The sequence below is a fragment of the Brevibacillus parabrevis genome, assembly GCF_022701015.1.
Lineage (GTDB): Bacteria > Bacillota > Bacilli > Brevibacillales > Brevibacillaceae > Brevibacillus > Brevibacillus parabrevis.
Genome location: NZ_CP064090.1, coordinates 5429586 through 5486896, shown reverse-complemented (window position 1 = coordinate 5486896; position 57311 = coordinate 5429586). Strand labels below are relative to the sequence as shown.

53 protein-coding genes and 5 riboswitches (2 of these 58 cut by a window edge) are annotated in these 57311 nt (G+C 53.2%); of the genes, 38 read left to right on the top strand and 15 right to left on the bottom strand.

Annotation, left to right across the window (positions count from 1 at the left end; all coding sequences use genetic code 11):
• On the bottom strand, positions 1 to 667 hold the 5' portion of the coding sequence (locus IRJ17_RS25220; RefSeq protein ID WP_242772253.1) for a DUF5701 family protein. Its footprint begins 80 nt before the window's first position; 667 of the gene's 747 nt are visible here — the first part of the coding sequence; it begins with the start codon at positions 665 to 667; the stop codon falls past the left edge of the window.
• Positions 668 to 806: 139 nt separating this feature from the next.
• On the opposite strand from IRJ17_RS25220, the gene IRJ17_RS25215 reads away from it, so the two are divergent.
• Positions 807 to 1511, top strand: a complete 705-nt coding sequence (locus IRJ17_RS25215; protein WP_122962992.1) for a MerR family DNA-binding transcriptional regulator — start codon at positions 807 to 809, stop codon at positions 1509 to 1511.
• 39 nt (positions 1512 to 1550) lie between these two features.
• Here IRJ17_RS25215 and IRJ17_RS25210 read toward each other — a convergent pair whose 3' ends face one another.
• The 3 genes from IRJ17_RS25210 to IRJ17_RS25200 form a co-directional block, all read right to left on the bottom strand.
• Positions 1551 to 2390, bottom strand: a complete 840-nt coding sequence (locus tag IRJ17_RS25210; protein WP_122962993.1) for a putative bifunctional diguanylate cyclase/phosphodiesterase — start codon at positions 2388 to 2390, stop codon at positions 1551 to 1553.
• 149 nt (positions 2391 to 2539) lie between these two features.
• Positions 2540 to 3256 carry a response regulator transcription factor gene (locus tag IRJ17_RS25205; RefSeq protein WP_122962994.1) on the bottom strand — a complete coding sequence of 239 codons (717 nt, stop codon included), beginning with the start codon at positions 3254 to 3256 and terminating at the stop codon, positions 2540 to 2542.
• A 146-nt stretch (positions 3257 to 3402) separates the two neighbouring features.
• The gene (locus IRJ17_RS25200; protein ID WP_242772250.1) at positions 3403 to 6345 is read right to left on the bottom strand and encodes a response regulator; all 2943 of its coding nucleotides are present in this window, start codon (positions 6343 to 6345) and stop codon (positions 3403 to 3405) included.
• A gap of 124 nt (positions 6346 to 6469) precedes the next feature.
• Here IRJ17_RS25200 and IRJ17_RS25195 point away from each other — a divergent pair, with 124 nt between their 5' ends.
• Both IRJ17_RS25195 and IRJ17_RS25190 read left to right on the top strand, forming a co-directional pair.
• Entirely contained in the window at positions 6470 to 6808 is a 339-nt protein-coding gene (locus IRJ17_RS25195; protein WP_122962996.1) for a hypothetical protein, read from the top strand.
• 20 nt (positions 6809 to 6828) lie between these two features.
• Entirely contained in the window at positions 6829 to 8430 is a 1602-nt protein-coding gene (locus IRJ17_RS25190) for a sigma-54 interaction domain-containing protein (protein WP_122962997.1), read from the top strand.
• 101 nt (positions 8431 to 8531) lie between these two features.
• Here IRJ17_RS25190 and IRJ17_RS25185 read toward each other — a convergent pair whose 3' ends face one another.
• Positions 8532 to 9905, bottom strand: coding sequence for an amino acid permease (locus IRJ17_RS25185; protein WP_122962998.1), 1374 nt, complete (start codon positions 9903 to 9905; stop codon positions 8532 to 8534).
• Between the two features lie 338 nt (positions 9906 to 10243).
• Positions 10244 to 10302, bottom strand: a riboswitch (glycine riboswitch).
• A gap of 3 nt (positions 10303 to 10305) precedes the next feature.
• Positions 10306 to 10405: riboswitch (glycine riboswitch) on the bottom strand.
• A gap of 405 nt (positions 10406 to 10810) precedes the next feature.
• Here IRJ17_RS25185 and IRJ17_RS25180 point away from each other — a divergent pair.
• The 7 genes from IRJ17_RS25180 to IRJ17_RS25150 all read left to right on the top strand — a co-directional run bounded on the left by IRJ17_RS25180 (position 10811) and on the right by IRJ17_RS25150 (position 18584).
• Positions 10811 to 11956, top strand: a complete 1146-nt coding sequence (locus IRJ17_RS25180; RefSeq protein ID WP_122962999.1) for an iron-containing alcohol dehydrogenase — start codon at positions 10811 to 10813, stop codon at positions 11954 to 11956.
• 14 nt (positions 11957 to 11970) lie between these two features.
• On the top strand, positions 11971 to 13353 hold the full coding sequence (locus tag IRJ17_RS25175; protein WP_122963000.1) for a hypothetical protein: 1383 nt from the start codon (positions 11971 to 11973) through the stop codon (positions 13351 to 13353).
• Between the two features lie 65 nt (positions 13354 to 13418).
• Positions 13419 to 14792, top strand: a complete 1374-nt coding sequence (locus IRJ17_RS25170) for an NAD-dependent succinate-semialdehyde dehydrogenase (protein WP_167470242.1) — start codon at positions 13419 to 13421, stop codon at positions 14790 to 14792.
• 294 nt (positions 14793 to 15086) lie between these two features.
• Positions 15087 to 15830, top strand: a complete 744-nt coding sequence (locus IRJ17_RS25165) for a metal ABC transporter ATP-binding protein (protein WP_122963002.1) — start codon at positions 15087 to 15089, stop codon at positions 15828 to 15830.
• Positions 15830 to 16690 carry a metal ABC transporter permease gene (locus tag IRJ17_RS25160; protein ID WP_173596130.1) on the top strand — a complete coding sequence of 287 codons (861 nt, stop codon included), beginning with the start codon at positions 15830 to 15832 and terminating at the stop codon, positions 16688 to 16690. The genes IRJ17_RS25165 and IRJ17_RS25160 overlap by 1 nt, the downstream gene beginning before the upstream one ends.
• An 18-nt stretch (positions 16691 to 16708) precedes the next feature.
• Positions 16709 to 17653 (top strand): metal ABC transporter substrate-binding protein, encoded by a 945-nt coding sequence (locus tag IRJ17_RS25155; RefSeq protein ID WP_173596131.1) that lies wholly within the window; start codon positions 16709 to 16711, stop codon positions 17651 to 17653.
• Positions 17654 to 17864: 211 nt separating this feature from the next.
• Positions 17865 to 18584: a YebC/PmpR family DNA-binding transcriptional regulator gene (locus tag IRJ17_RS25150; protein ID WP_122963004.1), complete on the top strand. Its 720-nt coding sequence runs from the start codon at positions 17865 to 17867 to the stop codon at positions 18582 to 18584.
• Between the two features lie 315 nt (positions 18585 to 18899).
• Here the strand turns inward: IRJ17_RS25150 and IRJ17_RS25145 are convergent, their stop codons facing one another.
• Positions 18900 to 19850 carry an ABC transporter substrate-binding protein gene (locus IRJ17_RS25145; RefSeq protein ID WP_173596132.1) on the bottom strand — a complete coding sequence of 317 codons (951 nt, stop codon included), beginning with the start codon at positions 19848 to 19850 and terminating at the stop codon, positions 18900 to 18902.
• 93 nt (positions 19851 to 19943) lie between these two features.
• Entirely contained in the window at positions 19944 to 20096 is a 153-nt protein-coding gene (locus IRJ17_RS25140; protein ID WP_167470235.1) for a hypothetical protein, read from the bottom strand.
• Positions 20097 to 20165: 69 nt separating this feature from the next.
• Between IRJ17_RS25140 and IRJ17_RS25135 the strand changes: the two genes are divergently transcribed.
• From IRJ17_RS25135 to IRJ17_RS25045, 19 genes are all read left to right on the top strand, one after another.
• Positions 20166 to 21032 carry a LysR family transcriptional regulator gene (locus IRJ17_RS25135; protein WP_122963006.1) on the top strand — a complete coding sequence of 289 codons (867 nt, stop codon included), beginning with the start codon at positions 20166 to 20168 and terminating at the stop codon, positions 21030 to 21032.
• A 164-nt stretch (positions 21033 to 21196) separates the two neighbouring features.
• Positions 21197 to 22603: a YfcC family protein gene (locus IRJ17_RS25130; RefSeq protein ID WP_174769194.1), complete on the top strand. Its 1407-nt coding sequence runs from the start codon at positions 21197 to 21199 to the stop codon at positions 22601 to 22603.
• A gap of 31 nt (positions 22604 to 22634) precedes the next feature.
• The gene (locus tag IRJ17_RS25125; protein WP_173596134.1) at positions 22635 to 23744 is read left to right on the top strand and encodes a mandelate racemase/muconate lactonizing enzyme family protein; all 1110 of its coding nucleotides are present in this window, start codon (positions 22635 to 22637) and stop codon (positions 23742 to 23744) included.
• A gap of 106 nt (positions 23745 to 23850) precedes the next feature.
• Positions 23851 to 24267: a VOC family protein gene (locus IRJ17_RS25120; RefSeq protein WP_122963009.1), complete on the top strand. Its 417-nt coding sequence runs from the start codon at positions 23851 to 23853 to the stop codon at positions 24265 to 24267.
• A 189-nt stretch (positions 24268 to 24456) separates the two neighbouring features.
• Positions 24457 to 24561, top strand: a riboswitch (glycine riboswitch).
• 229 nt (positions 24562 to 24790) lie between these two features.
• Positions 24791 to 25129, top strand: a complete 339-nt coding sequence (locus tag IRJ17_RS25115; RefSeq protein WP_167470236.1) for an iron-sulfur cluster biosynthesis family protein — start codon at positions 24791 to 24793, stop codon at positions 25127 to 25129.
• Positions 25130 to 25258: 129 nt separating this feature from the next.
• A complete protein-coding gene (gene lpdA / locus IRJ17_RS25110; protein WP_122963011.1) occupies positions 25259 to 26671 on the top strand; it encodes a dihydrolipoyl dehydrogenase in 1413 nt (470 codons plus the stop codon).
• A gap of 14 nt (positions 26672 to 26685) precedes the next feature.
• A riboswitch (glycine riboswitch) is annotated at positions 26686 to 26789 on the top strand.
• Between the two features lie 2 nt (positions 26790 to 26791).
• Positions 26792 to 26872: riboswitch (glycine riboswitch) on the top strand.
• A gap of 103 nt (positions 26873 to 26975) precedes the next feature.
• Positions 26976 to 28229, top strand: a complete 1254-nt coding sequence (gene glyA / locus IRJ17_RS25105) for a serine hydroxymethyltransferase (protein WP_122963012.1) — start codon at positions 26976 to 26978, stop codon at positions 28227 to 28229.
• 15 nt (positions 28230 to 28244) lie between these two features.
• Positions 28245 to 28763 carry a serine dehydratase beta chain gene (locus IRJ17_RS25100; protein WP_122963013.1) on the top strand — a complete coding sequence of 173 codons (519 nt, stop codon included), beginning with the start codon at positions 28245 to 28247 and terminating at the stop codon, positions 28761 to 28763.
• Between the two features lies 1 nt (position 28764).
• A complete protein-coding gene (gene sdaAA / locus IRJ17_RS25095; protein ID WP_122963014.1) occupies positions 28765 to 29637 on the top strand; it encodes an L-serine ammonia-lyase, iron-sulfur-dependent, subunit alpha in 873 nt (290 codons plus the stop codon).
• 20 nt (positions 29638 to 29657) lie between these two features.
• The gene (gene gcvT / locus IRJ17_RS25090; RefSeq protein WP_173598398.1) at positions 29658 to 30773 is read left to right on the top strand and encodes a glycine cleavage system aminomethyltransferase GcvT; all 1116 of its coding nucleotides are present in this window, start codon (positions 29658 to 29660) and stop codon (positions 30771 to 30773) included.
• 53 nt (positions 30774 to 30826) lie between these two features.
• Positions 30827 to 31216 carry a glycine cleavage system protein GcvH gene (gcvH, locus tag IRJ17_RS25085; RefSeq protein WP_242772247.1) on the top strand — a complete coding sequence of 130 codons (390 nt, stop codon included), beginning with the start codon at positions 30827 to 30829 and terminating at the stop codon, positions 31214 to 31216.
• A gap of 23 nt (positions 31217 to 31239) precedes the next feature.
• A complete protein-coding gene (gene gcvPA / locus IRJ17_RS25080) occupies positions 31240 to 32574 on the top strand; it encodes an aminomethyl-transferring glycine dehydrogenase subunit GcvPA (protein ID WP_423751971.1) in 1335 nt (444 codons plus the stop codon).
• Positions 32575 to 32599: 25 nt separating this feature from the next.
• Positions 32600 to 34084 (top strand): aminomethyl-transferring glycine dehydrogenase subunit GcvPB, encoded by a 1485-nt coding sequence (gene gcvPB / locus IRJ17_RS25075; RefSeq protein ID WP_242775331.1) that lies wholly within the window; start codon positions 32600 to 32602, stop codon positions 34082 to 34084.
• Positions 34065 to 34943, top strand: coding sequence for a lipoyl synthase (gene lipA, locus IRJ17_RS25070; RefSeq protein ID WP_242772241.1), 879 nt, complete (start codon positions 34065 to 34067; stop codon positions 34941 to 34943). Before gcvPB ends, lipA begins: the two co-directional genes overlap by 20 nt.
• Before the next feature lie 149 nt (positions 34944 to 35092).
• Positions 35093 to 35968 (top strand): formyltetrahydrofolate deformylase, encoded by an 876-nt coding sequence (gene purU / locus IRJ17_RS25065; protein WP_122963020.1) that lies wholly within the window; start codon positions 35093 to 35095, stop codon positions 35966 to 35968.
• A gap of 106 nt (positions 35969 to 36074) precedes the next feature.
• Entirely contained in the window at positions 36075 to 36380 is a 306-nt protein-coding gene (locus tag IRJ17_RS25060; RefSeq protein WP_242772238.1) for a hypothetical protein, read from the top strand.
• A 59-nt stretch (positions 36381 to 36439) separates the two neighbouring features.
• Positions 36440 to 38146: a GmrSD restriction endonuclease domain-containing protein gene (locus IRJ17_RS25055; protein ID WP_242772235.1), complete on the top strand. Its 1707-nt coding sequence runs from the start codon at positions 36440 to 36442 to the stop codon at positions 38144 to 38146.
• Positions 38147 to 38577: 431 nt separating this feature from the next.
• Positions 38578 to 39015, top strand: coding sequence for a hypothetical protein (locus tag IRJ17_RS25050; protein WP_063228592.1), 438 nt, complete (start codon positions 38578 to 38580; stop codon positions 39013 to 39015).
• Positions 39016 to 39030: 15 nt separating this feature from the next.
• Positions 39031 to 40356 carry a hypothetical protein gene (locus IRJ17_RS25045; RefSeq protein ID WP_122963022.1) on the top strand — a complete coding sequence of 442 codons (1326 nt, stop codon included), beginning with the start codon at positions 39031 to 39033 and terminating at the stop codon, positions 40354 to 40356.
• 68 nt (positions 40357 to 40424) lie between these two features.
• On the opposite strand, the gene def is transcribed toward IRJ17_RS25045, so the two are convergent.
• Positions 40425 to 40943 carry a peptide deformylase gene (gene def, locus IRJ17_RS25040; protein WP_122963023.1) on the bottom strand — a complete coding sequence of 173 codons (519 nt, stop codon included), beginning with the start codon at positions 40941 to 40943 and terminating at the stop codon, positions 40425 to 40427.
• A gap of 26 nt (positions 40944 to 40969) precedes the next feature.
• Entirely contained in the window at positions 40970 to 41212 is a 243-nt protein-coding gene (locus IRJ17_RS25035) for a helix-turn-helix domain-containing protein (protein WP_122963024.1), read from the bottom strand.
• Between the two features lie 271 nt (positions 41213 to 41483).
• On the opposite strand from IRJ17_RS25035, the gene IRJ17_RS25030 reads away from it, so the two are divergent.
• From IRJ17_RS25030 to IRJ17_RS25020, 3 genes are all read left to right on the top strand, one after another.
• Positions 41484 to 42572: a M24 family metallopeptidase gene (locus IRJ17_RS25030; RefSeq protein WP_122963025.1), complete on the top strand. Its 1089-nt coding sequence runs from the start codon at positions 41484 to 41486 to the stop codon at positions 42570 to 42572.
• 295 nt (positions 42573 to 42867) lie between these two features.
• A complete protein-coding gene (locus tag IRJ17_RS25025) occupies positions 42868 to 44604 on the top strand; it encodes an ABC transporter ATP-binding protein (RefSeq protein WP_122963026.1) in 1737 nt (578 codons plus the stop codon).
• A gap of 1 nt (position 44605) precedes the next feature.
• A complete protein-coding gene (locus tag IRJ17_RS25020) occupies positions 44606 to 46453 on the top strand; it encodes an ABC transporter ATP-binding protein (protein ID WP_122963027.1) in 1848 nt (615 codons plus the stop codon).
• 401 nt (positions 46454 to 46854) lie between these two features.
• Here the strand turns inward: IRJ17_RS25020 and IRJ17_RS25015 are convergent, their stop codons facing one another.
• Positions 46855 to 47595, bottom strand: coding sequence for an MBL fold metallo-hydrolase (locus tag IRJ17_RS25015; RefSeq protein WP_242772232.1), 741 nt, complete (start codon positions 47593 to 47595; stop codon positions 46855 to 46857).
• A gap of 83 nt (positions 47596 to 47678) precedes the next feature.
• Positions 47679 to 47945, bottom strand: a complete 267-nt coding sequence (locus IRJ17_RS25010) for a CD3324 family protein (protein WP_122963030.1) — start codon at positions 47943 to 47945, stop codon at positions 47679 to 47681.
• Positions 47946 to 48233: 288 nt separating this feature from the next.
• On the opposite strand from IRJ17_RS25010, the gene IRJ17_RS25005 reads away from it, so the two are divergent.
• Positions 48234 to 49085 (top strand): ABC transporter substrate-binding protein, encoded by an 852-nt coding sequence (locus tag IRJ17_RS25005; RefSeq protein WP_242772229.1) that lies wholly within the window; start codon positions 48234 to 48236, stop codon positions 49083 to 49085.
• Between the two features lie 60 nt (positions 49086 to 49145).
• Here IRJ17_RS25005 and IRJ17_RS25000 read toward each other — a convergent pair whose 3' ends face one another.
• The gene (locus IRJ17_RS25000; protein ID WP_122963031.1) at positions 49146 to 50027 is read right to left on the bottom strand and encodes a LysR family transcriptional regulator; all 882 of its coding nucleotides are present in this window, start codon (positions 50025 to 50027) and stop codon (positions 49146 to 49148) included.
• 147 nt (positions 50028 to 50174) lie between these two features.
• On the opposite strand from IRJ17_RS25000, the gene IRJ17_RS24995 reads away from it, so the two are divergent.
• The 3 genes from IRJ17_RS24995 (at position 50175) to IRJ17_RS24985 (ending at position 53139) form a co-directional block, all read left to right on the top strand.
• The gene (locus IRJ17_RS24995; protein ID WP_242772226.1) at positions 50175 to 51407 is read left to right on the top strand and encodes an MFS transporter; all 1233 of its coding nucleotides are present in this window, start codon (positions 50175 to 50177) and stop codon (positions 51405 to 51407) included.
• A 620-nt stretch (positions 51408 to 52027) separates the two neighbouring features.
• Complete coding sequence (locus IRJ17_RS24990) at positions 52028 to 52243, top strand: hypothetical protein (protein WP_242772224.1); 216 nt, start codon at positions 52028 to 52030, stop codon at positions 52241 to 52243.
• Positions 52244 to 52308: 65 nt separating this feature from the next.
• Positions 52309 to 53139 (top strand): prohibitin family protein, encoded by an 831-nt coding sequence (locus IRJ17_RS24985; protein WP_122963035.1) that lies wholly within the window; start codon positions 52309 to 52311, stop codon positions 53137 to 53139.
• Between the two features lie 70 nt (positions 53140 to 53209).
• Here IRJ17_RS24985 and IRJ17_RS24980 read toward each other — a convergent pair whose 3' ends face one another.
• Positions 53210 to 53599: a VOC family protein gene (locus tag IRJ17_RS24980; protein WP_063228603.1), complete on the bottom strand. Its 390-nt coding sequence runs from the start codon at positions 53597 to 53599 to the stop codon at positions 53210 to 53212.
• Positions 53600 to 53619: 20 nt separating this feature from the next.
• On the bottom strand, positions 53620 to 54483 hold the full coding sequence (locus IRJ17_RS24975) for an S-layer homology domain-containing protein (RefSeq protein WP_242772222.1): 864 nt from the start codon (positions 54481 to 54483) through the stop codon (positions 53620 to 53622).
• 187 nt (positions 54484 to 54670) lie between these two features.
• Here IRJ17_RS24975 and IRJ17_RS24970 point away from each other — a divergent pair, with 187 nt between their 5' ends.
• Positions 54671 to 55120, top strand: a complete 450-nt coding sequence (locus IRJ17_RS24970) for a DinB family protein (protein WP_122963037.1) — start codon at positions 54671 to 54673, stop codon at positions 55118 to 55120.
• On the opposite strand, the gene IRJ17_RS24965 is transcribed toward IRJ17_RS24970, so the two are convergent.
• Positions 55117 to 55938 (bottom strand): MBL fold metallo-hydrolase, encoded by an 822-nt coding sequence (locus tag IRJ17_RS24965; protein ID WP_242772221.1) that lies wholly within the window; start codon positions 55936 to 55938, stop codon positions 55117 to 55119. The genes IRJ17_RS24970 and IRJ17_RS24965 overlap by 4 nt on opposite strands.
• 174 nt (positions 55939 to 56112) lie before the next feature.
• Here IRJ17_RS24965 and hrpB point away from each other — a divergent pair, with 174 nt between their 5' ends.
• Positions 56113 to 57311: the beginning of an ATP-dependent helicase HrpB gene (gene hrpB, locus IRJ17_RS24960; RefSeq protein WP_242772220.1), read on the top strand. Its footprint extends 1324 nt past the window's final position; 1199 of the gene's 2523 nt are visible here — the first part of the coding sequence; the start codon lies at positions 56113 to 56115; the stop codon falls past the right edge of the window.

Sequence of the window (57311 nt, the reverse complement as noted above, 5' to 3'; positions counted from 1 at the left end):
GACATGAGGCTGAGCCTAGCCACGTATGCGGGTTACCTGCCCAGCACCATCCGAGCTTCGGCTTGCCTTGACTGATCCACAGGGCCGTTACGCGCCGATCGCCACAACGGGAGCCGAGCAGGGAAAAACCGTTGTTCTTTTTCAACAGCTCAGGAAAGTGGGTAACGAGGGCAATGCCTTCCTCCAGAGTAAGCGGAGAGCGCCCTTGGGCCAAAAGGCGGGGCAGGGCGTCGTTCGGCGTGACGTTGAGCGTTTGTCGTCCGGTATCAATGTCAGCCAAAAGATAGGCGACTCCGGCAGGCAACGCGATTCCATCGATCGGCTTGAAGCGGCACATATCCTGCTCATCCATGACGCTAAAGCCCGCCTTTTTCTGGCGCTCCACGAGCTGGATGGCACGGCTGCTGTCGACCCACTCGCTTTTTACGACGAGGGCAAAAGGAGCATAACCTTCAGGCAGTTCCGTCTCATTCGTCCACGGAGGAAGCGAGGCTGCTTTGTCCTTCAACGGTTCCAGTTGCTTGCGGAAAGCGCTCTCTGTCATCCGGGCAATGCCAGGATACCCTTTTGCAACGAGATTGGTAACTTGGCGTTCAAATTCCATTTCCAACAGGTCAAAGACGATGGGAAACCCCTCCTTCGATATGCGCATCACTAACGAGGACATTTTTCCTTTTCATCTTACAACATGGATGCTAATTCGAAGGTTTGGTCAGAAGTTTTGTTGAATAAATAGGGGAGAGTTGCTCAAACGTTATAAACGGGCTTTAAACCAGGAACAAATGAAGAGAGGGGTCCACGGAAAAATGCGGCCGATTGACATTGCGCGAAAATTGAAGCTGAGCACAAGCGCCTTGCGCAACTACGAAGCGCAAGGACTTGTTCCGCCAGTGGAACGGTCTGCGGGCGGCTATCGTTTGTATACCGCCGAGCACGTTGCCTATTTTACTTGTATACAGGCTATGTCGCCCGGGTTCGGGATGGAGGTGACTGCGGAAGTTGTGCGGAACGTTCAAGCAAGGCAGCTCGATGCGGCGCTATGGCGCGTGAATGAGGTGCAAGCCCTTTTGCAACGGGACAAGCAACTGGCAGAAAGCAACATGCGAATGTTCTGCGAGCTGGATGGCAAGCAAACGCAAGCAGAATCTGGCGAAGCGTGGCTGACGATCAAGGAAGCTTCCCGAAAAACAGGGCTTCCCAGCTCGACGATTCGCCATTGGGAGAAAACAGGGCTGATTACAACCACGCGCGATCCGCAAAATGGCTATCGGTTGTTCAATCGCTCGCATATCCGAAAAATTATGCTTTTGCAAGCGTTGCGCGCGCAGGTGTATTCGCCAACGGTTGTAGAGCTGAAAAATGCCATTGCTCACATGAGGGAAGACGATGTTTTAGAGGCGAGAAAAATCGCCACGGACTCCTTGCAGTATTTGCATCGGGTCAACTGCTGGCAAATGCGCGGAATCCATGCTCTCTATGATCTGTGCCGATTGGTAAAGCTGGTTGAATGAGAGGAGGGTGCCTTCGGTTCGGTAACCGAAGCTTTTTCATCATGTATGCAGAAACTTGTTTTCCTGCTTCCATTCTACTTTGCGGAAAAACAGGGGCAACTCGCTTTCGTGCAACGGTTTGCTGATCAGAAAGCCTTGCACAAAATCACATTTCCACTTTTGCAGGCTATGGAGCTGTTCAAACGTCTCGATGCCTTCAGCGACGACAGTGAGCCCCAGTTTGCGCGCCAGTGAAATGATCCATTCGACGAGTACCGTTCCTTCATAATGATTGGCAATATGAGCGACAAATGACCGATCGACTTTAATAGTTGAGAGGGGGAGAGTCGTGATGTATTCAAGCGAGGAGTATTCCGTCCCGAAATCATCCAATACGATTTTGATGCCGTGGTTAGCGAATTTTTTCAAAGTATCGATCCGTCTGTCCTTGAGCGAGATTCTGTCCCGTTCTGTCAATTCCAGCTCCAATGATTGAGGGGAGAGAGCTGTTTTCTGCAAAATGCCGCATACCCGATCGAAGAAGAGAGAGTCTTGCAATTGCAGGCCCGAGATGTTGACTGACATGACGGAAGTGGGCATGTACTTTTCTTGAATTTGCTTGTTTTTTTGGCAAGCGGTCTGGATGACCCAGTCACCGATGGAATAAATCAGTCCGATCTCTTCGGCGAGCGGGATAAATTCCGTAGGGGAGATCGGTCCGAAGAGCGGATGGTGCCATCTGAGCAAAGCTTCAAAACCGCGTACGTTGCCAGAGACGGTTTCGAACTGCGGTTGGTAATGCAAAGTCAGCTGTTCAAGCCGTACTGCTTCTTGCAAATCATTGGCCAGTCTCAGCTTGTGCTCCAGATCCTCGCTCGTCAGTAACGATGTAAACTCCATGTTTTATTTACCCTCCATTTTGCGTCCATTTCTTCTGGGATTGATTATGCACGGGATGTATTAGATAAGTTTCTGTCTATGTATTAGGATAGTGTGAAATAATCTCAAAAAAATAGCACCATCTCGCAGGAGACGATGCCATTTGTCTGCTAGTTTTTAGAAACGAACTTGTATCCTACACCCCAAACGGTGCGGATGTATTTCGGTTCCTTCGGATTGTCTTCGATTTTTTTGCGCAGGTTGGCGATGTGAACATCGATGGCCCGATCTGTCACAAAAGAATCGAAACCGCGCAGTTCGTAGAGCAATTCCTCCCGACTGAATACTTTTCCCTCATTTGTAATGAACAGACGCATAATCTCAAATTCGGAAAAAGTCGTTTCGACGTGAAACTGATTGACAAAGATCGCCCTGCGCTCCAAATCGAGCAGGAAAGTATTCTCGGAACTCGCGACTGCTGTGTCAGCCTGTTCCCCGCTTTCTGGGGCAGCAGGCTGTTGGTATTGGTGGGTTCGTCTGATCATGGCTCCGATTTTTGCGGAAATCTCTCGCAAGGAAAAAGGCTTGCAAATATAATCGTCCGCTCCAGCTTGCAAAGCCTCTACGCGATCGGATACGTCTGTCTTCATCGAGACAATCAGGATGGGAGCAACGGAAAAGGTGCGCAGCTCGCTGCATATCCTGGTACCGCTCATATCCGGCAGAATCATGTCCACGAGGATGACATCCGGAGCAAATGATTGCGCCATGTCCAAGCCTTTCTGTCCATGATCCGCTATTTTTACAGAATAGCCTTCTTCGGTTAAATACATGGCCAGCATTTCGCCCATAATCTGATCGTCTTCGATAATCAATAGGTTGTACATCAGATTCCTCACTCTTTCTGGGAGAAAGTTATTCGTAAAAATGGGAAAGAGCTAGCAATTTTTCGTTTTTTCCTAATACTTTTCTCATATTTTAGCAAAAAAGCGAGGAGAATGGACCTAATTTCATGAAAAATGCTAAAAAAATGTTAGGAGATTGCCAGAGTTTCTTGCCATTCGTTTGCTAACGCTAACACTTCGTTCAACTGCCATTCCAGTTCGCTCATAAATTCTTGATAATCGTTCGGATTTACAGAAGCAGAAAGCTGCGCCTCCATTTTTCTTGATAAAAGAAGCAATCTTTGTGCAGACAAATTTCCCGCAACACCACTGAGAGTGTGAATCATTCTTCTTGCTTCCTGGAAGTTTCCTGCGAGAAACGCCGTTTGGAGGTTTGATGTAAAATCCGAATATTCTTTAGTGAATGAACGGAGAATTTGCGTGTATATCGGGATTTTTCCATCCAGTCGCTCCAGTGCGAGCGAAACATCCAGACAAGGTACGGGAATTGCTCGCTTCAATGTTTCCTTCATCTCGCCCAAATGAATCGGCTTGGTAATGACGCCGTTCATCCCCGAACGGTAGCAATTGTCGTGTTCGGCTTTAATGACGCTCGCCGTCATCGCAATAATGGGCAGGCTGGCGTACTGTTTGTGCTGGCGGATGCGGATCGTCGCTTCACAACCGTCCATCTCCGGCATGTGGACATCCATGAGAATCAGGTCCCATTTTCTCGTCTCCAAAAGCTCCAGCACTTCTTGCCCGTTTTTGGCAACGGTCACAGCGTAACCTTCGCGCCGGAGGAACTCGACCGCTACCAGTTGATTGATCTCGTTGTCCTCTGCCAGCAAAATTTTGCCGCGATATCCGGGGAAGAGGACGTTTTCGTAAGGAGCGGACTGCGGCTTCTGCAAAGTCTCGGTCACATGTGTTTCCTTGTGCTCCTGTGCCCCCAGTATCGCGCGCGCTACATCCATCCGGTTAATCGGCTTGATCAAAACAGCGTCAGGCTGGGCGGATTCCTCCAGGGAGGCCAGCTCGTCGCGGCCGTACTCTGTCGTCATGGCAATTGTCGCTGCGTCGCATAGCTCGGCGAGCGCGTGCAGCCGCTGCAACGATTCTACGCCGTACATGTCTTCCGCTTCCATGTCGACGAACACAAAGCGAAACGGGTTGTGCGCTTCAGCGTGTTCCAACAGCTCGAAAGCCTCTCGCCAGGTGGCGACGCAGATAGGCGAAAAGTTTAGGCCAAACAACATGTCAGCCATGCTGCTTCGCATTTTGTCGTGATTTTCCACAATCAGGACACGCTGGCCTTCGTAGCCTGGTGGCAGCATGGAGCCAGGGCTTTCGCTTTCCCGCCAGGGCGCGTGTTCAAACGGGAGGGTGAAGGAGAAGCAGCTTCCTTTGCCGATTGCGCTAGTCACTTCGAGAGTGGCGCCCATCATCTCGACAAGGCTGCGCGAGATGACCAGACCAAGTCCGGTGCCGCCGTATTTTCTGCTCGTCGTGCCATCTGCCTGTGTGAACGGTTCAAACAGCTTGCCGAGCTGATCTTCCGACATGCCGATGCCTGTATCCTCTACGGCAAAATGCAAGTACAGCAGTCGTCCTTCTTCTTTTTCCAGCGTGATTCGCACAGAGACGTATCCTTGCTCGGTAAACTTGATGGCGTTGTGGCACAGATTGAGCAACACTTGCTCCAGCCGATGTTGATCCCCGATCAGTTTGGGCAACATTTTCGGCGGCAGATCGAGAATGATTTCGATTTGCTTCGCCCCGAGGTAAATGCTCAGCATATGCGAGAGCCGCCGGACAAAATCGTCGAGGTCAAAGCTTGCCTTTTCCAGCTCCAGCTTGCCAGCCTCGATCTTGGAAAAGTCGAGAATCTCGTTAATGAGGCGCAGCAATACTTGGGAGGAAGACAGCACCTTGTCCAAGTAATCTTTTTGCATCACCGTCATCACCGTTTTCTGCATCAGTTGGGACAGTCCGATGATCCCGTTGAGCGGGGTGCGGATTTCGTGACTCATCCGCGCCAAAAAGTCGGTTTTCGCCTTGCTCGCTTCCTCCGCTTCTTCCTTGGCTGCCCGCAGTTCGGCCTGAATCCGCCGCTGTTCCTTTAACATGAAGTGCAGCAAAAGCGAGAGCAGACTGACCAGAACGAAAATGGAAACTTTGGTAATCAGGCTGGACAAGTCTTGTACAGAGTTCAATTGTCCGAGCGCTTCGCTGGCAGGCAGTACGGCTGCGACAGACCAGCCCGTGGAAGAGACAGGGGAGTAGCCGATGTAATAGTTGTTGCCGTCGATGGAGACGAGTTGCAACCCTTTTTGTCCAGCGACCATGCTTTGTCCGATTTTGGCCAGATCGCCTGGTTGTTCCGTCAGCTTGTGCCGGCTGACAAGCTCCGGATTCGGATGGTACATGATCGTTCCGTCTTTGGAAACCAGGATGGCGTAGCCCGATTCCCCGATCGGGTACGTGCCGAGCATTTGCGGAATGTCGTCGAGCAAAATATCGATGGCGACGAAGCCCAGCAGCCTTTCGTTTTCCTCAATCTTCATGGTGCCGCTGGTCACCATTTTTTTCGTGAGATAATCGGCGTACGGCTCGGAAAAAACGACGTCATTGGAACGGACGGCGTCTGGATACCAGGGGCGTTTGGTGAGCGACCAGTCTTTTCCTGAGAGCGTGTCGGTGTTGCCGATCGTGAAGTTGCCCGCATTGCTGGAAACCCATACAAGACCCAGGTTGTGGTCCAGCCGCTGGATGCCGTCCAATGCGGTCGCTACGTCCAAGTAATGCGGGCTGGTGAAGGCATGCTCTCGCGTCTGCACGGTTTGCAGGTAGCGCAAGATTGCCTGGTTGGTGCTCATTTGCCTGATCAGCAACGCTTTTTGCGCAAAGAAAGCGTCCATCCGTTCGGCCAGAGCCTGGCTTTGCAGGGTCAGCTTGTTCTCAATCTCGACTTTCATGATCCGGTTGGTTTGGGAGCGCATGATGTAGCCGGACAGGGAGAAGGCGACCACGATGATCAGGAGGATGAGAATGGTCAGTTTTCGGGCATGGCTGACGTGAAAAGTTTTCATGAACGACCTCGCAATCTGTGATGTACGTTGTTTTCATTTTACAACACAAATCTCAAAATCTTCCGGAAAAAGCGCGGCTTGCTCCCGATTCATCTAGTAAAATAGAGAGGAAGGGGTGACAGTCATGTACACCGTATGGAAAGTGAAATACTTGAAAATATCTTCCTACCTCAAACTATGTGTGGGAGCCGGTTTTTCACTGGGTCTCTTGATCGGACTTGTTCAACTGCTTTTTCTGTTTTTGATGCGTGCCACAGAGGGACATTCAGGAGCAAGCGGCATGTGGGACAGCTTGCTTGCTGGCCTGGCGAATGCGGCAGGCACTGTCATCGTCTATACTTTTGGCGCCGCGGTTATCAGTCTTATTTCTTATTTTCCTTTTATGGCTTTTCTCAAACGCAAGCAAGGAATAAAGATCGAAGGAATATTGGAACCATTTGAAGAGAGCGAGATCAGGTCATGACATCCGGGAGAGAATCGCACATGCATCCATTGCGTCCAACGATGACGGTCGAGGAAGCCGTCGCCCATTTTACGCCAGACCGGAACGAAGTGCAGGAAGTATACAGTGAAGAAGACGAATTTATCGGCTATTTGACGGTAGAAGCGATCGCCCATGCGATTCATCGCGGGGAATTGACGCGGCCGATTGTCGAGTACGTGGTGCCGGAAGTGAGCTTGCCGGACCGAAAGCGGCAGGCAAGCTCGCAGGCGCAGCTTCACGCTTTTTTCGAGAGTCCGATCTGCCAAATCGTGTTCAATGCGCTGTATGACGGCGTGTACATTACAGACGGAGCGGGCATTACTTTGTTCATCAACCAGGCGTACCAGCGCATTACCGGGATTCGCGAAGAAGAGGTCATCGGCAAGCATATGGGCGATTTGATCAAGCAAGGCATGATCTCCGTGTCCGCTTCGCTGGAGACGATCCGCACGCGAAGGCCCGTGACGCTGATCCAGACGATACGCAACAGCCGCAAAATCATCGTTTCCGCGACGCCTGTGCTGTCGTCCGCAGGCGAGATTTTATACATCATCAGCAGTGTCCGGGACATCACCGAGCTGATTCGCTTGAAGCACGAGCTGGATAGTCAAAAGCTGCTGCAAAGCGATGTGCCTCCTGCCGATCAGATGGGGCTGGAAGATGTTGTGCTCGGGCCAGCAACGCGCTCGCTTTTCCGCCTGGCTGACAAGGTCGCCAAGACAGATGCAAAAATTTTGTTGCAGGGCGAGACGGGTGTAGGGAAAAGCATGATTGCGAAATACATCCACGCCAGGAGCAGTCGAGCCAACGAAATTTTTATGGAGTTGAACTGCGCGGCAATCCCGGGCCATCTGGTGGAGGCTGAGCTGTTTGGCTACGAGCCGGGTGCGTTTACGGGAGCGCTCAAGCAAGGCAAGGTCGGCATTTTGGAAAGCGCCCATCGCGGTACGCTTTTTCTCGACGAGATTGGCGATTTGCCGCTGGAGCTGCAAGTCAAGCTGTTGAAGGTCGTGGAGGAAAGCAAATTCATGCGCGTCGGCTCCACGCAAGTGCGACATGTAGATGTGCGGATCATCACGGCGACTCATCGGGATTTGGCAACGCTGGTGCGGGAAGGGTTGTTCCGCGAGGATTTGTACTATCGGCTGAACATCGTCACTTTCGAGGTTCCACCGCTGCGGCAGCGCCGGGAAGAGATTGTCCCGCTGCTTGAGTCCTATCTGGAAAAATTCAACGAAAAGTACAACGAGCAAAAAACGATGACGCTGGAGTGCTACGAGTGGCTGACCAACTACAGTTGGCCGGGGAACATCCGGGAGCTGGCGAACCTGGTCGAGCGGCTGGTTGTCACGACTTTTCACAACACGATTGACGTGGGAGATTTGCCCGGCTTTTTGCAACAGGTGTTTCCGCAAGCGGAGCCGACGTCGTTGCGCGATGCGGTGGCACGACTGGAGCGCAGCATGATCAGCCAAGCGATCCAGACGCACCGGACGACCAGACTGGCAGCGGAAGCGCTTGGGATCAGCCAAAGTGCGCTCGTCCAGAAGATGAAAAAGTGGCAGCTGCACATCGGCAGCGAACCGGAGTTGAACGAATAGGAAAACATCCCGCGAGCGCCTGACGCCATCGCGGGATGTTTGTTTTACTCATGTAGCCACATTCGTTCATGAATGTGGTTTTTGGTTGTGTCGCTTACCGCTTACGAGTTTTCGGCAATTTTGACCTGATCGACTTTCGCTTTGCGCAGCTTGTAAATCACCACGAGCATGATGAACCAGACAGGTGTGATGAACAAGGCAACGCGCGTGTCTTCAGCAAGTGCGAGCACGACGAGAATGAACGCGAGAAAAGCGAGAATCAAGTAATTGGCAAACGGATAGAGCGGCATTTTGAATTTGTTTTGCGCTGCCAGCTCTGGTCTTGTCTTGCGGTATTTCAGGTGGCAAATGACCGTAATGCCCCAGATGAACAGGAAGCAAACCGTCGAGACACTCGTGATCAGCGTGAAGACGCCTTCTGGCATGATGTAGTTCAATACAACGGCGATGAGAATGACGACGGTAGAGAAGAACAGGGCATTGGCAGGAACTTGGCGAGTCGTGAGCTTGGTCATGGCCGCAGGCGCGTTTTGTTCTCTGCCCAAAGAGTAGACCATTCGGCTTGTACTGAAGACGGCGCTGTTACATGCCGAAGCGGCGGAGGTCAGTACGACAAAGTTGACGATTCCCGCAGCGGCAGCAATTCCGATTGCGGCAAACACTTGCACGAACGGGCTTTCTGTCGGAACGATCGCACTCCATGGGTAGATGCTCATAATCACGATCAGCGCACCGACATAGAACAGCAAGACGCGGATCGGAATGTTGTTGATCGCTTTTGGAATGACGCGCTCAGGATTTTCTGTCTCTCCGGCAGTCAGCCCGACCAGCTCAATGCCGACGAACGCGAAGACGACCATCTGGAACGAAAGTAAGAAGCCGTTGATTCCGTTCGGGAACATCCCGCCATGGCTCCACAAGTTCGTGAAGCTGGAAGCGCCGGAGTTGGTGGAGAAGCCTTTGACGATCATGACGATACCGACGACGATCAAGGCGAGAATCGCGATGACTTTTACCAGCGCGAACCAAAACTCCATTTCTCCGAACAGCTTCACGGTTGCCAAGTTCATGAAAAGTAAAATTACGAGGGCAATCAACCCCGGCATCCATTGCGGCACTCCCGGAAACCAATACTGTGTGTACAAGCCGACAGCCGTCAAATCGGCCATGGCAATCGAAATCCAGCAAAACCAATACGTCCAGCCTGTGACGAACGCAGCCATGTTTCCGAGGTAGTCTTTTACGAAGTCGACGAAGGAATGATAGTTCAGGTTGCTCAGGAGAAGTTCACCGAGCGAGCGCATGATCAAAAAGCAAATAATCCCAGTAATCAGGTACGCAAACAAAATGGATGGCCCGGCGAGGTGAATGGATTTTCCCGCACCCAGAAATAGTCCGGTACCAATGGCTCCACCGATTGCGATGAGTTGAACGTGTCTGTTTTTCAGACCTCTCGCCAATTTTTGTTGTTCCATGTGATCCCCCTCTTTCTCTCTGTCTGATTCTGCACAGTTACTTGGAAAGACAACTACTTGCTCGACGACTTTTTCTTCACAAAAGTTTATGGTTCTTTATAATTCTCATAGTAACATAGCTGTACAGAATAAATACATCATTAAGTTACTTCCAACGGAAAAAACGCTTACATTTTTCAGTGAGTCCTTATTTTTTGCTGTTTGCTTCCGGTTGCTCCCTCCTTGTTTGCCCGAGTGGGGATGTGGCTGTTCCCCTGAAAGCGCAGCGATTTCTAGCAGCAATCCTATTTTTCGCCAATAAAAAAAGGAACGGGAAAAATAGGCTGGTTCCTATTTTCCTCTGTCCTTTTACCTGAGAGTGTTTAACTCCTTTGGTGGCCAATGGCTCTCTCCAGAGATGCGTCCCATTGCGGTCCTTTTACCTGAGAGATTTGTCCTGGGGGTCAGGATTTGCTCCTTCGGTGCTAAACGGTAAGTTTAGTCTCTCCCGCAATATTCATCCGCGATAGATATTCGCATGCGTTCTTTTGATAGTAAATTATTCCAAATAGCTTGTCAAACGAAAATTGCCAATTGACAGACTATTTTAAGCATAAAACATTTTTGACCGATTGAAGTCCAACAAACAAGGGAGATGGCAAGAATCAACAACAATTTGATTCGAAAACAAATCAATATGATGTATTTTGATTTGAAACATGATCGGTGATCGGATGAAAACGGTTGCTTTTTGTTCCGGGCAAAGCGAGAGCGAAAAATGTGACGAACATGTGAGAAAAGGTGGTTTCGCGAGCGGAAATCTACCATTTCGCCGGGAGCAAACGAGGTTGGGTGCAGCGAATTTTAAGGCTTTGGCACGAGAGTTGCTTTTAAGTGGCAGCACAGAGAAGGGAGAGAGTGACAACATGAACATTTCTACATTTGCTGCTGCGAACAAGCTGGTCACAGGCCGCGATTCGCTGGCATTGCTTGCAGAGGAAGTCGCCCGTCTGGGGGTGCAGCGTCCGCTGATCGTCACCGACCATATTTTGATTCAGGCCGGGGTGGTAGCGCAAGTCGAGGAGCTTTTGCCGATGAAGGCAGGCATCTTCCCGGACGTCAATCCGGAGCCGGAAATCGAAATCGTCGACCTGTGTGTCAGCATGATTCGCGCAGGAAGCTACGACGGGCTGATTGCGGTCGGCGGAGGAAGCGCGATCGACATTGCGAAAGCGGCTGCGGTCATGGCGACAAATGAGGGCAGCATCGAACAGTATTTTGGCACGAATCTGGTCAAGCAGCCGGGCTTGCCGCTGATCGCGATTCCGACCACGGCGGGAACAGGCTCGGAAGTGACCAATATCTCGATTTTGTCCGATACGAAGGAGCAAGTAAAAAAAGGAATTGTAAGCCCTTACTTGCTGCCGGATGTGGCTATCGTCTCGCCGATGATGACGCTGACGTGCCCGCCGAGTGTTACCGCTGCGAGCGGCGTGGATGCGCTGGTGCATGCAGTGGAAGCTTATATTTCCAAGTTTGCCTCCCCAGTCACGGACGCGCTGGCGATTGGTGCGATGAAGCTGATCGCCGTTCACCTGCCAAAAGCGTACGCGGCCCCGGACAACATCGAATCGCGCGAAGCCATGATTACAGCCGCGTTGATGGCGGGTCTTGCCTTCGGAAATGCAGGGGTAGGAGCTGTACATGCCCTGGCTTACCCGCTCGGCGGACGCTTCCACATGGCGCACGGCGTTAGCAACTCGCTGCTTTTGCCTTACGTGATGCGCACGAACAAGATCGCCTGCCTGGAAAAGCTGGGAGACATCGCCCAGGCGCTCGGAGAAAATACAACTGGCCTGAGCCTGGATGAAGCGGCGGAAAAAGCGATCGAAGCGATGACGCGTCTGTGCCGTTACGTGGAAATTCCCCAGTCGTTGCGCGAGTTCAACATCCCTGAGACAGCGCTTGCCGAGATGGCGGAAGAAGCGATGAAGCAGACCCGGCTTTTGAAAAACAATCCCCGCACCTTGCGGAAAAAAGACATAGAAGATATATATCGCGCAGCTTACTAAGAGGGGGATATCACATGAAGTGGAAGCAACGCAAAGATGGTGCAGAGACTCCGTATATTCCGGCTGGCCCGTTCAAAATTCGCCTGCCGTTCGTGCATTATCGTTTTGAATGGCCTGATTACTTGCAAGGATTGCTGATGTGCGCCGTCGATCTCGGCGCCATCACGTTGCTTGCCGATCACCTTGGCATGCCGTTTGAGGTCGGCTTGGCTGTCGTCATTTTAAATGGCTTCTTGTATTTGCTGCACCACTTGCTGGGCGATCCGGTCATTCCGGGCTGGATTACCCCTGCGATTCCGTTGATCGTGCTGTTTGTCGGGCAATTTCCCGAAGGGCCGGATCGGGTGTACGCCCTGATTGCCTTCCAGTTGACGCTCGGGCTGCTATCGATTATTTTGGGCGTCACCGGGCTTGCCAAACGGGTAGTCAACTTCGTGCCGAACGCGATCAAATCAGGCATTATCCTCGGCGCGGGGATTGGCGCGATCACCTCGATTTTTGAAAAAGGCGGGAAGTTCGACCTGTTCCCGTACACGATTGCGATTTGTATCGGTTTCTGCTTTTATCTCGTATTTTCCAAGCATTTTGAAGGATTGAAGCAAAAAGGCAAGCTGTGGGCGCTGCTCGGCAATTTGGGGATTTTGCCTGCGATTTTGTTGGCGGTATTCGTAGCGCCGATCTTCGGGGAAGCGAAGTGGCCGGACATTCAGTGGGGATTCAGCCAACCGGACTTCGCCACGCTCTGGTCGCAGTATACGGTTTTCGGCTTGGGGCTGCCGGCGCTGTCCTTTTTCATCACGGCGCTTCCTGCGGTGTTCGCGACTTACCTTGTCGTCTTTGGCGATGTGCTGAAAACGAAAGCGCTGTTATCCGAATCTGACCAGGTGCGTCTCGATGAAAAAGTCGACTACAATCCTGACCGGGCGCACATGATTTTTGGCGGACGCAACATGCTGATGAGCCTGATCGGACCAGATATTACGATGTGCGGCCCGATGTGGGCAGCGATGCAGGTCGTGGTCGTGGAGCGGTTCAAAAAAGGCAAGCAGGCGATGAACTCCTTTTTCGGGGGCGCAGGCTCTTTCCGCTGGGGAACGAATACAGGTCTGCTGCTGTTGCCGATCGTCAGCCTCGTTCAGCCGATTCTCGGTGTTGCAGTGGCATTGACCTTGCTCGTGCAAGGCTACGTCAGCGTGCGAATTGGCGTGATGCAGGCGCGCAGCCAGCGCGATTTGGGGATCGCCGGAGTCGTCGGAGCCATTCTGGTGATCAAAGGCGCAGCGATGGCTTTTGGCGCGGGAATTTTGCTGTGCGTTTTATTATATGGAAAAGATTGGTTGCGCGGAGAAAAAGAGAAATTGTTTACAGCCAATGAACAGGAGGAAAAAGCGGCGTGAAACAACAACAAGAGTGGAACAAAGGGATTTACGTGAACGGAACATGGCTGACACTTGACAAGCGCATGATCGTGCAAAATCCGGCGACGCTCGCGACGATTGGCAGTGTGCCGGACGCAGGTGCGGAAGAAGCGAAGCAGGCAGTCGATGCCGCGCAAGCCGCTTTTGCAAGCTGGTCGAAAACGACGGCTTACGAGCGGGCCACTCTTCTGGAGCGCTGGCATCAGGCCATTGAAGCCAGACTCGATGAAATCGCCTACGTGATGACGATGGAGCAGGGCAAGCCGCTTGCAGAAGCGCGGGGCGAGGTGCAGTATGCCAACAGCTACATCAAATGGTACGCGGAAGAAGCGAAGCGGATTTACGGGGAGACGATCCCGTCGTCTGCCGTCTCCAAACGGATCATCGTCCAGAAGCAGCCTGTCGGTGTCGTGGCTGCGGTTACTCCGTGGAACTTTCCGGCGGCAATGATCGCGCGCAAGCTCGCTCCGGCGCTTGCCGCAGGCTGCACGGCCGTAGCCAAGCCAGCGGAACAGACGCCGTTGACGGCGCTGTTGCTGGCGGAATGCGCCGAGGAGGCTGGCATCCCGGCAGGTGTGATCAACATCGTCACTACTTCGCGGGCGGGAGAAGTGGTCGACGTCTGGATGGAAGATTCTCGCGTGAAAAAGCTGACGTTTACCGGATCGACGCCTGTGGGCAAGCTCTTGATGAAAAAAGCGGCGGACACCGTGAAAAAGCTGTCTCTGGAGCTGGGCGGTCTGGCGCCGTTCATCGTGGCAGAAGACGCGAATCTCGAAGCGGCTGTCAAAGGCTTGATCCAGTCCAAATTCCGAAACGCCGGGCAAACGTGCATTTGCGCCAACCGGATTTATGTGCACGAGGCTGTGAAAGAGCCATTTTTGCAAAGGCTGACAGAAGCGGTCGCAGCGCTGCGCGTAGGTGTCGGGACAGAGGACCATGTCGAGATCGGCCCGCTGATCGATGACAGAGCGGTCAAAAAAGTCCGGCAGCAGGTAGACGACGCTATCTCCAAAGGGGCTGTGCTGCATGGCAATCCGGAGCTGGAAGGTGCGGTCGGCTATTTCCTGAAGCCTGTTGTGCTCTCGGAGGTCACAGACGAAATGCTCTGCATGCAAGAGGAGACGTTCGGGCCGATTGCTCCTGTTAGCACGTACTCCGACGACGCGGACGTCATCAGACGCGCGAATGCGACACCGTACGGACTGGCGGCTTACGTTTTCACCCAGTCGTTGACGCGGGCATTCATGTTCTCGGAAAATCTGGAATACGGCATTGTCGGGGTAAACGACGGGGGGCCATCTGTCGCGCAAGCACCGTTTGGCGGCATGAAGGAAAGCGGTCTCGGCCGGGAAGGCAGTCACCAAGGAATCGAAGAATATTTGGAGGTCAAATACATTTCGCTGCAACTGGTGTAACCAACAGATGACAAAGTGAATAAACAAAGAGCACAGCGCGTGATATGCGGGCTGTGCTTTTTCTTTATTTCCTAGAAAATGAAATTAAGGGTTGACAGTGAGAACGATTTCCAGTAAATTTTGCATCAGGGAAACATTTTTATACACAAGCATATTATTTTGCCATGGCGAATATTATTGGTTAATAACTACAATTTTGTGTATAAGCATATATAAGTGAGTCGGGACAACCAGAGGGGATGATGTAGCGCAACAGCGAGAATAAAACGACTGATTATTTTTGGAGGGAATCTCATGAATAGTGCTGTGTCAGTCAGAGAGCTTCACGTTTCCTATTTTGGAGTTGAGGTCGTGCAGGGTGTATCGTTTGCGGTTGAGCAGGGCAGCATGGTGGGCATCATCGGCCCGAACGGCGCAGGCAAATCGACCATGATCAAAGCCATGTTGGGGTTGATCGGAAAAGACAAGGGAGACGTCCTGTTTTACGGCAAAGAAGTAAGCGAGGTGCGCAAGAAAATCGCTTATGTGCCGCAGCGAAGCCAAATCGACTGGACGTTTCCGATCACGGTGATGGATACGGTTCTCATCGGAACATATCCAAGCGTCGGATTATTCAAATTTCCGAAAAAAAAGGAAAAGTTGTGGGCGATGGAGTGCCTGCGAAAAGTGGGACTGGAGGACTTCGCCAAGCGGCAGATCGGCGAGTTGTCAGGCGGGCAGCAGCAGCGCGTATTTTTGGCCCGGGCACTGGCGCAAAAACCGGAATTGCTCCTTCTGGACGAGCCATTTGTCGGAATCGACGTCGCCAGCGAGGAGACGATCATCCATATTTTGAAGGAGCTTCAGCTTCAGGACAAAACGATCGTAGTCGTCCACCACGACTTGAGCAAAGCGAATGCGTATTTCGATCAGCTGCTGCTTTTGAACAAGGAACTGATCAAGTTTGGAGCAGTCGATGAGGTGCTGAACCGGGAAGTCATGTCCAAAGCTTACGCGCATCAGCTGCAATTTCTGGAGAAGGCCGAGGTAACTGCGTAATGGAATTTTTACATGCGATCGGACAATATGATTTTTTGCAAAAGGCATTGTTTACATCAGTCGTGGTGGGAATCATTTGCGGGGTCATTGGCAGCTTCATCATTTTGCGCGGGATGTCGTTGATGGGCGATGCCATCTCCCACGCGGTTTTGCCGGGGGTGGCGCTCTCGTATGCCTTCGGGATCAACTTTTTCCTGGGCGCAGTCGCCACCGGGGTGCTTACAGCGATCGGGATCGGATATGTCAGCCAAAACAGCCGGATTAAAAACGATACGGCGATCGGGATTTTGTTCACTTCCGCTTTTGCCTTGGGAATCATCATGATTACGATGCTGAAAAGCAGCACGGACCTGTATCACATTTTGTTCGGGAACGTTCTGGCAGTGCGACCGTCCGACATGTGGGTGACGGTCGGGATCGGCGTGATTGTGATTGTGACCGTCTACGCGTTTTTCAAGGAACTGCTGCTGACGTCCTTCGATCCGACGATTGCGGCGGCGTACGGTCTGCGCAACAATCTGATTCACTATTTGCTGATGACGTTGCTGACGATGGTTACCGTAGCGTCGCTGCAAACCGTGGGAATCGTGCTGGTGGTCGCCATGCTGATTACTCCCGCAGCGACAGCCTATTTGCTGACAGACAGACTGTCGGTGATGATTTTCCTGGCAGCGAGCTTCGGGGTCATTTCAGCGATTATCGGCCTGTACTTCAGCTTTACCTACAACCTGGCTTCGGGGGCAACCATCGTAATGGTGGCGACAGGTTTGTTCCTTCTGGCCTTCCTGTTCTCGAAAAAGCACGGAGTTGTATGGAAATCCATTCGAGTGCGGCAAAAAAGAGCCGAGCTTTCGAAGTAAATAAAAGGAGAACTCGTCATGAAAAAATGGAATCTGTTTCTCGTCTTTCTCATCTCATCCGTCCTGCTCGCCGCGTGCGGTGCGCCGCAAAGTTCCAACCAAGAGGTAAAAACTGGAAATGAAAAGCTGCACGTAGTGACAACGTATTCGATTCTGTATGACATTGTGAAAAATGTGGGCGGAGATCGCGTGGAAATTCACAGCTTGGCTCCGGTCGGCTCGAACCCGCACGAATACGATCCGTTGCCAGCCGACGTGCAAAAAACGACGGATGCCGATGCCGTGTTCTACAACGGCTTGAATCTGGAAGCAGGAAACTCGTGGTTTGAAAAGCTGATGCACACAGCAGGCAAGTCTGGACAAGATGCACCCGTGTTCCGCATGAGTGAAGGCGTAGCCGCCAAGCATTTGACGACAAAAGGCAAAGAGAGCGAAGAAGATCCGCATGCGTGGCTGGATGTGCGCAACGGCATCAAGTACGCGGAAAATGCCAGAGACGCACTGATCAAAGTCGACCCGGCGCACAAGGACACGTACGAGCAAAATGCAAAAGCGTACATCGAAAAGCTGCGCGCTTTGCACGAAGAGGCAGTCAAGCAATACAATCAAATTCCGCGTGAACAGCGCGTTCTCGTAACGAGCGAAGGAGCGTTTAAATATTTCAGCGAAGCATACGATTTCGACGCCGCCTACATTTGGGAAATCAACTCGGAAAACCAGGGAACGCCTGAGCAAGTCAGCCAGGTAGTCGATACGATCCGCGCGAAAAAAATTCCGGCTCTGTTCGTGGAAACGAGCATTGACCCGCGCAGCATGGAGATGGTATCCCGGGAAACCGGCGTGCCGATCGTCGGAAAAGTGTTTACCGACTCGCTCGGCAAGCCAGGCGAAGATGGAGATACGTACATCAAAATGATGGAGTGGAATATTAAGACAATCTACGAAGGCTTGACGAAAAAATAGAAAGCAAGTCGTACACGGCGCAGCTCTCCATCCAGGGGGGCTGTGCTTTTTTAGCCGATGGAGGAGTTGTCCGCAACAAGGGGCGGATGAACTTTTCGAAATGATTTTCTCGTAAAAAAACACGAGATTGAGGTATAATAGTTGAGTGTGAAAATGGACTACGGAGTCTTGCAAGCAATCAATCTGTGACGTTGAAAGAGAGTGGGAATTTATGGGTCGTAAGTGGAACAATATCAAAGAGAAAAAAGCGTCGAAGGATGCGAGCACCAGTCGCGTATATGCCAAGTTCGGGAAGGAAATTTATGTAGCGGCGAAGCAAGGCGAGCCGGACCCAGAGTCGAACCGCGCTCTGAAGGTCGTCCTGGAGCGTGCCAAAACATACAGCGTACCGAAAGCGATTATTGACCGCGCAATCGAGAAAGCCAAGGGCGGATCGGAAGAAAGCTACAGCGAGCTGCGTTATGAAGGCTTCGGCCCGAACGGCTCGATGGTGATCGTGGACGCCTTGACCAACAACGTAAACCGCACAGCGTCTGAAGTGCGCGCCGCTTTCAACAAAAACGGCGGAAACATGGGCGTGACTGGATCTGTCGCTTACATGTTCGACCCGACTGCGGTGTTCGGCCTCGAAGGCAAAACCGCCGAGGAAGTGCTTGAGTTGTTGATGGAAGCCGAAGTCGATGTGCGCGACATTTTGGACGAAGACGGAGCTGTCATCGTCTACGCCGAGCCTGAGCAGTTCCACGCTGTACAGGAAGCGCTGAAAAAAGCGGGCATTACCGAGTTTACCGTAGCGGAGCTGACCATGCTCGCTCAAAACGAAGTAACGCTGGACGAAGAGGCGCAAGCCCAGTTTGAAAAAATGATCGATGCGCTGGAAGACCTGGACGATGTGCAACAGGTGTACCATAACGTTGATCTGGGAGAATAAATATGTCCGTGAAAAAACCTTTGCTGGCAGTTGCTGCGAAGGTTTTTTTTTTATGGGCAAAATAAAACCGCCTCCTAAAAGGAGACGGCATATATCGAGCTCGCTAGTTTTGAGGTGTTACCGATCATCACGTGCGACGCATCTACCTCCAGTGTGAAGTTAGAAGCTTATTGCAGTGTTGCGGTTTTCCTTACTCACTAGGTGATCGTGTAAATCATCCATGGCACATCGCCTCCGTTAGGGACTACAGCCTGTTTGAAAACACACCACCGAGCTCGATAAGTATAGTATGGTCCGATTTTGTGCTTTTATACATCATTTCAACATGCGGGCGGAAATCGCGTTCATGAAGGACTGGTTGCTGTAGGCAGTGCCCCCGGCCAAGCCCGGATTGACGGCGTTGACGTATACGCGGCCCTCTTTGGTCACATGCAGGTTGCTCCATTCGCTTTTTTGCTGCAACTGTTCAAAGGCAGCTTCTGCGCCGGGGTCGCTGCTTTTGTCGACCATGACAAACAAATAATCGGGGTCTGTCTGGGCCAGTTGTTCAAGCGTCAGCGATACAGGCTCTTTTGCCTGTTCTACAACGTCTGGTGTCGCCAGCCCGAGATCGGTGTAGAGCAAATAGTTGTACCGTTCGTTTTTCGGGGAGACGACAAAAGCGCCCTCGTGGAACCAGACAGCCAACACCTTTTTATCCTTCAGCGGGGCAAGCTTTTCCCGCGTATTTTCGATGTTGGTTCTTACCTTGCTCACAATCGCATCCACGTTTGCGTCTTTGCCGCGCACTTCAGCCAAAAGCCGCAGGTTGTCTTCCCAGTGCGCTCCGTTCGAGGAAATAGGGATCACGGACGCTGCCTTTTCCAGCGTGGCGCGCTTTTCCGCAGGCGTCTTGTCAGAGGTCAGGATAGTGTCCGGGTAGAGAGCTTTCAGGTCATCAATCCGCTCGACGATGTCTGCCGGGAGCTTTTGCGTATTTTGCGTAATCGAGGCGTATTCCTGCGGGAACGCGCCGGATTTTTCTACCGTTGCGGCGAACGGCGGTATGCCGAGCAAAAGCGAGTCTTCAAAGCTGCTTCGCGAATCGACAAAGGCGATTTGTTTGGTTCGCGCCGGAATTTTATAGGCAGTGCCCAAATATTGAATGGACCTGGTCGGCTTTGCGTCAGGCGAGCCGTCTGCGGTTTGCCCTCCGGAACCCGCGCCGCATGCGGCAAGCAACAGAAAAACAGCCGTCACAGGGATGGCCAGTAGCTTTTTGTACATCTCTCGTCACTCCGATCGTACATATATGGTCTGTCTATGGCAGGGGAGATCATCACAGTAAATTATAGGGTACCCGAATGAGCCAGGGCTGCTTCATTCCTGAACATTTTCAGACATTCTCCCGTAAGCTTTTTCCGTCACCAAGAGCCATCGCCCCATGACGAAGCAGTATCCGTCAGCGCCAAGCGGCTTTTCGCCCTCCTGCGAGACAGGCTTTTCGGTGCGGTTTTCGTATTGTCTGTTCACAGCAAATGTTCTACGATGGACAAATACAAAACGAAACGAAAGTCTAACTGAGCTTTTGGGGTGATGGGGATGGAGCTGCGCCACTTGAAGACGTTCCACGTCGTTGCGGAATGTTTGAATCTCACCAAGGCTGCGGAAATTTTGCGCTATACGCAACCGACGATCAGCCTGCAAATCCAGGCGCTGGAACAAGACATCGGCCATACCTTGCTGAACCGGGTGGGAAAAAGGACGTTTTTGACGCCGACAGGCAAGCTGTTGAAAAAGCATACAGACAAGCTGTTTCAAAATCTGGACGAGCTGGAACAAGACTTGCGGCGGCTGGAAAAGCCGTACGGCAATTTGACCATCGCGGCGCCCGAGTTTTATTGCAGCTATTACTTGTCGCAACTGCTCAGCATTTACGTGAAGGTGCATCCGCAAGTGCAGATGAAGCTGCTCTGTTACAACAGCAAGGAGACGATCAAGCTGGTGGAGTCGAACCGGGCGGATATCGGGATTGTCGCCGGGAAGTGCAATCGGCCGGGGATTGAGGAAATTTTGATCGATCAGGAAGATTTGGTGCTGGTAGCGAGTCCGCTCCTGGTCAAGTCGCGCAGCGCCGAGGAGCTTTTTGCGGAGCATCCGTTCATTACGTACGATCTGGAAGGCGTTATTCGCGAATGTTTGGAAGAGATCGGCTGCAAACCGCTCTGGACGATCGAATGCGGCAGCGAAGAGGCGATCAAGCGGGCGGTTATGTCCCAGACGGGGATTGCCTTGATCAGCGACGTCATGATTGAAAAAGAAGTGAGGCAGGGAACGCTGCAAGTGCTGCACCGCTTTCCGAAAAGGCTTTTGACTTACTTGATTTATCCGCGCGACCAGCGCGATTACAGCACCGTCAGCAGTTTCGTCGACGTGGTGCTTGATGTGTGGCCGACTTTTCGGGCTTGAATGAAGCCGTGGTATACGACTTTCGGAAGCGATTCCGGGGGTCGTTTTTTTGTGTGGCGAAGTATGGATTTATTTATGGTTATCATTGAACAACCTCATTTTTCATGCCGAATCAAATCGACTACGATAAAAAAACAGAATAATAAAAAAAGGGGGAGTTGGAAGTGCTTCCAAACAGCAAAGAACAAGCAGCAAGACGCAAGAGAGGAATCAACGTTTTCGTGCTGTTGTTTGGCGTGCTGCTCATCGCGACGTTTCTCACCCACGTCGTTCCGGCGGGAGAATACGCCCGCGTGGAAGTGAACGGCAGAAACGTCGTCGATCCACAGTCGTACAAAGCGATTGAACAGACGCCCGTCTCCGTTTTTTCCCTGTTTAGCGCGATCCACACGGGGATGGTGGACGCAGGAGAAATTATTTTCTTTGTTTTGATCATCGGAGGAGCGTTTGGCGTGCTGACTGCGACAGGAGCTGTCGACGCTTTTATCCGCTCGCTGTCCAAAAAGCTCGGGAACAAGGAAAAGTGGCTGATCCCGATCATGATGCTGTTTTTCGCCTTTGCCGGGGCGTTTACCGGAATGGCGGAGGAGACGCTGGCTTACATCCCGATTTTGGTGCCGCTTGCTGTCTCGCTCGGCTTTGATGTCATCACGGGAACCGCGATTGTCCTGGTAGGAGCCTCGATCGGTTTTACGACGGCGATCATGAATCCGTTTACAGTGGGGATTGCCCAAGGAATCGCCCAGCTGCCGATTTTCTCGGGCATTGGCTACCGGATCATCTTGTTCGTGATCATGTATGCCGTATCGGTTGGCTTCATTTACCGCTACGCGATGAAGGTGAAAAAAGATCGCTCGCTCGGATTTTACGGCGAAGGAGTCGCAGCGTTTGAGCAGATTGCACCGACAACTGACCAACCTTTGTCCCAAACGCACAAATGGGTGCTGATCTGCTTCCTGCTTAACTTCGTCGCCTTGATTTACGGCGTCCTGCAATTCCAATGGTACATTACCGAAATCTCTGCCTTGTTCGTCATTTTGGCCATCGTAATTACGCTCATTTCCCGCATGTCTGCCGATCAGTTGATCGAGTCGTTCATGAAAGGGGCGGCGGGGATGCTCACGGGCGCTCTCATCATCGGGTTGTCGCGAGCGACACTGGTCGTGCTTGGCGACGGACACGTCATCGATACGCTGTTGTTCCATGCGTCAGGCATGCTGCACGAAATTCCGCCTGTGCTCAGCGCGGCTGGCATGTACATTTTGCAAGCGTTGATTCACTTCGTCGTACCTTCGGGCAGCGGACAAGCGGCGCTGACCATGCCGATCATGGCGCCATTGGCTGATCTGGTCGGAGTGACGCGGCAAACGGCGGTGCTGTCTTTCTCGCTGGCAGACGGAATCGGCAACATTATTTTCCCGACCTCGGGTTACTTCATGGCAGGGCTGGCGCTTGCGGGCATCCCGTGGATTCGTTGGGCGAAGTGGATTTTGCCATTGATTTTGACGCAGTTCGGGATTGGGCTGGTAGCGGTCATCATCGCCAATTGGATGCACTATGGACCGTTTTAAGAAAAATGTGTGAGCAATGGAGGGTTTCCTGTTGAAAATTGTTGCGATTGAAGTATTTGCGACCGAGCTGCCTTTGGTGCGGCCGTTTATCGTGGCCTACGATGCGTTTCACAAGCTTCCGAGCATCATTGTCAAAATGACGACGGACACGGGGCTTGTCGGTTACGGCGAAGGCATGCCCGACCCGCACGTGACGGGCGAGACATTTTCCAGCACGTACGAGATGCTGGTGAAAGACATTGCGCCGCTCGTCCTCGGGGCTAACCCGTTTGATATTGAAAAAGTTCACCGAATCATGGAGCAGGCTGTCTATTGCGCGCCATCTGCAAAAGCGGCCATCGATATCGCCTGCTACGATCTCATGGGCAAAGCCGCGGGACAGCCTGTCTACAATTTGCTTGGCGGAAAAGCGCACGACTTTTTGACGGTGCCTTATGTTGTGAGCATTTTGCCGCCGGAAGAAATGGCTCGCCAGGCGGCGCAAGCTTTGCAAGACGGATATTCGAGCATCAAGATCAAGGTCGGCGGCGATCCGGCTGTCGATGTCAAACGGATTCGCGCCGTCCGCGAGGCAATTGGCCCGGACGTCCAGCTGCGCGTGGACGCGAACCAGGGCTGGCGCAATGTGGCGACAACGATGCGCGTGTTGAAGCAAGTAGAGGACTGCCAGCTCGACTGGATTGAGCAGCCTGTTTTGGCGGACGATCTGATCGGTTTGGCAGAGGTTCGCCAAAAAACGTTCATTCCGGTCATGGTCGACGAAGGCTTGCACGGCGACAAAGAAATGCGGGAAGTCATCGTCCGCCAGGCAGCCGATTTGATCAACATCAAGCTGATGAAGTGCGGCGGCCTGTATCCGGCGCTCAAGCTGGTCGCGCAGGCAGAGATGGCGGGGATGGGATGTCAGGTTGGCTCGATGGTCGAATCAGCCGTGGCCACCGCCGCCGGGGCGCATCTGTCTTTGGCAAAAGGGATGATCTTTTCCAACGAAATGGTGGGGCCGCTCATGTTCTCCCGCGACTTCGGACAGCTTCGCTACGAGCAGGATCGCTTGCTGCTCGCAGATCGTCCGGGGCTTGGCGTGGAAGTCGATGAGGCTGTTGTGCGCGAGTTGAGTGTTTTTGCGGCGGAGGTTTCTTAGGAGGGGCGAATCAGTTGGCGTAATTAGCAATCCATAAGAAGCATCGTATCCCAAGAGATGGTACGATTTAATCAATCACAACACTTATCGAAAAGAGGGATACGCAATGGCACTGCAATCAAAACAAATTTTTGTCAATTTGCCCGTGAAAGATTTGAACAAGTCGATTGATTTTTTTACAGCGCTGGGCTATGAGTTCAACCCGCAATTTACGGATCAAAATGCCGCTTGCCTGGTGATTGGCGAAAATATTTACGCGATGCTCTTGGTGGAGGAGTTTTTCCAATCGTTCACGAACAAGCCCGTGACGGATACGGCCCAGAGCACCGAGGTCATCGTGGCGCTGTCAGCCGAGAGCCGGGAGCAAGTCGACGAGATCGTAAACAAAGCGCACGAAGCAGGAGCCAAGCCAGCTAAAGACCCGGTAGACCACGGCTTCATGTACAGTTGGAGCTTTATCGATCTGGACGGACATTTGTGGGAATACGTGTACATGGATGAGGCTGCGATTTCGCAACAGTAAAAAATAGGGTGGATCAACAGGCCAAAAGCAGGCGTTACCGCTTTTGGCCTGTTCGCGATGCCAGTCGTCATGGCGGCCCGCCGCAAATCGAATAAGTTTACCTGAATAATAATTTTTTTCAGAATTGACATCGGCAGAAGGAGTGTGATTTACTAATGTCAATGTTAGCCAACAAGTGAATAGCGGCGGATGATGATTGTAGGAGAGACTAAACGACGCGTTTAGCACCGAAGGAGCAAGTCCCATAAAACCCTTGGGATTAATCTCTCAGGTACCAGATACTACAATCGGACGCACCTCTGGAGAGCGCTGCACAAGCCACCCAAGGGGAATACTTCGGAACCGATTGATTGCCGAAGTTAAACTCTCAGGTAAAAAGGACAGAGGAAAGGTAGAGTATTCGTCACTCTATCTTTCCTCTGTCCTTTTTTGCTGAATGAAACGTCGCGTCGAGTTGCACAAAAGCGGGCGCAGACGCTTGCATTTCGGCCAAACGAAACGGATACGAGTGAAAGGTGGCGCGATGGGAAAGGAGCAGGCGATCACGAAAATGGAGCTTACGATCAAGAAAGCGGCTCAAGCAGAGCTGAAAAAACTGAATTTTCCGCAGGATACCGCGCTCAGGATTGACGTGGTGATCTCCGGCGACTGCGGTTGCGGATTTTTTGTCCAGCTCGGAGTAGATGAGTTGCGCAAAAACGACACGCTCGTGTACGAAAACGGGATTCCGGTCTGCATGGATCGGTTGACCAAACGGCATCTCGGGGATGTGCTTACCCTGGACTACGACCCTTTCCTGGGCTTCGCCTTGTCCAGCCCGGAAGAAGCTTTTGCGGATCGGCTCGCTGTTCGTCGCGGTTGACAACGGAAACAGGCAGAACAGCACGAGCAGCAGTTGGCCGACTGCAAGCAGGCGCAGGCGCCTCTTCCTGCGGGGTAAAACCGCGGGAGACGCCTTACACAGAAAAAGAAAAACAGGTGGAGAGAACAAATGACAACGAACGGAACAGTAGAGCAGGTGGATGTTCTCGTGATCGGAGCGGGGCCGGGGGGCTACGTAGCCGCGATCCGGGCGGCTCAGCTCGGCAAGCAGGTCGCGATTGTGGAAAAAGATACGGTCGGCGGCGTATGTTTGAACCGCGGCTGCATTCCTTCCAAGGCGCTGATCTCGGCGGCGCATCAATACGAAGCGATGACGCAATCCGCGAGCATCGGCTTGCAGGCAGCAGAAGTGAGCGTCGATTTCGCCAAGGTCCAGGCATGGAAGCGCAGCGTGGTCGACAAATTGACCGGAGGCGTAAGCTCGCTGCTCAAAGGCAACAAGATCAAAAGAATCAGCGGGGAAGCGCGGCTAGTCGGCGAGCAGCTGGTTGAGGTGAAAAATGGCGACGACTGCATACAGGTGCAATTCCGGCAAGCGATTCTCGCGACAGGCTCGCGTCCGATCGAATTGAAAGCCTTTCCATTCGCGGGCCGCATTCTTTCCTCGACAGAACTGCTGGCGCTTGAAGAATTGCCGAAAAGCTTGCTGGTCATTGGCGGCGGGTATATCGGGATCGAGCTGGGGCAGACATTTGCCAAGCTGGGCACGAAGGTGACGATTTTGGAAGGCTCGGACTCGATCTTGCCCGGCTTTGAAAAAGAGCTGTCGCGTCTGGTGGCGAGGAAGCTGAAAAAGCTCGGCGTGGAAGTGCACACCGAAGCGCTGGCCAAAGGGGCGGAACAAACAGCCGAACAGGTCAGCGTCACCTATGCGGAAAAAGGCGAAGAGCGTCAGGCGACCGCCGACTATGTGCTCGTTACGGTTGGCAGACGGCCGAACATCGAGGGGCTGGGATTGGAAAAGCTCGCTGTCAAGCTGACAGAGCGCGGCTTCATCCAGATCGACCAACAGTGCCAAACGAGCATTCCGCACCTGTATGCGATCGGCGATCTGGTGGAAGGCCCGGCTCTTGCCCACAAAGCGTCGTACGAAGGCAAAATCGCGGCGGAAGCCATCGCTGGCAAAGACAGCAAGCTCACCGACAAAAAGATTCCCGCTGTCGTGTTCTCCGATCCGGAGATTGCCAGTGTGGGACTGACCGAGTCGGAAGCCAAAGAGCGCGGACACGAGGTGGCAGTTGGCAAGTTCCCTTATGCCGCGAATGGGCGGGCACTGTCTCTGAACGTCGGGGAAGGCTTCGTGAAGCTCGTGGGCGACAAGGAGACGGGGCTGCTGCTGGGAGCGCAGATTATCGGGCCGGAAGCGTCCAATCTGATCGGCGAGGTTGCCCTGGCGATTGAAAAAGGGCATACGCTGACAGATATTGCCGAGACGATCCACGCCCATCCGAGCCTGGGAGAAATCATCATGGAAGCGGCAGAAGGAGCGCTCGGGCACGGCATTCATCAACTGAACAAATAACTGCATATCGGCGGATGATGATCGTGGGAGAGACTGGCCGCACTGGCTGGCACCGAAGGAGCAAGTCCCAAAAACCCTTGGGATTAATCTCTCAGGTAAAGAGTACCACGATTGGACGCACCTCTGGAGAGCGCTGCACAAGCCACCCAAGGGGAAAGCTTCGCGAACCGAAGCCAAACTCTCAGGTAAAAAGGACAGAGGAAAGGTAGATTTTTTCCGAAAAAGGAGTCTATCTTTCCATTGTCCTTTTTTCGCGTTCGTACGCTTGGGAAAGGTAGCGAGCAAAAGTTGAAACGGGGGAGATATCGTGAGTTTGCAGGAGCGCGATCAAGAAATTTTTGCGGCGATGGAAGACGAGCGGCAGCGGCAGCATCAAACATTGGAGCTGATTGCTTCCGAGAACTTCGTCAGCGAAGAAGTGATGCAGGCGATGGGGTCCGTACTGACTAACAAATACGCGGAGGGCTACCCGGGAAAACGGTACTACGGGGGCTGCGAGCATGTCGATGTCGTCGAGCGTTTGGCGATCGAACGGGTGAGCAGCTTGTTTGGCGCAACGTACGCGAACGTGCAGCCGCACTCCGGGGCGCAGGCGAATACGGCCGTCTTTTTCTCCCTGCTTTCGCCCGGCGATACGATCATGGGGATGAATTTGTCCCACGGCGGGCATTTGACGCACGGCAGCCCTGTCAGCCTGTCGGGAAAATGGTTCAATGTCGTCGCTTACGGCGTGCGCGAAGATACGCACCGGATCGACTATGAAGAAGTCGAGGCTGTTGCATTGCGCGAACGGCCGAAGCTGCTGATTGCCGGAGCGAGCGCTTATCCGCGCCAGATCGATTTCGCCCGGTTCAAGGAAATCGCGGACAAAGTCGGAGCCAAGCTGATGGTGGACATGGCGCACATCGCCGGACTGGTCGCCGCAGGCTTGCATCCTTCGCCCGTTCCACACGCAGATGTCACGACGAGTACGACGCACAAAACATTGCGCGGCCCGCGCGGCGGCATCATCCTGACGAACGACGAAGAAATTTTCAAAGGGATCAACAAAGCCATTTTCCCGGGCATCCAGGGCGGGCCGCTCATGCATGTGATCGCCGCCAAGGCAGTGTCCTTCAAAGAAGCGTTGCAGCCGAGCTTCGTCACCTACGCGCAGCAAGTGGTGAAAAACGCCGCGGCATTGGCGGAGACGCTGAAAAGCGAAGGGGCGACGCTCGTGTCCGGGGGAACGGATAACCATCTGGTCTTGCTCGATGTGCGGCCGTGGGATTTGACAGGCAAAGAAGCGGAGCATCTGCTGGAGGCGGCAGGCATTACGGTGAACAAAAACACGATTCCGTACGATACGGCAAGTCCGTTTGTGACGAGCGGCGTGCGAATCGGCACGGCTGCGATTACGACCCGCGGCATGAAGGAAGCGGATATGGAGACGATTGGCCGGGCGATTGCCGCTGTGCTCAAAGAAAAGGGCAGCGAAGCGACGACCGCCAGGGTGAAAAGCGAAATTCGCGGGCTGTGCGAATCGTATCCGCTGTATCAACAGCTCGCAGTGAGGTAAGCAGGAGGAGCGACGATGGTATACAACAGCTGCTTTGATATTATCGGGCCGATCATGGTTGGCCCTTCCAGCTCGCATACAGCGGGAGTCGTCACGATCGGAAAATTCGTCCGCGATTTTCTCGGCGGCGAAATCGAGTCAGCGACGATTGTGTTTTACGACTCTTTTTCGGAAACGTACAAAGGGCACGGGACAGACAAGGCAGTGGTCGGCGGCTTGCTCGGGATGGACACGGATGACAGCCGGATACGCGTAGCGCTGGAGCTGGCAGCGGCGAAAGGGCTGCAGGTCGTATTCGAAAAGCGGGGCGACTGCCCGTACTACGATCATCCCAATACCGTCATGATCCAGGCCCGCACAGCACGCGATATCGCCGTCATCGGCGGCGTCTCGCTCGGCGGCGGCATCTCGAAAGTGTTTTACGTGAACGAGTTCGCTGTCGATATTCCGTTGAACGCGCCGTACGATCTGGATGACTTGCGCAACAAGCTTTGGCACAATACACGCTGCGAGGCTGCGGTAGGGGGAGCATAGCATGGACTTTACTTCAATGACAGAGCTGCTCGCTCTCTGTGAATCGACCAACAGGAGCATAGCAGAAGTGATGGTGGCCCGCGAGAGCGCGAAAAGCGGGCGGTCGGAGCAGGAGATTGTGGAAACGATGAAGCTGCGGCTCGTCCGGATGAAAGAGGCGATCGATCAGGGAGTGTCCGATCAGTCCCTCGCCCCAAGCGGCATCTCGGGCGGCGATGCCTACAAGCTGGAGCGCTACCTGGAAAAAGGGGAGCAGCTGACAGGGCCGATTGTCGGGGATGCGATGAAGTTCGCTTTTGCCACCTCGGAAATGAACGCCCGCATGGGAATCATCGTCGCGACGCCAACAGCGGGCTCGGCAGGAATCTTGCCCGGCTGCCTGTTTTCGCTGCACGAAAATCAAAAATATACGTTTGAGCATCTGGTGATGGGGCTGTTCACGGCAAGCGCCATCGGCTATGTGATCGCCAACCGCGCGTTTATTTCGGGTGCTGCGGGAGGCTGCCAGGCAGAAGTTGGATCTGCAACAGCGATGGCTGCTGCCGCGCTCGTCGAGATCAAGCAAGGGACGCCGCGCCAGGCGGTTCATGCGGCTGCCATCGCCTTGAAATCGTTGCTCGGGCTTGTCTGCGATCCGGTTGCAGGCTTGGTGGAAGTGCCGTGCATCAAGCGCAACGTGATCGGTTCTTCCATCGCCTTTTCCGCAGCCGATATCGCGCTGGCTGGCATCGAAAGCCAGATTCCGTGCGATGAAGTGATCGGAGCGATGTACGAGATCGGAAAAAAAATGCCCCGCGCCTACCGCGAGACGGCTCTCGGCGGACTTGCCGTGACGCCAACCGGAGAGGCGGTCAAAGAGAGAATCATGAAATGAAGACGAAGGGATGAGGCTGGATGCAAGCTCAAGCTTTGAAACGAACGCCGCTCTACCCGCTCTACGCCCAGCACGGCGCCAAGGTAATCGACTTTGGCGGCTGGGAGTTGCCTGTGCAGTTCAGCAGTATTATCGAAGAGCATCACACGGTACGGACGAAGGCAGGACTGTTCGATGTGTCCCATATGGGTGAGGTCATGATTGAAGGCCCTGACGCCAGCGCGTTTGTCCAGTCGCTGATTACGAACGACGTGACGACGCTGCAAACGAATCAGGCGCTGTACGCGGCGATGTGCTACCCGGATGGCGGCACAGTGGACGATCTGCTTGTCTACAAGCAGGGCGAGCAAAAATTTTTGCTGGTGATCAACGCGTCCAACATCGACAAAGACGTAGACTGGATCGTCTCGCATGCCAAAGGCGAGGTCACGGTCGAAAATGTGAGCGACGCGACGGCTCAACTGGCGATTCAAGGCCCGCTTGCCGAGCAGGTGCTGCAACGGTTGACCGCAACTGACCTGTCGCAAATCCGCTATTTCTGGTTCCAGCAAGACGTGGATGTCGCGGGCATCAAGGCGCTCGTATCGCGCACAGGCTACACCGGAGAAGACGGCTTCGAGCTGTACGTGTCTGCGGCAGATGCGCCTTCTCTCTGGGAAAAAATTTTGGCGGAGGGCAAAGCAGACGGCGTGCTGCCGTGCGGACTGGGCGCGCGGGACACGCTGCGTTTTGAAGCAAGACTGCCTCTGTACGGGCAAGAGCTGGGGGCCGACATCACGCCGCTTGAAGCCGGGATCGGCTTTGCCGTGAAGCTGCAAAAGGAACAGGACTTCATCGGCAAAGAGGCGCTGCAAAAGCAAAAAGCAGCAGGCGTGCCGCGCAAGCTCGTCGGCGTCGAACTGATCGGCAGAGGGATTCCGCGCACAGGCTATCCTGTGTTTGCGCAAGAAGCAGGGGAGCAGGATGAGCCGATCGGCTACATCACCTCTGGCACGCAATCCCCGACATTGAAGAAAAACTTGGGGCTGGCGCTGATCCGCGCAGAGTACGCGGCTGTAGACACGCCGCTTGCTGTGGAGATTCGCGGAAAGCGGGTCGAGGCGGTAACGGTCAAATCCCCTTTTTACAAGCGCTAAAAAATCAGGAAACGGATGAATCCGAATACGAACGAGTCAAAGGAGATCAGGACATGAGCAAAGTCGTCAAAGGTTGGTTGTACAGCAGGGAACACGAATGGGTCGAGGTGCTGAGCGAAACGAGAGTGCGCGTGGGAATCACCGATTTTGCGCAAAACCAGCTCGGGGATCTCGTATTTGTAGAGCTGCCGCAAGTGGGTGCCGAAGTTGTCGCGAATCAAAGCATGGGCTCGGTCGAGTCGGTCAAAGCGGTATCGGACCTGTTTTCGCCAGTGAGCGGCAAAGTGGTGGAAGTGAACAGCGAGCTGGAAGACAGCCCGGAAGTCATCAACAGCGATGCTTATAGCGGCGGCTGGATGATCGTCGTGGAAATCAGCAATCCGGATGAACTGTCCGAGCTGCTTTCTGCGGAACAATATGCAGATTTTGCCTTGGAGGGATAAGTGTGAACTATCGATACTTGCCAATGACAACGGAAGACAAGCAAGAGATGCTGTCGTTTCTCGGTCTGTCTAGCGTAGAGGAACTGTTTGCGGACATCCCGGAAGCGATCCGCTTTCAAGGCAGCCTGCAAATTCCGACTGCGCTGTCCGAGCTGGAAACCGTGCGGCATTTTACCAAGCTGGCGAGACAAAATGTCGACAGCAGCGAATACGCCTATTTTCTCGGAGCGGGCATCTACGACCATTACATTCCCAGCACCGTGAACCACGTGATTTCCCGTTCGGAGTTTTACACGGCTTACACGCCGTACCAGCCGGAAATCAGTCAGGGAGAGCTTCAGGCGATTTTTGAATTTCAGACGATGATTTGCGAGCTGACCGGGATGGAAGTAGCGAACTCGTCGATGTACGACGGGCCGACGGCGTTGGCGGAAGCGGCGAATTTGGCTGTCGGCGGCGTTGCCGGAAAAAATGTCATCGTGTCGAAAGCGGTACATCCGGAAGCGCGTGAAATTCTCGGGGTCAATGCCAAGGCTCAAGGCTATGAAGTGATCGAGATTGGCTGCAAGGGCGGCGTGACTGACCTGGAAGCGTTGGAGCAAGCGGTAAACGAACAGACGGCAGCGGTCATGGTGCAGTACCCGAACTTTTTCGGGGCAGTCGAAGATTTGGCTTCGCTTGAGAAAATCGCGCATCAGCACAAGTCGCTGTTTGTCGTCAGTGCCAATCCGCTGGCCCTCGGTGTGTTGCAGCCGCCGGGAGTGTACAACGCCGATATCGTCGTCGGCGAAGCGCAGCCTTTTGGCATCCCGATGCAGCTTGGCGGGCCATCTTGCGGTTATTTTGCCGTCAAGGAAAAGCTCATGCGCAAAATCCCGGGAAGAATCGTCGGCCAGACCGTTGACCAGGAAGGACGCCGCGGATTCGTGCTTACGCTGCAAGCGCGCGAGCAGCACATTCGCCGGGAGAAGGCGACGTCCAATATTTGCTCGAACCAGGCGCTGAACGCTCTGGCTGCCTCTGTCGCCATGACCGCCCTCGGCAAACGCGGCGTGCAGGAAATGGCCCGGCTGAACGTGCAGAAGACCCAGTATGCGCTGCGCGAGCTGGCGAAGCTGGACAATTGCCAGCTCGTTTACCACAGCCCTGTTTTCAACGAATTTGTGCTCAAGGTGCCGAAAAGCGTAGGCGAAGTCAACCGCGAGCTGTTGAGGAAAAAGATCGTCGGGGGCTACGACCTCGGGCGGGATTACCCTGAGCTGGCCAACCACATGCTTTTGGCTGTGACGGAAGCACGCACCAAAGAAGAAATCGACGCACTTGTCCAAGGATTGGGGGAGATTGGCCGTGCAAACTAACAAGGAAAAAGAGCTGATTTTCGAAATGAGCAAGCCGGGTCGCGTCGCTTACAGCCTGCCTGAGAGCGATGTGCCAGAGGTGGAGCTGGACGCAGTTTTCCCCGCACAGTATTTGCGCAAGCAGCCTGCGGAGCTGCCGGAAGTTTCCGAGCTGGACTTGATGCGTCACTACACCGGGCTGTCCAACCGCAACCACGGGATTGACTCCGGCTTTTATCCGCTCGGCTCATGCACGATGAAGTACAATCCGAAAATCAATGAAGATGTCGTTCGCTACCCCGGCTTTGCCAAAATTCATCCGTACCAGGCGGAGGAAACGATGCAGGGCGCTTTGCGGGTATTGTACGACCTGCAAGCGGAGCTTTCGGAAATTACCGGGATGGATGCGGTCAGCTTGCAGCCTGCGGCGGGAGCACAGGGCGAATGGGCGGCGCTGATGATGATTCGCGCTTACCACGAGAGCCGCGGGGAAAAACGGACGAAAGTGATCGTGCCTGACACGGCGCACGGGACGAATCCGGCGAGCGCGGCAGTCGCTGGTTTGGAGACGGTCACGATTTCTTCTGACGAACAGGGCAACGTCAACCTGGAGGAGCTGCGCAAAGTCGTGGGAGCAGACACGGCTGCACTGATGCTGACGAATCCGAGCACGCTCGGCTTGTTTGAGGAAAGCATCCAGGAGATTGCCGAGATCGTCCACGAGGCGGGCGGCTTGCTGTACTACGATGGAGCGAATGCGAACGCGATCATGGGCATCGCTCGTCCGGGAGACATGGGCTTCGATGTGGTGCATCTGAACTTGCACAAGACGTTTACCGGGCCGCATGGCGGCGGCGGTCCAGGCGCTGGCCCAATCGGCTGCAAAAAAGAGCTGATGCCGTTTTTGCCGCGTCCGCAGGTGGTCAAGGAGGGCGACACGTATCGCCTCGACTACGATATTCCGCAATCGATCGGACGGGTCAAAGCGTTTTACGGCAACTTCGGGATTTTGCTGCGCTCGTTCGTCTACATTCGCGCCAACGGGCCGGAAGGGTTGCTGCGCGTCTCCCAGGAAGCCGTGTTGAATGCGAACTACATGATGCGCAAGCTGGCGCCGTACTACGATCTTCCTTACGACCGCATTTGCAAGCATGAATTTGTCCTGTCCGGGCGCAAACAAAAGAAATTGGGCGTGCGCACGCTGGACATTGCCAAACGTCTGCTTGATTTCGGCTATCACCCGCCGACGATTTACTTCCCGCTGATCGTGGATGAGTGCATGATGATCGAGCCGACCGAGACGGAGTCGAAAGAGACGCTGGATCAGTTCATCGACGCCATGATTGCGATTGCGAAAGAAGTGGAGGAAAATCCGACGATCGTGCAGGAAGCTCCGCACACGACGATTGTCTCGCGTCTGGATGAGGTGACGGCGGCGCGCAAGCCCGTATTGCGCTATCGGAAGCCGGCAGAGGAAAACGCTGTGCGGAAAGCAGAGGGGAGCCAAGTCAATGAAGGTGCCCTCGTCTGAGCGAAAACCGGAATGGCTGAAAATCAAGCTGCATACGAATGAGCAGATGAAAGAGCTGAAAGCGATCATGCGCGGCGGCAACCTGCACACCGTATGCGAGGAAGCGAAATGCCCGAACATCTACGAATGCTGGAGCAACCGCACGGCGACGTTCATGATTTTGGGCAGCGTCTGCACGCGCGCCTGCCGCTTTTGCGCCGTGAAAACGGGCCTGCCAACAGAGCTTGATCAGGAAGAGCCGCAAAAGGTAGCGATTGCGACAGCGAAAATGGGCTTGAAGCATGTGGTCGTCACCTCGGTTGCGCGCGATGATCTGCGCGACGGCGGAGCTTCGATTTTCGCGGAGACGATCCGGGCGATTCGCGAGCGCAATCCGCTGACAGGCATCGAAGTATTGATTCCCGACTTCGGCGGATCGGAGGAGGCGCTGGCGACGGTTTTGGCCGAAAAGCCGGACATATTGAACCACAACATCGAGACAGTCGAGCGCCTGTCGGATCGGGTGCGGGCGAGAGCGAAATATCCGCGTTCCTTGACGCTTTTGCAAAATGCGAAAAAGCTTCGGCCCGGGCAGAAAACAAAGTCCAGCATCATGCTTGGCGTAGGGGAAACGGACGAGGAAATCGTGCAGACGATGCACGACTTGCGCGCCGTCAACTGCGATATTATGACGCTCGGGCAGTATTTGCAGCCGACGAAAAAGCATTTGCCCGTCCTGAAATACTACACGCCGGATGAGTTTCGCGAATTTAAGGAACTGGGAATGAAGCTGGGCTTTGCCCATGTGGAATCAGGGCCGCTCGTCCGCAGCTCCTACCATGCGCATGAGCAGGTGGCGCAAGCGACGATTGCCAAATAAACGCGACTCCCGCGCCTGTTGCTTGACAGGGCGGGAGCTTGCTTGTTTGTTTGTCCATGCCATGAAAGCTGATCGCAGCTTTTCCAACGGTTTTGGACAGTCTATGTCTATGAAGAGGGAAAAGCATCCAGAATGGGAGGAACATACATATGAACCACGAGCCTGCAAAAAATGAGAACCGCGCCGTCCTCTTGATTTCTTGCCCGGAGAGATTGGGCATCATCTCTGCCGTTTCCAATCTGCTGCTCAGCTACAAAGCGAACATCGTTCAGTTCGACCAACACACGACAGACCCGCGCGACGGGATGTTTTTCATGCGCATTTTGTTTGACCTCGACTCTCTTCCGACGGCATTTTCACAGTTGGAGCAGGACTTGGCCAAAATGGCCGAGGATTACCCGATGGACTGGCGGCTCAGCAAGGAAAGCCAAAGAAAACGCATGGCGATTTTCGTCTCCAAAATGGATCATTGCCTTGTCGAGCTGCTCTGGCGAGTCAAATCGCAGGAAATTCTCGTCGATATTCCCATGGTCATCAGCAATCATCCGGATGCGAAAGAGACGGTGGAAGCGTACGGCATTCCGTTCCATCACATATCGCTTGCGACCCAGAGCAAGGAAGAGGCAGAGCGCAAGGCGCTTGAGCTGTTGCAGGGCAATGTCGACTTCATCGTTTTGGCCCGGTACATGCAGATTTTGTCTCCGCGCTTTATTACCCATTTTCCCAATCAGATTATCAACATTCACCATTCCTTCCTGCCCGCCTTTATCGGGGCGAATCCGTACAAGCGCGCCTTCATGCGCGGGGTGAAGCTGATCGGGGCAACGGCGCACTACGTCACGAACGATCTGGATGAAGGCCCGATCATCGAACAAGACGTGATTCGCGTCAACCATCGCTATACGGAAGAAGATTTGAAAGTGGCAGGCCGCCACGTCGAGCGAAACGTTTTGGCCCAGGCGATCTCCTGGCACGTGGAGGACAAAGTCATCGTGTACGGCAACAAGACGATCGTGTTTGCCTAAAAAATATTTGCTTATTTTTCAGGCTTTGTTACGCTTGCCCTATCGAAAAATGAAAGGGTGACCGAAAGCCGATGATCTCCTAATCCGATTTCCAGGAAAAACTCGTATGAAAATGACGAATTTTTTTGGACAGGATAGGTGTTGGCTTTTGCTCGTAATGATAGGGCATTTGACTTTTTCTCTGGGAAAAGTGTGCCTGTTTATTTGCGCGTGGAATTTTCGCCTCCTGTCCAAAAAATGGATAAGGGGGCTTTTTTATGTTGCGCAAAGGTCATCTGCCAGCCGTGCTTGGCGTTTTGATGGTGAATATGTTTATGGTGATGGTGGGAGTTGGCTTGATTATTCCGCCGCGGTGGCAAGAAACCTTTTGAAATGGCAAAAGGTTGTGGAAAATCGTGGTCATTTTAACTAAGATGAAAGGAAAAGACGAATATTGAATCCCGCTTTTTGGAAAAAGGAGTCCGATGGCACATGGCTAACTGGGAAACCAAAAAAGTATCCGAAATCGTTACGCGTATCCACGACAACACCCTGGTACTGCCTGTCATCCAGCGCAGGCTCGTCTGGGAAGAAGAGAAAATGGAATTGCTGTTTGACACGTTGCTCAAGGGAAACTCGTTCGGCGGGATTATGGCGATCGAGGAAGAAGAGGGCAACAAGCCGCTCTTTGCCTATAGGCATTTTACGAAGGACGGTCAGGCCATCAGCTCGATCTACGATGAAACCAATTCAAAGGATCACCTGTTCATCATCGACGGTCAGCAAAGACTCCAATCGTTTTACCTCGGATTGCTGGGAAGCTTTAACGGAAAAATTTTGTATTTCGACTTGTTTAGCGACTTTAAAAATCTCGTATTTTACTTCAAGTTCGAAAAAGACAGCGACAAGCTGCCCAAGCAGGCGACGGATAAAGAAGAGTGCGAATTGAAGACGTACAAGTGGTATTCGGTCAGCAAACTGTACCGCTCCTTGAAACAGACAAACGACGAGGATCAAGTAGCGGATGAAATCATCCAGAACTTTGCGATCACGGAAGCGCTTGAGAAGGACTACGTTCGCAAAAACATCGCCCGCTTTTACCGCAGCATTTTTAATAACGAAAGCATTGGCCTCTCGAAAGTGCGCATCAACCGTTCGCTGAACGAAAACTCCAATCGCCAGCGGATCGTCGAGTTGTTCAGAAGGCTGAACGACGGCGGGACAAAGCTGTCTTCCTTTGATTTGGTGGCGTCGATCCTGAAAGGGTTCGAGTGGAAAATGGAAGAATTTCTGGAGTCCACGCTGAAAGATTATCAAGACATCGGATTGACGCAAGAAGTTTTGATCAAGCTCGTCTTTTTGCTGAACGACAATCACAAAAAGGAAATGACCGATATCGAGGAAGCAGACGCGACATTCGCCATCGAAAATCGGGCGCGCATCCTTGAAACGTTAAAATCGTTGCGGAAGTTTTTGCAGTCCGCCAAGCTGCTCAACTACTACCGGGAAGGGAACCGTTCCTTTATCCCGCTCTACTTCATCGCGTATCATATTTTTCACAAAACGGATGTGCCGACGGACAGGCTGGAAAATCTGTTCGATACATTCGATACGAGCAACGAGGACTTCGCAAGTATTTATGAATGGATGTACTGGTCGCTGCTGAACGGGGTATTCAGCCGAGGCTCCGGATGGATTCCGTATAAAACGGGGATTCGAAAAATATTGGAGGAAATGAAGCAGCACAAAAATGCGCCTTTTCCGACGCAGCGCCTGTTTTCCATCTACACCAGCCACCCGCTCTGGTTTACGCGGAATCTCGAGGAATCCAGCATCAGCAACCAGTTTGACAGCAACTTTTTGTTCTATTTGATCTACGACCGTGAACCTGTCACAAGAAAACAGGACATGGACCACATCCACCCGTACTCGATTCTTGTGAGCAAAGGGTATTCGCTGGACCAGGTCAACAGCGTCTTCAACTATCAGCTCCTCGATTACGGCACAAACCGCGGAGTGAAAAACGCGAAGCCGTTGAAGGAATGGATTGACAATCATGTCACGAACAAAACGTTTTACATCAACCAGCATCTGATTCCAAGAGATGAGCAAACGTGGGATGCGGATCAGTTTCTCCGGTTTTACGAGCAGCGTGCTCAGTTGATTCAGGGGAAGCTTCATCCGATGTTGTATATTTAGGTTGGGGCAGAAGAGTAAGGGCATCCACAGGCTGGTTTGGTGTGGGTGCCTTTTTTGGTGCGTTGGGGGGATCGGTGCTGTAGTGGAGGGAGGAAACAGGAGAAATTGCTTTAGGGCACCTGGACTCTTGCGGGGAAGCATGGACTGGTCCGCCTATGGCAAAAAAGGAAAACCGCGTCAAAAGCAGCGTGCTCGAAGAAGCGTAATCACGTGCTGCTGAAAAGCCGGTTTCCTTTTTCTCCTCCAGTTGGGTGGGAGTCCGAAAGTTCTGCCGCTTGTTTTTTCTGTTTCCTCGACCAACGTTAGCTTGATCCGATACTGCGTTCCTGAGCGAGTTTTGGTAAATCATACGCTGGAAGATGATTCCGAAAATAGAGGCTAACGTGTAAAATTGAAAGAGCATGGGAAAATATGAAAGTCGAGGGAATTACATGAGTATTATCGCACTAACTATTATTCTGTTTTTTGTGTTCCAGCATTATTTGCCTACTGTTACGCAGGACGATCTGTGGTATCCAGAAATGCTCGGTTATTACCAGCAGTTTCATTCGGACACGGTTGCGATCCTGATTCTCTCCTACGCTATCGCCTTTCCGCTTGGATTAATCATGGAGGGATGGATCGCAAAAGGACTGCAAAAGATTCGTTTCAAAAGGGAAGACTGGGCGATTTTAAGAGTTTTGACGGTAGCGAATGAGAATGATGGATACATTACGGCCGTGGATGTTGCCGCAAAAACTACGCTTTCCTTAACGGAATCGCAAAAAATTTTGGATGATCTGCATAACAGGGGATACGCAGACTTGAGCGTGGCGAAAACAGGGGATATTCTTTACTGCTTCCCCGGATTTTCCAATAGGGACGAATAGAAGGGAGGGGAAGGAATGGAATACTTCTTCGGGATGGCTTTTTTTATTTTGGTGGGTATTTTAATTCTTTGTGCAGTATTAATAATCCTTGGTGTTGCACTATGGAAGCCATTTTTTACTACTATACATCTCTTGATGGACAATGAGAGCATCATAGGTCTACTCTTGGTGATTCTTTCCCTGATCTACATTGGCTCCCGGATGATTGAGCGAATGCTTGCGAAAAAGAGTCAGGATATCAAGTATCATGCAGATGTGATCGGGATTGCGCTAGATTATGGCAACGAGGTTACCGCGCCAATGCTGGCATTGAAAACTTCATTGAAGCTGGCAGAATGTGAGCGGATTTTAAAGGAACTTGAACAAAAGCAGATTCTAAGCAGTTCATCTGCTGTCGGCGACGCCACAGTATATGAATTGGCGCCGCTCGTCTACGAGAATTGGCTGCCAGATGAGCGGGATTATTGTGGCAAGGTGGATGAAACGGAAGAAGATGAAAAGAAACAAAAAGCATGGAAAAAGTTGCCGAGGATTACCTTTATCGTTCTTGTGACCATCATAGCTCCGCTCTGGCTATTGGATAAACAGATGATTTATTCAGATGCATTTTTGACAGGAGCCATCATCGTCTGCACGTTAGCAGTGATCCGCCTGATTCATGTTGTTTACTTGGCTTACCGAGACTATGTGCGGAAAACCGAACATGATGTCCTGGGTTACGTTTTGGACAACCAAGGCGTGCTATATCCGCAAGAAATCGCAGAATTTACCAACGAGAGCATGTCATCCCTCCAGCCGATGATTGATCGCTGGCACAAGAACAATCTTGTGACGATATCGTACGAGAATGACGGGACAGCGATATATTTGTTTCCGAATTGCTCGCATGAATCTATGGTGTACAATCGGGAGCCAAATTACAAGCCGCAAGCGAAGTTCAAGCATCTGCAAGAGCAGCTGATGATGACGTGTTGTTATGCTTTCTTTTATTCGTTATTGGCTGGTTACGCTTTAATGAACTGGAATAATTTCCTCTTTTATGGGGGGATTGGGGCGGTTATCGGCGGATACAGAGTTTTGTATTTAATCAGGGCTAAGGAGGAAGCAGAAAAAATGGAGCGAGTGGCTTTCCAGGTAGCCAAGCGGAAGAATGGTCGCCTGACCGTCCACGAATTGGCTTACAATGCAGTGGTCAGCATGGAGGAGGCGGCAAAACTGCTGAAAAAGTGGGAGCTTGACGGCTTCGCCAGAAAAATGGATGCCAGCGAAGAGTTCGTTCCTGTCTACATCATCAGCGGTATCGTTTCCAAAGAACAGCGGCGGACTTCAGAACGCGTATAGAACGTATAAAACGAAAAATCCACCCTGAAATCATCAGGTGGATTTTTCGTTTTCCCATCAAAACCGAATTACCCTTGCTTTTGCGTCAACTTCCACACATCCATCAGGTTCACTTTGCGCTTCGTCTGGTCATGGTACAGCTTATCGCCTTCAATCCGGTCCACGAACAAAATCCCGTCCAGATGGTCGATTTCGTGCTGGATGCAGCGCGCCAAAAAGTCTTCGGCTTCCATGGTGAATGTCTCGCCAGTGCGGGTCGCAGTCTCGATTTTGACGTACTGGGCGCGTTTCACAATGCCGGAGTAGCCGGGAAAAGACAGGCAGGCTTCCGGGCCGAGCTGCTCGCCGGACATCTCCAGAATCTGTGGATTGATCAGCTCGATCAGCCCGTCTCCGCAATCCATGACGATGACCCGCTTCAAAAATCCGACTTGCGGAGCGGCCAGCCCTGCGCGGCCTTCCTTGGCGTACAGCGTTTCTGCCATATCGTCCAAAAGTTTCCCCAGTCTGTCATTAAATTCAACCACCGGCTTCGCGCTTTTGCGCAAAATCGGCTCTCCGAAAGGCAGGATTGTTTTGACTGCCATCTGCTTTCAACCTCCAAAGGTAGTAATTATGCCCCATCTTGTTGGGAGGGTGGGGTGTAGACCCATAAATCATTCGGTGTGCAGTCCAATGCCGTGCACAAGGCATCGAGCGTGTCAGCCTTCATCTGCTTGGGCTGACCGTTCAAGAGAGCGCTGATCGACGGTGCCGATATTTCGTAGCCGGCTTTTTCCTTCAGCAGACGGGCGAGCGCTGCTCCGGACCAGATCCCTCTGTCAGCCATTACTTTTCGCAACATCCACACAAGCATTCGATCACCTTCTTTTAGGTGTTGCCTAATGTTTTAAGTTATTACCTAATATAACGGATTTCGCGAAAAAAGCAAGCGGGACGGCGGACCATTTTGCCAAAAGGACATCGGCTTTCCGGTACGCAGGTGCAGAATGGACGGCTTCGGCAGGATTTGTCGTCCGTTCTGTTGTATTGAAGGGGAAAGGCAAAGAGGCGGAAGTGGAAAAAAGCATCCTTGCCGCAGGCTATATCGGAGCAAGCGCCATCAACGGCAAAAAGGAGAGAACGAGATGCAGGAAGCGAGAAGACAACGCCTTGCCCATCATTTGCAGCAGGAAAACACGGATGCGTGCATTTTGGTGCCTGGCCCGAATCTGTACTACTTCACTGGTCTGGCGCTGCATCAAAGCGAACGGCTCAGCCTGGCTATTCTCACGAAGGAGAATCAGTTGTTGTTTTTGATGCCCAAGCTGGAAGTGAGCAAGGTCGAGCAGGTGGCACACGATGCTTTGTTCTCGTACACGGACGAGCAAGGTCCGGGACAGGCGTTGGCGGAGGTGCAGAAAAAACTGGGCACGCTCGGCCGGGTCGGAATCGAGTATGGGCACATGCGCGTCAAGGAATGGAAAGCGGTTGAGCAGCTTGGGGCACAGGAGTTTGTCGAGATCGAGCAAACGGTTGATGCGTTGCGCGTGATCAAGGACGAGCAAGAGATCGAGGCGATCCGGCAAGCGGTACGCATCGTGGAAGACAGCTTTCAGGCGATCCTGCCTCGCGTCAGGGCTGGTGTCGCGGAGCTGGAGGTTGCCGCCGAGCTGGAATACGAGATGCGAAAAAGAGGCTCGGAAGGCACGCCGTTTGACACGATTGTCGCGTCGGGATATCGCGGGGCGCTGCCGCACGGACGGGCATCGGACAAGCTGATCCAGTCCGGTGAGCTGGTCGTCATCGATTTCGGAGCCATTTTTCATGGGTATGTGGCTGATATTACGCGAACGGTGGCTGTCGGGGAGCTGGACGCGGAGCTTGCGAACATTTACGAGGTCGTGCGGCAGGCGCAGCAAGCGGCAGTTGAGGCGGTTCGCCCTGGCGTCACGGCGCATGAGATTGACGAAACAGCCCGCGCGATTATCCGGGATAGCGGCTATGGCGAATACTTCACGCATCGGCTTGGACATGGCATCGGGCTTTGCGGACACGAGGAGCCGTACATGATCCAGAACAATCCGCTGGTGCTTGCGCCAGGCATGGCGTTCACGATTGAACCGGGCATTTACTTGCCGAACAAAGGCGGAGTCCGAATCGAGGACAATGTCATTGTGACGGAAGACGGCTGTCTCAATTTGATGAATTTGCCGAAAGAGCTTCTGTCCTTGTAAAAAAGCGATGATGGGCGGGTGCCAAACGCATTTTGCTGAAAAAAGCGGACGTCCAGCCGGAGATCACTCGAGACGAAGCTTGAGTTCAAGGCATAGGAAGTCGCAGCAATAATCGGAAAGCGTCGCATATAAAATAATCCTTATATATAGAAGAAACACCTCACAAGCAGCAAAGAGCAAGCATGTTCTCTGCTGCTTGTTTATCGTGAAGAGATACAACTCCCCTCGTGACAATTTGGATGGCAACAGGTATCGTGGAACGTAGAAGCTTTGCAGCAAGAAATGAGGTGACTCAATGCGGTTTTATCAAAAATACATAAAAAAATACGGCTTTGTTGCAAGCGTATCCATGATCTTTTTGACGGTGGAAGCTTTGTGCGACCTTTTACAGCCGACGATTATGTCCCGAATCATCGACATCGGTGTCGCGCAGCGCGATCTGGATTACGTGCTGAAAACGGGCGGGCTGATGCTGTTGATTACAGCCTTGGGCGCTGTGGCTGCTACCGTCCGCAATCTGCTTGCCACGTACGTGTCGCAAAACTTCGGAGCGCAGCTTCGCGCCGATCTGTTCACGAAGGTGCAGTCGCTGTCTTTTGACAGTTTGAACAAGTTCGACCGCGCCTCGCTCGTCACGCGCATGACCAACGACGTCAATCAGGTGCAGGTGTTTGTCAACGGCATGATGCGTATTTTCGTCAAAGCGCCGCTGATGTGCATCGGCGGCTTGTTCATGGCGACCCAGTTGAATGCCGACCTGGCGGTAGTGCTCGCAGTCGTGGTGCCGATTGTCGGGCTGTTGATCTTTTTGAATCTGAAAATCGGTTTTCCGTTTTTCCTCAAGGTGCAGCAGGCGCTCGACAAGGTAAACGGTGCTATGCGCGAGTATTTGTCGGGCGTGCGGGTCGTCAAGGCGTTTAACCGTTTTGACTTCGAGGTGGGCAAGTTCACCGGGGCCAATGAAGAGTTGCAAAAGAAATCGCTGTCTGCGACCCGCGTCATGTCGGTTTTCAGCCCGGCGATCATGCTCACGGTCAACCTCGGAATCGTCGCTGTGCTGTGGCTGGGCGGTTTGGGAGTCGAGCAAGGGAGCATTCAGGTTGGACACATCATCGCGTTTACCAACTACATGACGCAAATCTTGTTCTCGCTGATGATGATTTCGCTCGTCTTCAACATGTTCGTGCGGGCCAAAGCATCGGCTGGGCGGATCGGCGAAGTTTTTGCCGAGGAAAACCGGATGAGCTGGAAGGAAGCGGCGGCGGGGGCGGATGAAGCCGGGGCTGAAACAGGCCGGATCGATTTTGAAAACGTCAGCTTTTCCTATGCCGGAACGAATGGTCAGCCTGTCCTGAAGCAAGTCTCTTTTACATGCTTGCCGGGGGAAACAGTAGGGATCATCGGCTCTACCGGATCGGGGAAAAGCAGCCTGGTCGGCTTGATTCCGCGTTTTTACGATGTGACGGAAGGGACGATTCGCGTAGACGGACAGGATGTGCGCGATGTCGAGCCTGCCAAGCTCCGCGAAAAAATGGCGATCGTGCCGCAGAAAACGACGCTTTTTACAGGCACGGTACTGGAAAATATTCGTTGGGGCAAGGAAGATGCGACGGAGGAAGAGGCGATCGAGGCGGCGCGCATGGCACAGGCGCATGAGTTTATCGCCGCCACTCCCGAAGGCTACCAGACGCGGGTAGGCCAGGGCGGGGTCAATTTTTCCGGGGGGCAAAAGCAGCGGCTCTCGATTGCCAGAGCGTTGGTGAAAAAGCCGGACATTCTCATTCTCGACGATAGCACCAGTGCGGTTGATGTGGCGACGGAAAGCCGGATCAAGGAAGCGCTCAAAACGTACGCGAAAGGGCTGACCTGCATTTTGATCGCGCAGCGGATCACGTCTGTCATGGATGCCGACAAGATTGTCGTCCTCGACAACGGCGCAGTGGCGGGGATTGGCTCGCACGAAACGCTGCTCGCTACGTGTCAGGTCTATCAGGAAATCTTCCTATCGCAAATCGGCAGGGAGGTGAGCTAACATGTCGCAACAACCAAAAGAGCAGCAGCCGATTTTTCCGACGCGGCCTGGACGCGGGTTTGGGCATGGGGCACAGCGAGGTCCGGTGAGCAAGCCGAAAAACTTCCAAGCCACGCTGAAAAGACTGTGGCAATCGTTCGGGCGGGAAAAAAGATGGCTGCCGCTCGTCTTTGTCATCGTGTTGGTAGACGGGTTCCTGATGCTCTCGGCTCCGTACTTGATCGGAAAATCGATCGATGCGATGACGGGCGGCCCCGGGTCGCTTTCGCTGTTGTCGATCATCGTTTTGGCCTTGCTCAGCTCTTATGTGCTCGATGGGGCTTTGACGTTTTTGCAAGGCTGGATGGTCGCGGGAATCACGCAGCGGATCGTGACGAATATGCGCCAGGCGATGTTTGAAAAGCTGCAAAAGCTCCCGGTCGCCTTTTTCGATTCGCGTACGCATGGCGAGCTGATGAGCCGGCTGACCAACGATATCGACAACGTCAGCAACTCGATCTCGCAGTCGACGACACAGCTGATGTCAGGCGTCATCGTGATTGCGGGGTCTTTGATCATGATGATCGTGCTGTCCCCGATTTTGACGCTTGCCTGCCTGATTACGGTTCCGCTTGTGTTCCTGTTGACCCGCACGATTGCGAAAAGAACCAGTGTGCTGTTCAAAGATCAGCAGTCCGAGCTGGGCAAGCTGAACGGGCATATTGAAGAGACGATTTCCGGCATCCAGGTCGTCAAGGCGTTCAACCATGAAGAAAAGGCGATTGCCGACTTCGCGGCGATTAACGACCGACTGTGCAAGGTCGGGATGAAAGCGCAAGTGTGGTCGGGCTTTTTGATGCCGATCATGAACGTGATCAACAACCTCGGCTTCGGCATGGTCGCGATTGTCGGCGGTGTGCTCGCGGTCAAAGGGATGATTACCGTCGGCGTGATCGCCAGCTTTCTCAGCTATTCGCGGCAGTTTGTCCGTCCGCTGAACGACCTCGCCAGCATTTTCAACGTGCTCCAGTCTGGAGTCGCCGGAGCAGAGCGCGTGTTTGAAGTGCTGGACGAGCAAGAAGAGCCGCTCGATGCGCCGAATGCGGTCGTGCTTGCGAATCCGAAAGGGCATGTCGTCTTCGATCGGGTGAGCTTCGGCTATCGCCCTGATCAGCCGATTTTGCAAAACGTCAGCTTCGGGGCGGAGGCGGGCAGCACGACGGCATTGGTCGGACCAACAGGGGCAGGCAAAACGACAGTGGTCAACTTGCTGACGCGCTTCTACGATGTGACGGAAGGAACCATTTACCTCGATGGAAAAGACATTCGCGAATATTCGCGGGACAGCCTGCGCCGCAGCTTCGGCTTCGTTTTGCAGGACACGTATTTGTTTTCCGGGACGATCAAGGAAAACATCATGTACGGCAAGCCCGATGCGACAGACGCCGAGGTGGAAGCGGCAGCGAAAATGGCGCATGCAGACGTGTTCATCAACCGCCTGCCCAAGCGCTACGATACGCCGCTGACGGAAAACGGGGGGAATCTGAGTCAGGGACAGCGCCAGCTTTTGGCGATTGCCCGCGTCTTTCTCGCGAGGCCGTCGCTGTTGATTCTCGACGAGGCGACGAGCAGCATCGACACCCGTACCGAGTTGATCATTCAGGACGCCCTTGCTTCGATCATGGAAGGGCGCACGAGCTTTGTGATCGCCCACAGGCTCGGAACGATCCGCGATGCCGACACGATCATGGTCGTCGATCGCGGGCAGATCGTGGAAAAAGGCAGCCACGACGACCTGATCGAGCAAAAAGGGATGTATCATCAATTGTTTTACAATCAGTTCAAAAACTTGGAGACGGCTTCGCAGTAGAAAAATGCCTCGGCTGGCGCGCGTTGGCGCGTGTGCAGGCGGGGTGTTTTGTTGTGGCGGACTCAGCGATTTGACGCCTATGACTTTGATGCGACGCTGAACATTTTTTCCCCGTCGTATGGACGAGAATGCGCTCCCTCCTCGGTTGATGACGCCCTGGAACATATCGGCTTGATTTTGCATGACCATGACTGCTGTACTCTTGTGAAACCGAAGCGGTACCGAGCGAACGACGGCAAAAGCAAAGCCCTGGCATCCACTTCGGCGGACGACAGGGCTTTTTGGCGGTGACAGCTTGTGCAAGCGAAAAAAGCGAAGTTGCAAAACAACGCCAATCCTCATTGTAACTTGTTGCCTGGCATCGGACTGCGCGCTTTTTGCAGTCGGGAGTAATCAATTTGTCATGTTGTCTGGTAACGTTGAAGCAGCTCTTCCAGTGCCTGCTTCACATCGCCCTGAAACAGCCCGCCGTGATAACAGACGAGCTGCCTGATCTCATAGTCGAGCAAGCGGCGGACAGAGCGGACGGCATCGGCAAGGTCCAATGCGTACTGCGGATTGGCAATCGCGAGTTTTCCGTCCTCGATGACCACGGCATCTCCGGCAATCATGGTCTGGCTTGCCGGAAGATACAAAGACATATGTCCAGGCATGTGACCGGGCGTGTGAACGATCTCGATCCCGCCGCACCAGGGCAGACGATCCTGATCGACTACCGTGCGCTCGACTGGTGCTGGCTCGATCGTCTGCAAAAAGCGGATAAACTGTTCCGCAAGCTCCAGCTCCTCGCCAGTGAGGGAGGCGAGCGTTGCTTGCGCCTGCAAAATTCGCAGCGAAGTTTTGGCGCCAGTTACGTATGGGGCATCTGACTCGTAGGCGATGATTTCAATTTGCGGGTATGCTTGCTTCAAAGCGGCGAGCGCGCCGATATGGTCGACATCATGGTGAGTCGCGATCACTCTGGTCAGCGCGGACAAGTCGAGCTGCTGGCTGTTCGCTGCTTCTGCCAGCAGCGGCAGGAATCCGGGATAGCCGCAGTCTACGAGGATCAGCTCGTGTTCGTCGCGCAGCAGGACGGGTGTGATGACTTGACTGTGTCCGTTTTGCTCAAAAGACAGCGAAAGCAGATGCATGCCATTCATGGAACGTACCTCCATTTGTCGTAGCGATAAGCGAAGTGTAACGCAGGAAGTGCGGTACTTGCACGGACGACTACTTTTCTGGATTATGGCTGTTCGCGAATGATGCGGCGGATGCTGTGTCTCGTCAAAAAATATTGCTCGGCCAATTCCTTGACGCCCGTTCCTTGGCGATAAGCCTGCAAGATGGCCTGGTTTCGCTCGCGAAGCAATTGCTTCGTGTCGGTGCCGTCGCCCCACTTTCTTTTGGAAGCGGAAGGCTTCGGAATATACAAATAGCTGCCCTGGACGTATTGCTGGATTTCCTGCAAAAGCGGTTCCGGCAAAACGAGTTTGGCATTTTGGTATCTCATCTGACTCTGCTCCTGTCTATATAACGTGAAGTCGGTATATAGCAGGGCAAAGAGGCCCTTCTTTTAACACTAGCGAGTCGGCCCTGAGTAAAGAGGAAGGAGGACTCTTTGCCCAGAGCCGCAATCGGCAGTTCGAACGTAAGGGTCTAGCATACGGTCAGCTCCTTTCCCTTTTAATAGTAGTAAGCGGTTTGGCGGGATGCAAGAACATTCCCTTGTGGACATGGAAAAAAAGCTGCTGGTAAGATAGTTTATGATAATAATTATCATTTTCATCCAGAGGGGACTATGCAAAAATACGCGAAATGGATCGCGAAAGGAACGGCAATCCTCGCTTTACTCGTTGCCATGACAGGATGCGGGGCGGCAACAGAGCCAAAAGGGGCCAGCAATGAAACCCCGGCTCAGCAAGCGGCGCCAGCACAGGATAGCGTGAAGATGAAAATGTATAAAATGCCTAACGGAAAAGAAGTCCAGATTCCTGCAGCACCGAAGCGTATCGTCTCCGATCTGTATCTGGGCCAGCTTTTGTCCATCGGGGTCAAGCCGATCGGAACGACTGGCTATTCCAAGATCGCGCCGACTGTGCTGATCCCATACGGCACGTACAACGACGACGTCCGCGCTGACATACGGGCTTTTGGCGAGCTGCTGGACAAGCAAGCGGAGGCAGAGGCTTGGATCAAGCAATTCGATGAAAAAGCAGCGAGTGCCCGCGAAAAAATCAAGACGGCGGTAAAAGACAGGGAGACGGTCGGAATTTACGAGCTGCGCTCTCAGAAGTTTTACGTGCTCGGAGACAACTGGGGACGCGGCGGTCAAGTCATCTACAATGCGCTCAAGCTGACACCGCCGCCAGCCGTGAAGGAAGTCGTAGATGCCAACACGCCGCCCAAGCTGATTTCCCAGGAAGTGTTGCCGCAATTCGCAGCAGACCACATGTTTGTGACCACGTATGAGACGAAGCAAGAGGATAAGGATAAGTTTTTCGGGAACGCGGTTTGCAAAAATTTGCCAGCCGTCAAAAACAACCACATCTACGAGATGACGTTTGAGCAAATGTACTATTACGATCCGCTGGCGATTGAAGGCCAGCTCGACTTGGTCGTGGAGCAGCTGTTGGCGCACCAGGCAAAATAAAGCAACGAATATGCGGAAAGACCCTCGGAGCACAGCCTACAGTCCGAGGGTCTTTTTCCGTCATTTCCTGAATGTGTCCAGGACAAATTCCTTGAAGCGCACGGCAGCAGGAGACAAGTAGCCGCCCTGGACCTGGGCCATGCCGATGACGCGCTGGCATTTCGGGCTGCTGATGCGGATTTGCGCGATTTTGCTTTTGTCGATGCCCCGCAAATCGGGCAGCAAGGACACGCCGAGTCCCGCCGAAACCAGCCCTGCTACGGTGGCTGCTTCTTCGCCTTCGAAGGTCACTCGCGGGACTACACCCAGCTGCTCAAACAACTGGTCTGTCGTTCGCCGCAGGGCGTAGCCCTTTTTCAAAAAGATGAACGACTCCTCGGCAATTTCCGCGAGCAGGATGCTCTCCCGTTCAGCCAGCGGATGTCCGAGCGGAACGATGGCAAACAGTTCTTCGCTCCAGAGCGGCGTCCACAAAATCGGCAGCTTGGTTTCGGTCGGTTCCGCCAACAGGCACAAATCCAGCTCGCCGGCGTCGAGATGCGCAAGCAGCGAGTAGCTGTGATTTTGGATCATGGTGAAGCTGATCGAGGGCGACTTGGCGCGGAAAGAACCGATCAGGTCGGGAATCAGGCTGGTGCCGAGCGTGTGCAAAAAGCCAAGCGCCACTTCCCCGTGATCGGGATGAACGAGATCGCGAAGCTCCTGTTTTCCGTCCTCAAATTCCTTGAGAATCCGGTTGACGCGCTTTAAAAAAAGCTGGCCGTAGCGATTGAGCATAATCGTCCGCCCTTGTCGCTCAAAAAGCGGGACGCCAAGCTCCTCCTCCAGCCGGGCGATGGAGCGGCTAAGCGCAGGCTGGGAAAGCGACATGGCTTCCGCTGCGCGGGTGACGTGCTGGATGCGGGCGAGTGTCTGAAAGTATTCGAGCTGTTGCCATTCCATGGAAGCAACCTCCCTGTATGACGCTGATCTGTCGTCAATTCATTACTTTGGTGCATCAAAATTATGATTACAATAAATTATACATTATGAATTGTCAATGATAGTATAACAGTGAAGCGGGGAGAAACACGGGGAGGTTTTACCATCATGGGACACATCAAGCAAGGCACAGCCACTTTTCGCAAGACGAACCTGGCGTTTTTTGCAGCGGGTTTCAATACGTTTGCCATTTTGTACAGCACGCAGCCATTAATGCCTGAATTTACAAAAGAATTTGGCATTTCGCCGACGATGGCAAGCTTGTCGCTTTCGCTGACGACGATCTCTCTTTCGATCAGCATGCTGATTTTCGGGACGGTGTCCGAAGTGTGGGGGCGCAAGCCGGTGATGATCAGCTCGATGCTGGCGGCGTCGCTCTTGTCGATTTTGACGGCATGCAGCACTTCCTACGAGACTTTACTTCTGTACCGCATTATTCAAGGAATTTCATTGGGAGGACTCCCTTCGATCGCCATGGCTTATCTCGGAGAAGAGATGGAACCGAAAAGTCTCGGTGTGGCGATGGGACTATACATCAGCGGGAACTCGCTTGGAGCGGTGTGCGGGCGGATTCTCTCCGGGACGCTCACGGACTTGTTCAACTGGCACGTGGCAATGGGGACAATCAGCCTGATGAGCCTGGTAGCCACACTGGTTTTCTGGATGAGCTTGCCCGCCTCGCAAAATTTTCACGCGCGTGCTCCCGAGCTGCGCAAGCTGGCAGGCTCGATGCTCGCCCACTTGCGGGATCCGGCTCTGCTTTGTCTGTTTGGCATCGGATTTTTGAGCCTTGGCAGCAATGTCGCGCTCTACAACTATATCGGGTATGTGCTGACTGCGCCGCCCTACTCGCTCAGCCAAACGCTCGTAGGCTGGATCTTCATCGTCTTTCTCGTCGGGATGTTCGCTTCCGTCTGGATGGTGAAGCTGGCTGAGAAGTTCGGGCGGACGAAAATGCTGCTCGTCTCTTTGTTGCTGACGCTGATTGGCGCATGCCTGACGCTCGATGCGCATTTGGCTGTCATCGTCGCGGGCCTGCCGATTCTCACCTTTGGCTTTTTCGGCAGCCACTCCATCGCGAGCGGCTGGGTAGGCAAGCGCGCAACCCACGACAAGGCGCAAGCGTCTTCGCTCTACTTGTTCTTTTATTACGCAGGCTCCAGCATTGGCGGGACGATGGGAGGACTTTTCTGGTCTTCGCTCGGCTGGGGTGGCGTCGTCGCGATGATCGCCGGATTCATGGCCGTAGCCTTCGTGTTTGCCGCAAAATTGTCCAAAGCGATAGCCATTCCGGCGCCTCCGGTTTTGGAGAAGAAGTGGTCGGTGGCGAAGATGAAGTGATAATGAGGAAAAGCCCCAACGGCTTGTTGGGGCTTTTTCTTATGAACTGCGATTCCTCGTAACACTTATCACTGCCGCTAAGTAAAGAATCGCAGCAACGATCGCTCTTAGGAACGAGCGGTCACCAGTGTCATTATTGTAAATGGAAACGGACGCCATTACCACGATGTGGCCAAGTATGTAAACCAATAGGCCGTACAGAAGTTTTTTCCACATAAGGGACCATCCTTTTTCATAATCAAAGCTGTCGTAATCAGGGGATGCCATCTCTATATCTGCAAGGTATTGTACGGTTGAGTGATGGCTGGTGGGTTTCTTTTCGGCTGCAAATACAAGGGCGCTTTTTGCTGCAATTATTTTCCTTTTCATTATATACCAGGAAATTCCGAATGAATATAATTACAAGAAGAAGTGCGAGAAGATCGATAAAAACCTCAGACATAGGACGCTTTGTACTGCCGGAGCAACGAGATTCAGGAAAAAAGAGTCGGGAACCGCTCGGGATTGCAAGGGGGAGAGAGATAGGGGTTCACAAACTCGGTAAAAACGTTCAATATTAGCACCATATACGAGAAGACGACAATATCCAATTCTATTCATCCCGAAAGGACTTGATCAAAATGACCCTAGGCGGTTTTCAAAGCGGCTTTTCAGCCAGAAAAGTGCCGCGCTCGGAGGTGAAGTGGGAGCAGTTCCTCATGTGCAGTCACGGGTGCGCGGAAGTCATCCAGCTGATCTCCTACGTATCGGGCGAGGTTGAGTTTGAGTTGTGCAAAATCGAGGCGGAGCGAATGGGCAAAGTGCTGCTTGAAGCTGCGAAGACAGAAAGTTTTTGAAACTTCTGGGCCGCTGATCCGTACGTATGTAAGAAGAGAACCGATTACAAAAGGGGAGGCGGAACATGAGCGAAAATCAGGGAGTAAAAATGAGTCCCTTCCAAGCTGGGGGGAAGCTGATCGTCACGATTCTCGTACTTGTCGTTTTGGTCTTGCTCGGGACCCAATCGTTTACCATCATATCAGCTGGTCACAGCGGCGTCGTTTTGCAGCTCGGTGCTGTCCAGCCAAAAGTTTTGCAGGAAGGCATGCACTTCAAAATTCCTTTTATCCAAACGATCGTTCCGATGGAGGTGCGGGTGCAAAAATCGGAGACGAGTCAAACGTCCGCTTCGCGTGACTTGCAAACCGTATCGACGACCATCGCGGTCAACCACCACCTGGACAGCGACAACGTGAACAAACTGTACCAGCAAGTAGGTTTGGAGTACAACAGCCGCATCGTCGACCCGGCTATCGCCGAGGCTTTGAAGGCGGTTACGGCGCAGTACACGGCAGAAGAACTCATTTCCAAGCGTTCCGAAGTGAGCAACAAAGTCAAAGAAGTTTTGCGGCAAAAGCTGTCCACGTACAATATCATTCTGGATGAAATCAACATTCGCGAATTTACGTTCAGCGATGAATTTAACCGCGCAATCGAGTCGAAGCAAGTGGCGGAGCAGCAAGCGCTCAAATCGAAGCTCGACCTGGAGCGGATCAAAATCGAGAAAGAGCAGGAAATCACGCGAGCGCAGGCACAGGCCGAAGCTTTGCGCCTGCAAAAACAAGAAGTGACGCCGGAGCTGATCCAGCTCAGACAGATCGAAGCACAGCTGGAAGCGATCCGCAAATGGGACGGCAAGCTGCCGAACGTCACGGGAGGCGCCACTCCGTTTATCAACGTGGGGAATCAATAACGACCAAACGAAAAGACCATCGGGCTACAGTCGGCCAGATGGTCTTTTTTTTTTTGCAGTGAAAAGCTTGTTAGCGGGTGCTTTCAAACAACTCCAGCCACTCGCCATCCGGTCCGCGGAAAAACATGTAGCGGGAGCCGTTGGGGAGAGTGGTGATCGCCTCGTCGATAAAGGAGACGTCAAGCTGTTTGAGCCGCGCGATTTCTTCTTCCAGGTTGTCCACAGCGAGTGCGAGATGATGAACTTTGCCCTCTACAGGCAGAGAGTCGTTGTAGCCGTGGATCAGCTCCAGCTCGGTTTCCGGGCGGCCGGGGAAGCCGAGGAAAGCGAGCGTGATAACTTGGTTGGAGTGCACCAAGGTGCCTTTTAGCTCCATGCCAATCACGTTCGTATAAAAAGCGATGGACGCATCCAAATCTTTTACCATCAAGCCGACGTGCTCGATTTTTTTGATCGCCACTTTGATTTCCCCCGTTACATTTATTTGCTGGAATACTTCGCAAGCGCTCCGGTTTGCTTCAGGCGCAAGTACAGCCTGTGCAAAATCGTGACCGCTTCCGCACGAGTCAGCATGTCTTGTGCCTCAAATTCTCCGTTGTAGGCTGTCATGATGCCTGTTTTTTGCAAGAGAGCGAGATCGCTGGCGACAATGCCGCTGTAATCATCCGGGATGTGCAGTTCATTGCCGTCTTTGGCGAACAACAGAGGAAACAGCAGGTTCGTTTTATTGCCCACGTTTTCGTCGTAGCGCCCATCCTCTTGAAGGGGATGGCCCATAAACAGCTCGTCATCTGAGTAAGAGCTGACGACTATGGGAACATCGCGCATGGCAGAAACGATCTGATACACTTCTTCGTTGGACAGATCCTCCTCCGCCAGCATGAACAGCGGGAGAAGGTTGACCGCTCCGATGCGATTCAGCTTGGCGTCAGGGTAGAACAGATACCCTTTCGGAGAGGATTGGACGGCATTCCACCAGGAGATGTTGATGAGCGAGCTGATTTCTTTGTACGCCCAATGATTGCTAGGAACATCGGCAAATTGCTTGATCGAATAGCTGTTATCGTTCGAACCTTGACCAGAGCTGTTCGATCGGTAGCGATCAAACAGCCGATAAATCATCACGGTCATCTCCGCTTTGTCTACGAATCTCCCTGGCTTGAAGGTGCCATCTGGATAGCCGCTGATCACGCCTTTTCCGACCATAAAGGAAATGGCGTCCTCCGCCCAGCCGTACTCCGCGGAATTGACGTCGGAAAAACGTGTGGCAGCCTGCGCGGGAGCTGATGTTGCCAGAACAGTGCCAAAAATGAAAACAAAAAATAGCCAGAGCTTTCTTCTCATGTTGCCTCCTGTGCTGATCGCGTTTGGCGAGGATCATACGGGTATGGAATCAGTGCTTCTTTCTAGTATATCGCCTGAACGAAAAAAAGGAAGACTTCACCAATACCGATGACGGCCATCGAACTCTTCTATTGGTGCAGACGGGCCGGATCTGATAGGGTGAAAAGAAAGCAGAGGAGGAATGAGCATGGAGCAACAAATTGCTAGGCTGGAAAAACATTTGCTTGCCGTTTCCCAAACATTTCAGCAGATCGGAGAGGAGAAGGCGGCAAGCCGTCCTGCTCCCGGGAAGTGGTCCGCCAAGGAAATTTTGGGTCATTTGTGCGATTCGGCGATCAACAATTTGCCCCGATTTGTCCGGGCACAGACTGAACAGCCGTATGTGCTTATTCCGTATCAGCAGGATGAATGGGTGAAGGCGCAGGCGTACCAGCAGCGGACCGTTGAAGAGATTGTTCAGCTCTACAGCAGCATGAACCGCGCGATCATCACCGTGATCTCCGTCATGCCAGCATCCGCCTACGACCATTCATGTACGACTGCCGATGGCACAGCCGTGAGCTTGCAGTGGCTGGTGCAAGATTACGTGGAGCACATGGAGCACCACCTCGACCAGTTGCAGAGGCAAATCAGCTAGATTAGCGATGACGGCTCGCTGCTTCCTTGATCCGAGAGCACAGAAGTAACGATGTGCCGGGAGTCGAACTCACCTTCCGACAGTGCGATGATCGGAGATGTTTTTGCAAAAAGCTTCGAATGGATCTCTGCGGCAGTCAGTCCTTGCTGGTGCAAGTGCACAATCTCTCCCCGCAAATGGAGCAGGTCGTCCAGCTTGCGCGACAACAGAGCTTTTCCCTCGGGGATGTAACCCGCGTGCGCGCAGAACATGGCGCCAAAATCGCGTGTCAGCACCTGGCGAAGCGATTGGATCAGCAGCGGGATGGATTCGTCTTGCAAAATCACTTTCGTTTTCGTCCCGAGAAACAGGTCGCCAGAAAACAGGCGGCCTGTTTGTTTGTCAAAAAACGCGACGTGGTCATGCGCGTGTCCAGGGGTATGGATGACTTCCCAGTCGATGGAACGGGAATGAACAGTCTCTCCCAGAGGCTGTGCGGCAAAAGGCTCGCGCACTCCCCAAACCAATTGGCGATACAGCGGGTAGTCAGCTGGCTGCAAGCATTGCCCTACCCCTTTTTCATGGATGAAAATGGGCACGCCTTTGGTGCTGGCGATCCAGGCTGCGTTGCCGCTGTGATCTTCATGGCTGTGTGTCAAAACAACCGCGTCGAACGAGGCTTGCGAAAAACAGTCGATCAAATCAGTGGCAAGTGATTGCGGGCCAGTATCGATCATCATGCCGTCTGCCACATACACGCAAATGCCGGATTCGCGGCCAGCTCTTTTCACCACGCCTTCCAGGCACAAAACATTTTCATGCTGATGGACTTCTACCACGTTAACACCCCCGTATTTTCTTCATCCTGCTGCCAGATCCGCTTCCGCCCTGCAGTGAACGTATGCTCATTATACTATTGAATGATTATTCAGTCATTTGGCAATCTCTTTTCCTGTCGCTCCAATCGTGTATGATGATTACAGAATGGATTTGGACATGAGGTGAAACACAGCATGGCATTGCCTATTGATACCGTGCTGCCGCAGTTGATCGAGACGCTTGCGGCAAGCAACAGCGCGGTGCTGGTCGCAGCTCCAGGCGCGGGAAAGACGACCAGAGTGCCGCTTGCTTTTCTGGAGCAGGCGTGGCTGTCCAACAAGCGCATTCTCATGCTGGAGCCAAGGCGTCTGGCAGCCCGTTCGGCGGCGGGTTACATGGCGCGCAAGCTGGGAGAACAAGTAGGGGAGACGGTCGGCTATCGGGTCAAGCACGATACGCGAATCGGCCCGAACACGCGGATTGAGGTCATTACGGAGGGTGTCCTGACACGCATGCTTCAGGACGATCCGGGTCTGGAAGCTGTCGGTCTGCTTATTTTTGACGAGTTTCACGAGCGCAGCTTGCATGCCGACCTCGGACTTGCCCTCAGTCTTCAGACGCAAAGCCTGTTTCGCCCCGACCTGCGCATTTTGGTCATGTCAGCGACGCTTGCGGCGGAGCCTGTCGCCCGGTTGCTCGGTGACGCTCCGATCATCGTCAGCGAGGGCAGGGCTTTTCCGGTCGAGACGCGCTTTTTGCCCAAACCGCTGAATGGTTCCGTGGAAGAAGAGATCGTCCGTCTCGCGCTCGCGGCGCTTATGCAGGATGAGGGAGACATGCTGGTATTTTTGCCGGGAGCCAAAGAAATTCGCACGACGCAAGCTCTGTTGGCGAAAAGTCAGCTTGGGGCACAGGTGCGCGTATGTCCGTTGTACGGAGCGCTTTCGCAGCAGGAGCAAGATCGGGCGTTGCGTCCCGGGCAGCCAGGAGAGCGCAAAATCGTGCTCGCGACTTCCATCGCGGAGACGAGCCTGACCGTAGAAGGCGTGCGGATTGTCATCGATAGCGGTTTGAAAAGGTATCCGCGCTTCTCTTCGCGCACCGGGATGACGCGACTGGAGACAGGGCGTGTATCGAGATCGTCCGCAGAACAGCGCATGGGCAGGGCGGGCAGGCTGGACACGGGCGTGTGCTATCGGTTGTGGACCGAGCAGGAAGACCGGATGCTTGCCGCGCACGATTCGCCGGAAATCATCGACGCTGACCTAGCGCCGCTTGCTTTGGAGCTTGCGGCTTGGGGCGTGAAGGATGTCGAGGAGCTGCAATGGCTGGATATCCCGCCAAAAGCGGCACTGGCCCAGGCGCAAGAGCTGCTTCAGCAGTTGGGAGCACT

Coding starts and splice junctions, on each gene's coding strand:
- IRJ17_RS25025 (WP_122963026.1), top strand. CDS start 42,868: ATGCGGTTTTATCAAAAATACATAAAAAAATACGGCTTTGTTGCAAGC.
- IRJ17_RS25005 (WP_242772229.1), top strand. CDS start 48,234: ATGCAAAAATACGCGAAATGGATCGCGAAAGGAACGGCAATCCTCGCT.
- IRJ17_RS24985 (WP_122963035.1), top strand. CDS start 52,309: ATGAGCGAAAATCAGGGAGTAAAAATGAGTCCCTTCCAAGCTGGGGGG.
- IRJ17_RS25010 (WP_122963030.1), bottom strand. CDS start 47,945: ATGAGATACCAAAATGCCAAACTCGTTTTGCCGGAACCGCTTTTGCAG.
- IRJ17_RS25000 (WP_122963031.1), bottom strand. CDS start 50,027: ATGGAATGGCAACAGCTCGAATACTTTCAGACACTCGCCCGCATCCAG.
- IRJ17_RS25180 (WP_122962999.1), top strand. CDS start 10,811: ATGAACATTTCTACATTTGCTGCTGCGAACAAGCTGGTCACAGGCCGC.
- IRJ17_RS25190 (WP_122962997.1), top strand. CDS start 6,829: ATGCATCCATTGCGTCCAACGATGACGGTCGAGGAAGCCGTCGCCCAT.
- IRJ17_RS25100 (WP_122963013.1), top strand. CDS start 28,245: ATGGTATACAACAGCTGCTTTGATATTATCGGGCCGATCATGGTTGGC.
- IRJ17_RS25015 (WP_242772232.1), bottom strand. CDS start 47,595: ATGAATGGCATGCATCTGCTTTCGCTGTCTTTTGAGCAAAACGGACAC.
- def (WP_122963023.1), bottom strand. CDS start 40,943: ATGGCAGTCAAAACAATCCTGCCTTTCGGAGAGCCGATTTTGCGCAAA.
- IRJ17_RS25195 (WP_122962996.1), top strand. CDS start 6,470: ATGTACACCGTATGGAAAGTGAAATACTTGAAAATATCTTCCTACCTC.
- IRJ17_RS25175 (WP_122963000.1), top strand. CDS start 11,971: ATGAAGTGGAAGCAACGCAAAGATGGTGCAGAGACTCCGTATATTCCG.
- lipA (WP_242772241.1), top strand. CDS start 34,065: ATGAAGGTGCCCTCGTCTGAGCGAAAACCGGAATGGCTGAAAATCAAG.
- IRJ17_RS25160 (WP_173596130.1), top strand. CDS start 15,830: ATGGAATTTTTACATGCGATCGGACAATATGATTTTTTGCAAAAGGCA.
- gcvPA (WP_423751971.1), top strand. CDS start 31,240: ATGACAACGGAAGACAAGCAAGAGATGCTGTCGTTTCTCGGTCTGTCT.
- IRJ17_RS25030 (WP_122963025.1), top strand. CDS start 41,484: ATGCAGGAAGCGAGAAGACAACGCCTTGCCCATCATTTGCAGCAGGAA.
- IRJ17_RS25170 (WP_167470242.1), top strand. CDS start 13,419: ATGATCGTGCAAAATCCGGCGACGCTCGCGACGATTGGCAGTGTGCCG.
- gcvH (WP_242772247.1), top strand. CDS start 30,827: ATGAGCAAAGTCGTCAAAGGTTGGTTGTACAGCAGGGAACACGAATGG.
- gcvT (WP_173598398.1), top strand. CDS start 29,658: ATGCAAGCTCAAGCTTTGAAACGAACGCCGCTCTACCCGCTCTACGCC.
- IRJ17_RS25155 (WP_173596131.1), top strand. CDS start 16,709: ATGAAAAAATGGAATCTGTTTCTCGTCTTTCTCATCTCATCCGTCCTG.
- gcvPB (WP_242775331.1), top strand. CDS start 32,600: ATGAGCAAGCCGGGTCGCGTCGCTTACAGCCTGCCTGAGAGCGATGTG.
- IRJ17_RS25020 (WP_122963027.1), top strand. CDS start 44,606: ATGTCGCAACAACCAAAAGAGCAGCAGCCGATTTTTCCGACGCGGCCT.
- purU (WP_122963020.1), top strand. CDS start 35,093: ATGAACCACGAGCCTGCAAAAAATGAGAACCGCGCCGTCCTCTTGATT.
- IRJ17_RS25185 (WP_122962998.1), bottom strand. CDS start 9,905: ATGGAACAACAAAAATTGGCGAGAGGTCTGAAAAACAGACACGTTCAA.
- IRJ17_RS24975 (WP_242772222.1), bottom strand. CDS start 54,483: ATGAGAAGAAAGCTCTGGCTATTTTTTGTTTTCATTTTTGGCACTGTT.
- IRJ17_RS24970 (WP_122963037.1), top strand. CDS start 54,671: ATGGAGCAACAAATTGCTAGGCTGGAAAAACATTTGCTTGCCGTTTCC.
- IRJ17_RS25145 (WP_173596132.1), bottom strand. CDS start 19,850: ATGTACAAAAAGCTACTGGCCATCCCTGTGACGGCTGTTTTTCTGTTG.
- lpdA (WP_122963011.1), top strand. CDS start 25,259: ATGACAACGAACGGAACAGTAGAGCAGGTGGATGTTCTCGTGATCGGA.
- IRJ17_RS25210 (WP_122962993.1), bottom strand. CDS start 2,390: ATGGAGTTTACATCGTTACTGACGAGCGAGGATCTGGAGCACAAGCTG.
- IRJ17_RS25165 (WP_122963002.1), top strand. CDS start 15,087: ATGAATAGTGCTGTGTCAGTCAGAGAGCTTCACGTTTCCTATTTTGGA.
- IRJ17_RS25045 (WP_122963022.1), top strand. CDS start 39,031: ATGGAATACTTCTTCGGGATGGCTTTTTTTATTTTGGTGGGTATTTTA.
- IRJ17_RS25115 (WP_167470236.1), top strand. CDS start 24,791: ATGGGAAAGGAGCAGGCGATCACGAAAATGGAGCTTACGATCAAGAAA.
- IRJ17_RS25055 (WP_242772235.1), top strand. CDS start 36,440: ATGGCTAACTGGGAAACCAAAAAAGTATCCGAAATCGTTACGCGTATC.
- IRJ17_RS24990 (WP_242772224.1), top strand. CDS start 52,028: ATGACCCTAGGCGGTTTTCAAAGCGGCTTTTCAGCCAGAAAAGTGCCG.
- IRJ17_RS25060 (WP_242772238.1), top strand. CDS start 36,075: ATGAAAATGACGAATTTTTTTGGACAGGATAGGTGTTGGCTTTTGCTC.
- IRJ17_RS25035 (WP_122963024.1), bottom strand. CDS start 41,212: ATGCTTGTGTGGATGTTGCGAAAAGTAATGGCTGACAGAGGGATCTGG.
- IRJ17_RS25135 (WP_122963006.1), top strand. CDS start 20,166: ATGGAGCTGCGCCACTTGAAGACGTTCCACGTCGTTGCGGAATGTTTG.
- IRJ17_RS25215 (WP_122962992.1), top strand. CDS start 807: ATGCGGCCGATTGACATTGCGCGAAAATTGAAGCTGAGCACAAGCGCC.
- sdaAA (WP_122963014.1), top strand. CDS start 28,765: ATGGACTTTACTTCAATGACAGAGCTGCTCGCTCTCTGTGAATCGACC.
- IRJ17_RS25200 (WP_242772250.1), bottom strand. CDS start 6,345: ATGAAAACTTTTCACGTCAGCCATGCCCGAAAACTGACCATTCTCATC.
- IRJ17_RS25205 (WP_122962994.1), bottom strand. CDS start 3,256: ATGTACAACCTATTGATTATCGAAGACGATCAGATTATGGGCGAAATG.
- IRJ17_RS24995 (WP_242772226.1), top strand. CDS start 50,175: ATGGGACACATCAAGCAAGGCACAGCCACTTTTCGCAAGACGAACCTG.
- IRJ17_RS25120 (WP_122963009.1), top strand. CDS start 23,851: ATGGCACTGCAATCAAAACAAATTTTTGTCAATTTGCCCGTGAAAGAT.
- IRJ17_RS25050 (WP_063228592.1), top strand. CDS start 38,578: ATGAGTATTATCGCACTAACTATTATTCTGTTTTTTGTGTTCCAGCAT.
- IRJ17_RS25150 (WP_122963004.1), top strand. CDS start 17,865: ATGGGTCGTAAGTGGAACAATATCAAAGAGAAAAAAGCGTCGAAGGAT.